Here is a 43,592-nt window from a genome sequence, read left to right as displayed (position 1 = left end):
GGAGCAGGGCCCGCCGCCGGAGGAACCACCCATCTCCGCCGACCTGCTGGATCTGTTGCGGCACATGGGCGTAGCCCTCATCCGCTCGGGCGAGACCACCGGCCGGGTAAAGGACATCCTCGACGAACTGGCGCGCCGCTACGAGGCCACCGAGGTGCACTTCTTCGTGTTACCCACGGGAGTGTTCGTGCGCGTACAGGATTCGCGCGGATCGGCGATGGACCTGCTGGAGGCCGACTCCGACACCCTGCGCCTGGATCAGATCGCCGCGCTCTACGAACTCATCGACCGGATCACCAGCGAACTGCCGCCGCCGGCCGAGGCCACCGCGGCACTCGAGCACATCCTCGCCTCGCCGCAGCCGACACCGGTGTGGCGCTTGCTGACCGGCAATGTGGTGCTCACCGTCGGGCTCGGCCTGATGCTCAACCCCACCTCCACCGCCCTGCTCGGCTACATCGTGCTCGGGCTGGCGGTGCAGCTGCTGATCATGGCGGCCGACCGGTTCCGGCTGCTGTACACCAGCCTGCCGGTGCTCGCCGGGGCGGTGGTCACCCTGCTGTCGTTCGGTTTCCCCAATGCGCTCGGCGGCGGCAATCCCTCCCAGCTGCTGATCCCCTCGGTGTCGAGCCTGCTGCCGGGCGCCATGCTCACCAACGGGTCCATCGAGCTGGCCACCGGATCCATGATCGCGGGCGCCAGCCGCACCATCTACGGCTTCAACAAGCTGGTGCTGCTGGCCTTCGGGGTACTGGTCGGGCTGCAACTGCTGGGCACGCTGCCCACCGTGTCACCGCACGCCGGACACGGATTGGGCTGGTGGACACCGATACTCGGGGTGCTGCTGATCGGACTGGGCCACAGCTGGCGGGCCAGCGCCCCGCCGAAATCCCTGGGCTGGCTGCTGATCGTGCTGTACGCGGCGTTCTGCGGGCAGCAGCTGGGCACCCAGCTCGGCGGCGGGCTGCTCGGCTCGTTCCTCGGCGGCATGGTGGCGGTGCCGGTGGCATACCTGGTGCAGCGCTTCAAGGATGCCCCGCCGACACAGGTGGTGTTCCTGCCCGCCTTCTGGATGCTGGTGCCCGGCGGCATGAGCCTGAGCGGGATCTCCGCGCTGGTCACCGAGAACGACCCCAACGGCCTGCACATCCTGGTCACCGCGGTGCTCACCGTGCTCGCCATCGCGCTGGGCGTACTGGTCGGCTCGGGCCTGGTGACCTCGACCCGGGAGCCGCGGCTCCAGGGCATGGTCGAGGACTGGCTGGGACCCGCAACCGAAACTCAGCGCACCAGCGGCAGTTCCGAGCCCGGATCGGCCAGCCAGAGCAGCCAGTGCGGGGCGAGCAGGGCGGCGAACTCGTCGTAGCCGGTCGCGCCCGGATGGAAGCCGTCGCCGGCCGCGACATCGCGCATCCAGATCTGGTTCTCGCGCAACGGCTGATGCACCCGCAGGTAGGGCACCTCGGCCTCGTCGCACAGGTCGGCGAAGCGGGCGTCCAGCGCCAGCAGCCGGGCATTGTGCTCGTCGTCGACATTCGGCGGCGGCGCGACCACCATTGTCCGCCAGCCCTTTTCCCGCGCCCGGCGCAGGATGTCGGCCAGATTGCGCTCCGACTCACCGGGATCGACCCGGGGACGGCCGTCCTCGAGCTGGGTGTCGTTGACACCGGTGGAGATCACCACCCGGCCGTCCGCACCCGCGGGTAGCCGGGGCGTGCACTCGGCCTCCCAGCGGGCTCGCAGCTCGGTGCTGTTCTCCCGTCGGATGCCGAGGTTGTAGGAGGTCAGCGGCTGTCCGGCCGCCGTGGCCCGGGCCGCGAGCCGGCCCGCCCAGCCCAGGCACCTCTGATCACCGACTCCCGCGACGAAGGACTCACCGACGAAACAGACACGGAGATCGAGCACCACGGCCCGATCCTCGCACGCCTGTTCGCGATCTATCAAAGACTCGCATTAAGCAGGAATAGCAGGAATAACAGGCAGGTTCGCGGCCGTCTCGATTCTGGACCGACGGAGCGGAGGAGCGAAGCGGAGGAGCGGAGGAGCGGAGGAGGGAAGAATCGAGACCCCGGGAGCCGCGAACCCGCCCCGGAGCGGAGCGGAGGGGCGAATCAGACACTGTTACGGTTACCAGCGTGTTGGGTGGTCGGTGATGCCGTCGCCTGCCGCATACTCACACCGAGCCGACCATGGGACCACAGCCGTTCCCACGATCCGAAAGCGCGAATAGGACATGCGAGTCGACGGGCGGGAGATTCCCGTCTCCGGCAGCCTGCTGCAGCCGCGGATCCGCCGGACCAGTGACATTCTGCGCGTCGTGCTGTCCGCGCTGTCGGTGGCCATCGTCATCGCCGGATCGCTGATCACCAGGCCGCAGTGGGAGGCGCTGGAGCGCTCGGTCTCCGGCATCGTGGGGTTCCTGACCCCGGAACAGTCGAACCTGGTCTACATCGTCTACGGCATCGCCATTCTCGCGCTGCCCTTCGCTATCCTGGTGCGGCTGGTGCTGCGCGGGCAGTGGAAACTGCTGGCGGGCTTCGTCTCCGCGGGCCTGATCGCGCTGGGCCTGTTCTCCATCACCGGCACCGGCTTCTCCGCACCGCGCTGGCATCTGTCGGAACCGGGACAGGTCAACACCTTCCTGTCGCAGTTCCTCGACGATCCGCGCTGGATCGCCATGCTGGCGGCGACGCTCACGGTGGCCAGCCCGTGGCTGCCCGCGCGGGCGCGACGCTGGTGGTGGACGCTGCTGCTGGCCTTCGTGCCGATCCACCTGTTCGTGTCGCTGGTGGTGCCCGCCCGGGCCGCGCTGGGCCTGGTGGTGGGCTGGCTGGTGGGCGCGGTCATCGTGCTGGTGGTCGGCACGCCCGCACTCGAGGTGCCGCTCGGCGCCGCGGTGCGGGTGCTGGCCCAGCGCGGCTTCCGGGTGACCGCCTTCAAGGTGCTGCGCCCGGCCGCCCGTGGGCCACTGGTGCTTTCGGCGAGCACGGTGCCGCAGCCGGAACTGGGGGCCTCACCCAACGGCGTGCCCGCCGCGGCCGGGACCGCGGCGGAGTCCGGTGAATCCCGTTCACCGGACAATGAATTGATTATCGAGATGTACGGCGCGAACCAGCGCAGCCGCGGCATGCTGCAGCAGCTCAAGCGCTGGCTCACGATTCGCAGCGGCGAGTACCCGGCGCCGTTCGCCTCCATGCGCCGCGCGGTCGAGCATCGCGCCCTGATGGGATTCGCCATCGCCGATCTGGGCCTGGCCAGCAACAAGCCGCTCACCGTGGCGGCGCTGGACCGCGGCTGGATGGTGTACGCGCACACCGTGCCCCAGGGCCGGCCGCTGGCCGCCGCCGACGGGGAGCCGGTGCTGACCCGGGTGTGGCAGGCGCTGCACAGCATGCACCAGGCCCAGATCTCGCACGGCGAACTGCACGCCGAGGAGATCCGGATCCTCGACGACGGCACCGTGCTGTTCGGCGGGTTCGTGCAATCCGAATTCGGCGCGTACCAGGTGCGTTTCGACTCCGACGTGGCCCAGCTGCTGCTGTCCTCCGCGCATCTGTTCGGTGTCGGCCCGGCCGTACGCACCGCGCTCGAAGTACTGGACAAGCAGGCGGTGCTGGACGCCTCGGCCCGGCTCACCAAGACCGCGGTGCCCACCCACCTCCGCAAGGCGGTGCCGGACGCGGGCGAGCTGATGAAGGACATCCGCGCGGAGGTGGCCGCGCAGACCGGGCAGGACAAGATCGAGGCCGCGCAGATCACCCGCTTCTCGCGCAACCAGATCATCCAGCTGGTGCTGCTCATCGGCCTGGTGTACGTGGCCTACCCGTACATCAGCGCGGTGCCCACCTTCGCCTCGGAGCTGCGCAATCTGAACTGGGGCTGGGCGCTGCTGGGGCTGACCGTGTCCGCCCTGACCTATGTGGGTGCGGCAATGGCGTTGTGGGCGTGCGCCTCCGAGGCCGTCAGGTTCGGCAACCTGCTGCTCATGCAGATCGCCAACACCTTCGCCGCGACCACCACCCCGGCCGGCGTGGGCGGGCTGGCGTTGAGCGTGCGGTTCCTGCAGAAGGGCGGCCTGGGCGCGGTGCGGGCCACCGCGGTGGTCGCCCTGCAGCAGACGGTGCAGGTGGTGACCCACGTGGTGCTGCTACTGATCTTCGGCGCGCTGGCCGGAACCTCCACCAACCTGTCGCATTTCGTGCCCAGTGCCACCGTACTGTACCTGGTGGCGGGCGCCCTGCTGGGCCTGCTGGGCGTGACCATGTTCGTCCCCAAGGTCCGCAAGTGGCTGCTCAACGAGGTGCGCCCGCAGCTGGCGGAGGTGGTGGGCCAGCTGAAGGATCTGGCCCGGCGGCCCGGCCGGCTGGCCATGATCGTGGGCGGCTGTGCCACCACCACCCTGGGCATGGCGCTGGCGCTGTGGGCCAGCATCGAAGCCTTCGGCGGCAGTACGACTTTCGTGACCGTCACCATCGTCACCATGATCGGCGGCACCCTGGCCTCGGCCGCCCCGACCCCCGGCGGGGTGGGCGCGGTGGAGGCCGCCCTCATCGGTGGTCTGGCCGCCTTCGGTGTCTCGGCGGGGATCGCGGTCCCCGCCGTCCTGCTCTACCGGGTGCTGACCTGCTGGCTGCCGGTGTTCTGCGGCTGGCCGATCATGCGCTGGCTCACCGCCAAGGACATGATCTAGGCCGAATACGCCTTGCGCAGTTCGACCTTCACGACCTTGCCGCTGGCATTGCGGGGCAGCTCGGGCACGACCACCAGGTGCTTGGGGTGCTTGTAGCGGGCCAGGGACTCGTTCAGGAAGGGTTCCAGCTCTGCGAGGGTCAGGTCGTCGACGCCGTCGATGAGCGCGACCACCGCGACCGGCACCTCGCCCCACTTCTCGTGCGCGCGGCCCACCACGGCGGCCTCGTGGATCTTGGGGTGCGCGAAGAGCACGTTCTCGATCTCGGCGCAGTAGATGTTCTCGCCGCCGGAGATGATCATGTCCTTCTTGCGGTCCACCACGTAGATGAAGCCCTCCTCGTCCTGGCGGACCAGGTCCCCGGAGTGGAACCAGCCGCCGTGGAAGGCCTCCGCGGTGGCCTCGGGCTTGTTCCAGTAGCCCTGCATGAGAGTCGGTCCGCGATAGACGATCTCGCCGACCGTACCGGGTGCGACATCGTTCATCTCGTCGTCGACCACGCGGGCCTGGATGGTGGGGATGGGCAGGCCGACCGAGCCGATCTTGCGCAGCGCGTCCCTGCCCTCGAGCACACAGGTGATGGGTGACATCTCGGTCTGGCCGAACACCGCCACATTGAAGGCGTTCGGGAAGCAGTCGGCCATGGCGCGCAGCACCGTGTCCGACGCGGGGGCCGCACCCCAGCACAGCGCCTGCAGCGCGAGTTTGCGCTGCTTGACCGTCGGCTCCTCGCAGATCAGCTGCCACTGGACCGGCACGCAGAAGGCGGCGGTGGCCTGCTCGGCCTCGACGGCGTCGAGGAATTCGGTGGCATCGAACGCGCCCAGCGGGTGCAGCACGGTCTTGCCGCCGAGCATGAAATACGGGGTGAGCGAGCCCAATCCGGCGATGTGGAACAGCGGTGAGCTGCAGAAGCCGATGGAGTCCGGGGTGATCTCCATGGCCCGGATACAGGTCAGCGCCTGCGCGTTCATGTTCGCGTGGGTGAGCACCGCGCCCTTGGGGCTGCCGGTGGTGCCCGAGGTGTACATGATCAGGCAGGGGGTCTCTTCCGGAATGTCCAGTGGCGCATGCGGTTCGCCCGGCTCGGCCAGGAAGTCGTCGTAGCCGATGACGCCCGCGCCGGTCTGCCCGTTGATGACCACCACCGTGGACAGGTCCGGGGCCTGCCCGGCGACGCCCACGGCCAGCGGCTGCAGCACCGAGTCGGTGACGATGGCCTTGGCCCCGGAGTCGGCCACGATGTAGGCGACCTCGGGCGGGGTGAGCCGGAAGTTCACCGGCACCGCGATGGCCCCGAGCGCATTGATGCCCATGACGGCCTCGATGTACTCGGTGTAGTTCAGCGCCAGGATGAGCACACGATCGCCGAACCCGACCCCTCGACGGGACAGCGCGTCGGCGAACCGCTCCGACCGCTCGTGCAGCTGCTTCCAGGTGGTATCCACGCCCTTGCACTTGAAGGCGACCTGACCGGGCCGCATGGCCGCGTGGGTCGCTACCTGGTTCACCCAGTGGTTGCGACGCGACCGAATCGGCTCGTCTAGCGGCTGGAAGGTCATGCGGTGTCCTTTCACGCTGATCGTCTGTGAGAATATCCCTTAACTTTCTGACGTGACAAGGGTTACAGAGAAGGTTTCACCGAGAAGTTCTCACGGCTTCATTCAGCAGCTCAGAGCACGTATTAGAGCCTGTTAGACACTCGAACGCAGGAGCGGCCATTCCCGGGGTCACTGGTCACAGCCCTGGTCAGGTGCAAACTCCGACTCACATCAGGGTTGTCGCTCCATATGCAACTATGCGAGTATCGGGGCAGTTTGCGAGAGGCAGGGAGAGGACAGCGCCCATGGCACTGAAGACCAGATTCACCGAGACCTTCGGGGTCGAGCACCCCATCGTCCAGGGCGGCATGATGTGGGTCGGCCGCGCCGAACTGGCCGCCGCCGTCTCCGAGGCGGGTGGTCTCGGCATCATCACCGCGCTCACCCAGCCCACCCCCGACGATCTGCGCCGCGAGATCGACCGCGCGCGTGAGCTCACCGACAAGCCCTTCGGCGTGAACGTCACCATCCTGCCGTCGATCAACCCGCCGCCGTACCAGGAGTACGCGCAGGCGATCATCGAGTCCGGCGTGAAGATCGTGGAGACCGCCGGGTCCAATCCGGAGCCGTTCCTGCCGTACTACAAGGAAGCCGGCATCAAGGTGCTGCACAAGTGCACCAGCGTGCGGCACGCGCTCAAGGCGCAGAAGATCGGCGTGGACGGCGTGTCCATCGACGGCTTCGAATGCGCCGGGCACCCGGGCGAGGACGACGTGCCGGGCCTGATCCTGATTCCGGCCGCCACCCGGGCCCTCGACATCCCGGTCATCGCCTCCGGCGGTATCGCCGACGCCCGCGGCCTGGTCGCGGCGCTGGCGCTGGGCGCGGACGGCGTGAACATGGGCACCCGCTTCATGTGCACCCAGGAATCGGCGATCCACCAGACGGTCAAGGAGCAGATCGTCGCCAACTCGGAGCGGGCCACCCAGCTCATCTTCCGCACCATGCACAACACCGCCCGCGTGGCGGACAACGAGATCAGCCGCAAGGTCGTCGAGATCGAGAAGGCCGGCGGCAAGTTCGAGGACGTCAAGGATCTGGTGGCGGGCGCGCGCGGCCGCCGGGTGTTCGAGGACGGCGACCTGGACGCCGGCATTTGGTCGGCCGGTCAGGTGCAGGGCCTCATCGACGACATTCCGACCTGCGGTGAGCTGGTCTCCCGGATGGTCACCGAGGCGGAGGCGCTGATCCAGCAGCGGCTCGCGGGCATGATCGGATAATTCGGGCGAAAGTCCGTACGTCCCAGACAATTACGACAGAGCCCTTGGCATTTCCTGCCAAGGGCTCTGGCCATTCCGGCTATCGGCGCCTGCTGGATCCGTCATGCTTTGAGAACACGACGGATGCGGCGGAGGTGCCTGAAATGGCCATCACTCGAATCTATCTCGACGACGACGCGCTGCGCCGGACCATGGCCATCTCTGGTGTGAACACCGAACAGGACGCGGTGAACCTAGCACTGCGGTTCTTCAGTTCCCATGCCACCGCCGAGGATTTCGACCATCCCTTCCAGGGGCGGACGGCCACGGCCTCGTAATCATGCGGAACGATGACCCCGATGTCTTCGGGGCGGTCGGGTAGGCGCTGACCTGCACAGCGCCGGGTGACGAATTCGCCTGCGCGAAAGCTCTTCTGGCCGCGGCGAAAACTTGGCAGAATCGCCGGTGGTACCTCGACGGCCGACAGCGCGCGGACACGGGAGGGCATTCCTGTGCGGCACAGTACGAGAGCATCGACCGATCCCACCCCGTTCCCCCGGGTGTCGATCGTCGGCGTCGGCTGCCGGTCGACGGGTCTGGAGTTCGATCACGAGTGGTTCGGCATGGATCGCCTCGCGGCCGCCGGGCTCACCCCGCGCCAGCGCACCAACCTCGAGGTCGCCGTGGAAGCACTGGACGACTCCGGATTGGGCTGTCTGGCACCGGCGTCCAATGCGGCGGTGGTCTTCGGCGCGGTCGGCGGCACCAATAGCGCCCACCACCTGTCGCGCGCCCTGGACCTGCGCGGTCCCAGCCTCACCGTGGACAGCCGACGCGCCTCGCCACTGGTCGCCGTGGACATGGGCGTGCGCCTGCTGGCCGACGAAGCCGTGCCCTTCGTCATCGCGGGAGGTGTGGATCTCGCTCTGCTACCGGACATTTCGGACCTTCGGATACCGGTGCCCAGGAACGGCGGCACCGGTGTGGCCACGGGAGCGGGCGGCGGCAATGGCATCTGCACCGTCCTGGTGCTGCAGCGCACGACCGACGCGCTACGAACCCGAACCCGCCGCTACGCCGATATCGGCGGGCCCGCCATCGGCTTCCCCGAGGCGGACAGCCCCGACGCGCACATCGCCCTGGACGACCCCGCACGCCCGGGCGGGACCCCTACACACGACCGCGGCGACGAACCCCCGGTTCTCCTGCCCCTCACCGGACGCGACCCGGGCGCCATCCACGCCCTCGCGCTGCGCTGGGCCGTCGCGATCGGGTCCTATCGCTCGCTGCGCGAATTCGCCTCCGCCACTGCCCGGCTCATACCCGAACCCACCCGCGCCGGGGTCCTCGCCCGCGACACCGCCGAGGCCGCGGCCCACCTGCGCACCCTGGCCCGCCGCATCGCCACCACGCCCGCGATCGCCCGCGCCACGGGAACGGTCACGGCCGCACCCCTCCCACGCGCGGCCACCGGCATCTTCGACCCGGTCCGGACCGATCACGACGGCGGCACGCTCTTCCTCTTCCCCGGAACCGGCGGCCACCCGCGCATGGGACGCGCGCTCGCGGCCCGGTACCCGGTCTTCGCGGCGGCATTGACCACGGCCGTGGACGCCGTGGCGGCGGCCGGCGGCCCACGAGTCTGGACGCCGCGCAATGGCTTCCACCGAACGCCCCCTGCGGGTCGAGGCGGCGACCACGGGCCCGATCGCGCTCGCGAATTCGGCTGCGATGGCGACACTTCGGGCGAATCCGGCGCGGGCGACCTCGTATTCGAGCATTCGGCATTGTTCGCCTTTCAGGTCGCACTGGCCGAATTGCTCGAGTCGGTGGGGTTGCACGCGGATGCGGTGGCCGGGCACGGCGCCGGTGAGGTCGCCGCCGCGGTCGCCAGCGGCGCACTGTCGCTGGACGACGGGGCTCGGGTGGTGGTGGCGCGGGCGCGGCTGCTCGAGCGGGCCGGTGGGGGTGGAGCCGCGGCCGTGCTCGAGGCGACCCTCGCCGAGGTGACCCGGCTGGTCGAGCCCATGCGCGCCGATGTCGCCGTCGCCGCGGTGGACGGTCCGACCGCCATCACCGTGGCGGGCGAGCCCCGCTATATCGACGCCCTGGTGCGGCGGGCCCATCGCCGCACCATCTTCGCCCAGCGCCTCCCGGCCGACGCAATACCCGCCGCCGCGCACCTGCCCGCGATCCGCGACCGCGCCGCCGAATTGCACGGTGAACTCACCGGTCTCGAGGCGAACCTGCCGCAGCTGCCGTTCTACTCGACCACCCGGCCCGGCCCGGTGCCGCGGATGCCGGACACCCGGGCCACCGAGAACGAGACCACCCGCACCGCGGCACCGCCCGCCACGGCGGAGGACCTGCGCACGGACGCCGCCTACTGGGCCGCCAACGCTTGGCGCCCGGTCCACTTGGCCATGGCGTTGGAATCCGCTGCCGCCGACGGGATTTCGATGATCCTCGAGATCGGTCCGGAGCCGGTGCTGACCCCGGGATTGCGGGAGCGCGCCCCGTTCCGGGACCGCGCGCAGGCCGTGCTGTTCCGCGACGACGAGGCGGAGAGTTTTCTGCACACCATCGCGCGGCGCTATCTGGACGGGTGCGCCGTGGACTGGACGGCCCTCGGCTCACTGACGGCCGCTCCACCGCAACGGCAATGGCGCAGACCGGATTCCGGTGCGCGGCGCCGGTGGCGTGACGGCGGCTTCGGCGCGGCGTACCCGGCCGGGCAGCCGCCGGCACCGGCCTTTCCGCCCGTCGAGATCCGGCCGGACGGGACATATGTGGTCGCGGGCGGGCTGGGCCCGCAGGGCGAGGTCGCGGTGCGCTGGCTGCTGGAGGCGGGGGCGCGGGACGTGGTGGTGCTGACCCGCACGCCGCGGCCGCTGCCGGCGGGGTTGACCGGGATGGAGGAGCGGATCGTGGTGATGCGGTGCGACTGCGCCGATCGCACCGATCTGGCGACGGCGCTGCAGGACATTCGCGAGTGCGGGCCGGCCGTCCGGGGCGTGGTGCACGCATCGGGGGAGACGCGACTGGTGGCGGCGGCGAATCTGCTGGAGTTGACGGCGGCGGATCCCACCGATTTCACCGTGCTCCTCACCTGCGTACCCAGTGCGGCCGAGCCGGGTGCGGTGCGCGAACTGGCGGCGGCACAGGTGGATCGGCGGGTCATCTGCGTGGAGTGGGTGGTCGGCCCCGCAGCCTGACAGCCGGGCAAAACGGGCAATTGGGACCGAATCCGCGTGTCCATATGCGACCGGTCGGTCGCACGGGAATGATGACTCCATGGCGGACCCCGAGATCACGGTCAAGTGGAAGAAGGAGCCGGACGAGCACGATTACCCGGCCGCCGCGGACTACCTCGACATGCTGGCGGAGCCGGACATCGTCGACAAGGTCGTCCAGAAGCTGCGCGACGCCCCCGTGGTGCACAAGAAGGCCAAGGACCTGCTGCGCGCCTCGCAGCTGGAGATCCTGCCGACCTACAACCCCTTTGTCCGCCGCGACCTCGCCAAGATCACGGCCGGCCTGGCGCTCTCGCCGATCCTGGTGGTGCGCGGGGACTTCCGCAAGGCCGTGCCCATGCAGATCGTGGACGGCTATCACCGGGTCTGCGCCATCTACTACACCGACGAGAACATCGCGATCCCGGTGAAGATCGCCTCCCTGCCCTGACCGCGTGAATGCCGAGACGACGACGCCGTGACCTTCCAGACCCTCACCCTCATCACCCTGCTCGGCCTGGCCGGACCCTGGCTGGCCTGGCGGCAGTCCTGGCACCTGCCGGTCATCCTGGGTGAACTGCTGGCCGGAATCGTCTTCGGCACCACCGGCTTCGGCCTGCTGCATCCGGAGGACCCGACCTTCGCCTTCATCGCCGACGTCGGCTTCGCGGTGGTCATGTTCGTGGCCGGCACCCACGTGCCGGTGCGGAACGCGGCCATTCGCTCGGCGCTGGGGCGGGGCGTGCTGCGCGCGGTGCTGGTGGGCGTGCTCTCGGTGATCGCCGGGCAGGGCATCGCGGCGTGGTTCGGCACCGGGCACGGACTGCTCTACGCCGTACTGCTCGCCTCCTCCTCGGCGGCCATCGTGCTGCCCATCATCGATTCCCAGGGGCTGAGCGGAAAACCCGTGCTGGAGATGACCGCTCAGGTCGCCCTCGCCGACGCGGCCGCGGTGGTGGCGCTGCCGCTGGTGATCGATCCGCACAATGCGAGCCGGGCCGCGCTCGGGGCGCTCCTGGTGGCCGGGGCGGCGGTGGTCGCGTACTTCTTCCTGCGCTGGCTCGAGGACTCCGGCATCCGGCATCGGCTGCACAAGATCTCCGAGGATCGGCAGTTCGCGCTCGAACTGCGGGTCAGCCTCGCCCTGCTGTTCGCCCTCGGCGCGCTCGCCACCCGCAGTCACGTCTCGATCATGCTGGCGGGCTTCGCACTCGGCCTGGTAGTGGCGGCCATCGGGGAACCGCGCCGAGTCGCCAGGCAGCTCTTCGCCATCAGCGACGGCTTCCTCGCGCCGCTGTTCTTCGTCTGGCTCGGCGCCCGGCTGAACCTGCGCGAATTCGGCGACCACCCGCACCTGATCCTGCTGGGCCTGGCACTGGGCGCGGGCGCGGTACTGGCCCACGTGCTCATGCGGTTCCTGGGTCAGCCGATTCCGCTCGGGGCCATCGCTTCCGCGCAGATCGGCGTGCCGGTCGCGGCGGTCACGGTCGGCACCCAGCTGCACGTGCTGAAGCCCGGCGAACCGGCCGCGCTCATGCTCGGCGCGCTGGTCACCATCGCCGCCGCCGCGTGGGGAGCGCGGGCGGCGTCCACGGGCACGGGCACGCCGGGCGATGCCGCAATATCCCAGCGAGACAACTGATTTCGTGAGTGGAGGGTAACTCGTCGGGCACGTCCGAAATCGGGTTGGCACCCAACCTTCGGCACGGGTGCAAGGCTGTCGACGGCTCCTAGCCGTCCGCTGAAGTCCCGGGGAGGCGGGGGAGGTCGCGGCCTAGCAACCGGTCCGTCTCGCGGCGCTCGCGCTTGGTCGGGCGGCCCGCGCCGCGATCACGGCGCGGCAGGAGGGCGGTCAGCTGCGGGTCGGGCGGGGGCGGGCTCTTGTCGATCATGCACTGCACGGCCACGGCCGCGCCGACGCGCTTGGTGATGAGCTGCTCGACGATGACGATGCGTTCGGAACCATGGACGCGGACGCGGATCTCGTCACCGGGCTTCAGATGGTGCGCGGGCTTGACCGGTACGCCATTGACCCGCACATGCCCGGACCGGCAGGCCGCGGCGGCCGCGGAGCGGGTCTTGAAAATGCGGACGGCCCAGGTCCAAGAATCAACTCGGGCCTGAGCCGTGGTGCTCAGTGGAGCAGTGGTCACACATCGACGATACTGCGTCAGGCGTTGACGACGATATGTGCGTCAGGCGTTGACGACGATATGTGCGTCAGGCGTTGACGATGCGGCGCGCGGTGACGACCTGATTCGCGTGCAGGTTGGTGTAGGAGACCGGGGTGCCGGTCTGCACGGCGTTCAGCAGCTTGCCGTCGCCGGCGTAGATGCCGACGTGGCCGCCACCGTTGGTGATGACGATGTCGCCGGGCTGCAGGTCCTCGAAGGCGACCGGGGCGCCGACGTTGGACTGCTCGAAGCTGGTGCGGGGCAGCTCGACTCCGGCCTGCTTGTAGGCCCACTGCACGAGGCCGGAGCAGTCGAAGCTGTAGGGACCGGTCGCGCCCCAGGAGTACTGGGCGCCGACCTTGGTCTCGGCGGCGTGCAGCGCGATGTCGCCGACGGAGCTGGACTTCTGGAAGATGCTGGGCAGCTGGAACTGCGGAGCGGGAGCAGCCGGGACGCCGACCTGAGCGCCGCCGCCCAGTCCGCCCGGGGTCTGCAGCGCCGTCTCGGCGTCCTTGACCGTCTGGTTGAACTGCTGCACCTGGGGCGCGAAATCGTCCGGCACGTCGAAGTTTCCGATGCCCGGGATCTCGACGGTGGCGGCGGTGGCGGTGATCGCCGGGAACACGCCGGTAGTCGTCGCGGCCATCGCACCCATGACGATGGCGCCCTTCACGGAATTCGGAAGCCGAGATTCCTGCTGCAAGCTGTGCTTACCCACTGAGCCGCATCTCCGATCTTGCTGCTGTAACGTCGCGGGATGCCTCTCCGATGAAGCAACAGACTCCGCTAAGTCACGAGAAGATTACGACTAGGCCGCCGCGTTGTCCACCCGACACGATAAGCGCGTCGCATCTTTACGAAAACGCCCCGCTGAACAAGTAATTCGGTGTATAGGGCGGCAGATCACGAGACGATATACGTGGTCGATACGCCCGTTATCAATCCTTCGCCTCGATCGCCCGCTCCAGCTCGGCAATCCGCCGGCGAGCGTCCGCGAGATCGACTTCCAGCTGCCCCAGCGCCATGACCAGCGGACCCACCGCGAGATCGGCCACCAGCTGCGGATCGTCGTACCCGCGCTCGATGGCCACCAGGATGTTGTTGCGGATGCGCGCGGCCACGATCGCCTCGGCGGGCACGTTCCAGGATTCGACCACCTCCGCGACGGTGGGCGTGGGTACGGCTTCTTCCGACATGAACCCTCCTGCGCTGGATCCCAACGAATCAGGCATAAGGGTAGAGACCCCCGGGGACACCGCGGACTCGCTGTATCGACTTCCGCTGATCGCGAATCGGGCGAGCCGGTATGCCGGTCGATAGCTGTCTCTAGCGTCCCCGATAGATGCCCGGATAATCCGCGACGACCGCGCTACGGTTGGGCCGCATGGACCCTGTCAGGAATCCCTACGCACCCGGCGCGGGGCAGCGACCGCCCGAGCTCGCGGGCCGGGACCGGCAGCTCGACGCCTTCGACATCGTGCTGGAGCGGGTGGCGCGTGGACGGCCGGAACGCAGCGTCATGCTCACCGGTTTGCGTGGCGTCGGAAAGACGGTGCTGCTCAACCAGCTTCGCTCGGCCGCCCGCTCGCGCGGCTGGGGCACCGGGAAGCTGGAGGCCCGCCCCGATCAGGAACTGCGGCGGCCGCTGGCCTCGGCGCTGCACATGGCGGTGCGTTCGATCGCTGTGACCCACCGCAATCCGGAGCAGGTGGACGATTTCCTGGGGATTCTCAAGGCTTTCGCGCTGCGCTCCACCGACGGCAAGAGCATGCGGGAACGCTGGAACCCGGGCATCGATGTACCCGCGGTGACCGGGCGGGCCGACTCCGGCGATATCGAGATCGATCTGGTGGAGCTGCTCATGGAGGCTGCGGCGCTGGTGCGCGATCTGGACATCGGCATCGCGGTGTTCATCGACGAGATGCAGGATCTCAGGGCGGCCGACATCTCGGCCATCTGCGGGGCCTGCCACGAATTGAGCCAGGACGCCGCGCCTTTGATCGTGGTCGGGGCGGGTCTGCCGCATCTGCCCGCGGTGCTGACCGCGTCCAAGAGCTACTCCGAGCGCCTGTTCTCCTACCACCGCATCGATCGGCTGGATCGGGAGTCGGCCGACCAGGCGCTCATCGCGCCGGCCGAGCGGGAGAACGTGAAGTACTCCGAGGAGGCGCTGGACGCGCTGTACCGGAAGGCCGACGGGTACCCGTATTTCGTGCAGGCGTACGGCAAGGCCGTCTGGGACGCGGCGGCGCAGAGCCCGATCTCGGCCGAGGATGTGGCGGTGGCGGCACCCGCGGCCGAAGAAGAGCTGGCGGTCGGTTTCTTTGGCTCCCGCTACGAGCGAGCGACACCGGCCGAGCGCGAATACATGCGCGCCATGGCCGACCTGTCCGGCGACGACGGGCCGGTGGCCACCTCGGCGGTGGCGCACGAGCTGGGACGCAAACCCGCCTCGTTGTCCCCGGCGCGCGACGGTTTGATCAAGAAGGGTCTGATCTACTCGGCCGAGCGCGGAACCATCGGTTTCACGGTGCCGCATTTCGGCCGATACCTGCGTGGCGTTCAATAACCAAAGATTAGCCAACTGATCAAGATCATCTCGTGACAAGGCTTTTCGATCTTTGCCAGCCCCTACCGGCGGGTAACAAAGGCTCCTACACTCGAATGTGATTCTCATCACGGTCGAGGAGGACATCATGGCGACTGCCGCCAAGTTCGACGCCACTGAAGAACAAGCCCGGGCACTGGTCGAGGAATCCCGCGAAACCACCTGGGCCAAGCCGTCCTTCGCCAAGGAGATGTTCCTCGGCCGGTTCCGGCTCGACCTCATCCATCCATTCCCGCGCCCCGACGCCGCGGACGCCGCCAAGACCGAGGCATACCTGACCCGGCTGCGGGCATTCTGCGAGACCATCGACGGCCAGCGCATCGAGGCCGAGGGCCGCATCCCCGACGAATACGTGCGCGGTCTGGCCGAACTCGGCTGCTTCGGCCTCAAGATTCCCGAGGAGTACGGCGGGGTCGGGCTGTCGCAGGTGGGCTACAACAAGTCCCTCATGATGGTCGGCTCCGCGCACGCCAGCCTCGGGGTGCTGCTCTCCGCGCACCAGTCCATCGGCGTGCCCGAGCCGCTCAAGCTGGCCGGCACCCCGGAACAGAAGCGAGAGTTCCTGCCACGCTGCGCCAAGGGCGCGGTGAGCGCGTTCCTGCTCACCGAACCCGATGTGGGCTCCGACCCGGCACGCATGGCCTCCACCGCGACCCCGACCGCGGACGGGGAGGCCTACGAGATCAGCGGCGTGAAGCTGTGGACCACCAATGGCGTTGTCGCCGAACTGCTCGTGGTCATGGCGCGGGTGCCCAAGAGCGAGGGCCATCGCGGCGGCATCTCCGCGTTCATCGTGGAGGCCGACAGCCCCGGCATCACGGTGGAGCGGCGCAATGCGTTCATGGGCCTGCGCGGCATCGAGAACGGTGTCACCCGGATGGACAAGGTGCGCGTACCCAAGCGGAATCTGGTGGGCCGCGAGGGCGACGGGCTCAAGATCGCGCTCACCACCCTCAATGCCGGTCGCCTCGCCATCCCGGCCATGTGCACGGCCGCGGCCAAGTGGTCGCTCAAGATCGCGCGGGAATGGTCGGCCACCCGCGTGCAGTGGGGCCGTCCGGTCGGCGAGCACGGCGCGGTCGGCGCGAAGCTCTCCTACATCGCCGCAACGACTTTCGCGCTGGAATCGGTGCTCGATCTGTCGGGCACCATGTGCGACGAGAACCGCAACGACATTCGCATCGAGGCCGCGCTGGCCAAGCTGTGGGCCTCGGAGATGGCGTGCCGGATCGCCGACGAACTGGTGCAGATCCGCGGCGGCCGCGGCTACGAGACCGCGGCCTCGCTGCGGGCCCGCGGCGAAAGAGCCGTCGGCGCCGAGCAATTGGTGCGCGATCTGCGCATCAACCGCATCTTCGAGGGTTCCAGCGAGATCATGCGGCTGCTCATCGCCCGTGAGATGGCCGATGCCCACATGGCCGCGGCCGGGGCGCTGGTGGATCGCAATGCCGAGCTCAAGGACAAGGCCAAGGCGGCGGTCGGGGCGAGCGGGTTCTATGCCAAATGGTTCCCGCAGCTGACCGTCGGCGCCGGCACCGCACCGGTCGGCTACGGCGAATTCGGCCCGCTGGCCCGGCACATGCGCTTCGTCGAGCGGATGTCGCGCAAGCAGGCCCGCGCCCTGATGTACGGCATGGCGCGCTGGCAGGCCAAGCTCGAGTACAAGCAGGGCTTCCTGGGCCGCATCGTCGACATCGGCGCGGAACTGTTCGCCATGGCCGCGGCCTGCGTGCGCGCCCAGTCCCTGCGGGTGGACGGCAATCCCGACGGCGTGGCCGCCGAGGAACTCGCCGAGGTCTTCTGCCGCCAGGCCCGCCGGCGGATCGAGAAGCTCTTCGACGATCTCTGGTCCAACACCGATGACGCCGACACCGACCTCACCCGCGGCATCCTCGACGGGCGCTACCGCTGGCTCGAGGGCGGCGCACTGGATCCGAGCGAGGGCACCGGCCCCTGGATCGCCGAATGGCAGTTCGGGCCGTCGGTGGAACAGAACCTGTTGCGCCCGTTCCTCCCGTCCACGAAGACGGGGGCGGCCACGTAGTCAAGCTCCGCACAGAAATCTGCCGCTCTCTAGTCCAATTGCTAGAGAGCGGCAGATTGTCATGACAGCCGGAGGGTGACGATGCGGCATGGGGCGACGGTCACTCTCGATGCGATATGAATCTACTTTTGTCTAGGTAATTCACTAGATGTAAGTAGAAATTGCGGACGCCGGCCGGACGTACAGGGATTTCTACACGGGTCCAGCAATGTGACGAGACTCCGATAGATCCCCCGACAGTCGTGCATAGATCAGCGGAGACAGTTGGACAACTTGTCTATAACGCCTGGTGTGGGGGGTTAACGCAGGGGTTATTTCTACCGACAACCGGGCAAGAAGGCGCACTCTTCAGGAGGACGTCATGTCCACGATCGACCCCCGCGCGGCCGATTTCGACGGCCACCACATCACCGTGTCCGCCGATGACGGCGTGCCACTCGCGGTGCGTGAGTTCGGCACCACCGACGCCCCCGTCACCGTCGTGTTCGTCCACGGGCACTGCCTGCGCGCCGAATCGTGGGCGTTCATGCGCGGGCACCTGCTGCAGACCTGGGGCGACGACACCCACATGGTGTTCTACGACCATCGCGGACACGGGGATTCCGGCAATGCCGACCCTTCCACGTACACCATCGAGCAGCTGGCCCGGGATCTGGACGCGGTGCTGCGGGTCGTGGTGCCGACCGGACCCGTTGTCCTGGTGGGTCATTCGATGGGCGCCATGACCGTGCTGGCCTACGCCCGGCTGTATCCGGAGACGATCGGGACCCGGGTGGTCGGTGTCGGCCTGCTCTCCAGCGCCGCCAACGGGGTGACCCGGGTGGGGCTGGGTCGGCTGCTGAGCGCACCGGCGGTGAACTCGTTGGGGGTGGCCGTGCGGCGCGCGCCCCGGGCCATGCAGGCCTCGAAACACCTGAGCCGCCGCATCTTCGAGCCCATCATGCGGGACGCCACCCTGGGCACCCGCAAGGTGAGCCCGCGCATGCTGGCGGTGGCGACGACCATGCTCAACGACACCTCGCTGCTGACCATGGCCAGCTTCCTGGAGTCGCTGATCCGCTTCGACGAGACCGCGACCCTGCACCGCCTGGGCTCGATTCCGGTGCTGGTGCTGGCCGGGTCCGCGGACATCATGATTCCGTTCGCGCACTCCGTGGTGCTGGCCTCCCAGGTCGCCGACGCCGAGCTGGTGCGGCTGGACGGCGCCGGGCACAGCGTGATCCTGGAGCGGGCCGAGGAGGTGGCCGCCGCGGTGGTGACGCTGGTGGCCCGGGCGACCGCGGCGGCGCGCGGCGCGGACCCGGACTGCGGTCCCGACTGCGGGCCGGAGTACGCCATCGCGGGGTAGCCGGAAGATCATCTGCGGCGGGCGGATCGGAAGATCTGAAACGTCCGCCGCCCCAATTCCACACCCGGTGACAGGCCCTCTAGCTGCGAATATTCATTGCCGACGAGACGAATCCCGCACCATCACGTACTGTGTTGTAGATCACGATGTGTGGTCTGTCACACGGCTCGAGGAGGGTTTCGATGACACGCAGCGAGATTGCGGAACTCCGCTACGCGGTCGGCCAGCTCCGCCAGTGCGTCACCGCACTGCGTTCGCACTACGGAGACGCGGGCACCGTCCGCCGGCTGGAGAACGATCTGGAAAGGCTCGTCATCGACACCGACGAGTTCGAACAGGCGCCGCCGCCGGAAGCACCGCAGGCCAAGCAGGAGACGATCTACGTCCCCGACGCCAAGCACGATGAGGCGGCCTGGATGGGCGCGCAGGACGAGGGCCTGGGCTTCCACTCCCGCCCCCGCACCAAGTAACTAATCCTTCGTTTCGAACAGCGGGAGGGCCACCTCGACAATGGCGTCGGGGCTGGGCAATTCGACGAGCGCATCGGGTGGGCTCAGCTGCCGCTGCAGCGCGCGCTGATGAGCCGCGCCGACCAGCAGCAAAGCCAGGGTGCGCAGATCCGTGGCCTCGATGCCCCGGGCCGACAGGTAGGCGACCACGGCGTCCACCGCGCGATGCGGGCCCAGGTCGAGATCGCGGCTGCGCTCCCGGTAGACCGCGCCCAGTTCGGCATCCGATTGCACCGCCGCCATCACCGGCAGGGCGGCGACGAAGAATTCCTCCAGGGTGGCGAGCAGCGACCGCAGCGCCGTGCGCAGATCCGCGGCGGGCGCGTCGGCGAGCAGGTCCTTGAGCGGGCGCAGCTGATGCTGGATCACGGCCTGTAGCAGGCCCATTCGATCGCCGAAGTGGTAGAAGATGCTGGATTCGGCGACGCCGGCGCGGGCCGCGATCTCCTTGGTGGACAGCCGGGCGAGGCCGGATTCCGCGAGCACCTGTTGCGCGTTGGCGATCACGGCCTCGCGCACACCGGTACTGGGCCGCCCTCGGGAACGGGTCCCCACATCGCCTCCTGTCACGTTTCGACTGTCGCTTTCCGGCACGACCCTTGCAGTATGCCGCATCTGGTCGTATTTTCTGAGTAGTCACTCAGTAAATGGGGAACCGGAGGACGCACCGATGTCCCAGCCAGCAACGACAACCCCGAACCCGGCCGCCACCCGCAAACAGGAGCGGCTCAACGCCGTCATGCGCCGGGTCCTGCGCTCACCGCTGCACCGGGTGGTCAGCGGGAAACTGCTCATCGTCACCGTGGTCGGCCGCAAGAGCGGGCGGGTGTACGAGCACCCCGTCGCCTACGCCGAACACGACGGCACGCTGCTGATCGGCACCGCGGCCAAGTGGCGGCACAACCTGCGCGCCGGCGAGCCGGTGCGAATCGGCCTGCGGCGCCGGGAGATCGACGCCGACTGGGAGGTCGTCACCGACGTGGACGCGGCGGCCGAGCCGTATCGGATCATCCTCGAGCAGAACCCGACCCACGGGAAATACGCTGGCATCAGCCTGAATTCGGACGGCAGCGTCAACCGCGCGGAGCTGGCGGCCGCCTTCGCCCGGGGCACGGCGGTCGTCCGGCTCCGCCCGCGCGACTAGTCCTCGGTGGCGGTGGACCAGTCCTCAGTGGCGGTGCCGGCCCCGGCCGGAGCGCCGGCCGCCGACGCCGCGGAAGCGGGCGCCGCGCGGGGCCTGCGAAACCGGTTCCAGATCGGGGGATTCGAAGATCGCGGCCAGGGCGCTGCCGGGGCCGACCGGGGTCACGGCCAGGCCGAGACCGCCGTCGCGGCGGGCCAGTTCGTGCAGCATGGTGGTGACCATGCGCAGACCCGCCGCGCCGCCCGGATCACCGAGGGCGATCGCGCCGCCGTGCACATTCAGGCGCTCCGCGGTGTCGTCCTCGAGGCCCAGGGTGCGGGCCAGCGCCAGCACCTCGACGGCGGAGGTCTCCTCCACCTCCAGCAGCTCCAGGTCCGACAGTTCGAAACCGGCGCGCCACAGCGCTTTCGCGACCGCGGAGGTGGCGGCCGGCACCGGGACGCCGAGGGGAGCGGTGGTGCTGACCCAGTCGAGCAGGTAGCCCATCGGCTCCAGGCCGAGATCCACCAGCCGGTCCTCTGCCACCACCAGGCAGGCCGCGGCGGCCAGGCCGCGGCTGCTGCTGTTTCCGGCCGTGGTCACGCCATCGGGCCGGAAGGGGGACAGCGCCGCGAAGGCGCGGTGTGAGACATCATCGCGCAACCCCTCGTCGCGGTCGACCAGGCGCACCACCTCGGAATTGGGATCGTCCGGGCGCGCGCACACCACCACGGGCGCGGTCTCCGCACCGAACACACCCTGGCGATGGGCGCGGGCGGCACGGCGGTGACTGACCGCGGCGAAGTCGTCGGCCGCGGCCCGGCCCAGCTCGTGGGCGCGGGCCAGCTGTTCGGCGCGGTCCGAATCCGCTTGTCCGCGTTCAGGTTCGGCGGACCAGATCGCGATCTGCTGGTCGGTGGTGGGTCCGTCATCGGCCGCGGGCCCCGGGCGGATGCCGGGCAGCGGCGGGACGCTGGCGGATTGCGCGTCGAATCCCCCTGCGGCGCTGGAGCATTCGGCGCCCACCGCCAGCACCACGTCGGCCGCGCCGGTGCGCACCATCATGGCGGCGGTGATCAGGGCGCGCAGTCCGCTGCCGGGACCCTCGCCCAGGGCGAAGTCACCCAGCTCCGGCGACAGTCCGCACTGCGGCAGGGCCGAGCGGATGGCCTCGGCATCGGGGACGGCGGTGACCAGCTGTTCGACCCGCGCGGGATCGATGCCCGAGCGCCCGAGCACCGCCGCGATGACAGTGCCGGCCAGCCGGTTCGGCGGCACCGCGGCGAGTGCTCCGCCGGGCAGACCCACGGGCGTGCGCATCGGCATGACGATGGCGGCGCGTCTCATTACCGACTCCCTTCGAACCCTCAGCAGACCGACAGGCCACCACACCGTTGTTGCTGTCATATGACGGCCGGTAACCGCTGCGGACGAGCCGCCCGACCTGCGCGCGGGCCGGAATCCGAAACACTCTGACAGCCCGGCGAGTTCGCGAGATTGCCGTTTGTTCACCAAGCAAACGAATCACTGACGGCCACAGGAAATGTGGCGCAAATCACGGGATCACGAAATAGCTGTTGCGAGCTCGAGTGATAGCGACACTGTCGTAAGGTGCTCACCATCACATTCGATGCCGGAGGTAACGATGACGTTCCACGGGGTAGAGCAGCGAGGCATCCAGCAGTGAGCGCCGCACCAGTCAAGGCTTCTGAATCGAGCACTACCGGGGTTTTCAGTAGGGGACGGGCTGCCATTTCGGCACGCACGCTCCGCACCGACCGGTGGTGGGTGCCGCCGGCCGCGACGGTGCTGGGGCTCGCGGCCTTCGTCATCTACGCGACCATCAGATCCTTTGTGCGCAGCGCGTATTGGGTGCCCGACTTCCACTATCTGACACCGTTCTATTCGCCCTGCCTGAGCGCCTCGTGCGTCGAGGGCTCCAGTCATTTCGGCACGCCGGTCGGCCACCTGCCAATGTGGATTCCGCTGGGCTTCCTGGTGCTGCCGTTCCTGCTGCTGTTCCGGCTCACCTGCTACTACTACCGCAAGGCCTACTACCGGTCGGTGTGGATGTCGCCGCCGGCCTGCGCGGTGGCCGAGCCGCACGCGAAATACTCGGGGGAGACGCGGCTTCCGCTGATCATCCAGAACGCGCACCGCTACTTCTTCTACGTCGCGATCATCATCTCGGTGATCAACACCTATGACGCGGTGATCTCCTTCCACGCCAAGGGCGGCGGCTTCGGCATCGGCCTGGGGACGCTGATCATCACCGGCAACGCGCTGCTGCTGTGGGCGTACACGCTGTCGTGCCACTCCTGCCGCCACATCGCGGGCGGCCGGCTCAAGCACTTCTCGCAGCACCCCGTGCGCTACCGCTTCTGGACCGTGGTGTCGAAGCTGAACACCCGGCACATGCAGCTGGCCTGGACCACGCTGGGCACGCTGGTCCTCACCGATTTCTACGTCATGCTGGTGGCGAGCGGAACCATCTCCGATCCTCGCCTCATCGGCTGACAGTCCTCTATTCCTCTGTCTCCCAGGAGTATTCGGTTCCATGCCTGAAGTCGAGCGGCACAAGTACGACGTCGTCGTGATCGGTGCCGGCGGTGCCGGCCTGCGTGCGGTCATCGAGGCCCGTGAGCACGGGCTGTCCGTGGCGGTGGTCTGCAAGTCCCTGTTCGGCAAGGCGCACACCGTCATGGCCGAGGGCGGCTGCGCGGCCGCCATGGGCAATGCCAATGAGAAGGACAACTGGCAGACCCATTTCAAGGACACCATGCGCGGGGGCAAGTTCCTCAACAACTGGCGCATGGCCGAACTGCACGCCCAGGAAGCTCCCGACCGGGTGTGGGAGCTGGAAACCTATGGGGCGCTGTTCGATCGGACCAAGGACGGCCGGATCAGCCAGCGCAACTTCGGCGGCCACACCTATCCGCGGCTGGCGCACGTCGGCGACCGCACCGGGCTCGAGATCATCCGCACCATGCAGCAGAAGATCGTCTCGCTGCAGCAGGAGGATTACGCGCAGACCGGTGACTACGAGGCGCGCATCAAGATCTTCGCCGAATGCACCATCACCGAGCTGCTCAAGGACGGCGACCGGATCGCCGGGGCCTTCGGGTACTGGCGGGAGTCCGGGCGCTTCATTCTGTTCGAGACGCCCGCGGTGGTGATCGCCACCGGTGGCGTCGGCAAGTCGTACAAGGTGACCTCGAACTCCTGGGAGTACACCGGCGACGGGCACGCGCTCGCGCTGCGGGCCGGGGCGTCGCTGATCAATATGGAGTTCCTGCAGTTCCATCCGACCGGCATGGTCTGGCCGCCGTCGGTGAAGGGCATCCTGGTCACCGAGGGCGTGCGCGGTGACGGCGGGGTGCTCCAGAACTCCGAGGGCAAGCGGTTCATGTTCGATTACATCCCGCCGGTGTTCAAGGGCCAGTACGCCGAAACCATCGAGGAGGCGGACCAGTGGCTGAAGGACAACGATTCCGCCCGGCGCACACCGGATCTGCTGCCGCGTGACGAGGTCGCGCGGGCCATCAACGAAGAGGTGAAGGCCGGGCGCGGCACCCCGCACGGCGGCGTCTATCTGGATATCTCCTCCCGCCTGCCCGCCGACCAGATCGTCAAGCGGCTGCCGTCCATGCACCACCAGTTCAAAGAGCTGGCGGACGTGGACATTACGAAGGAGCCGATGGAGGTCGGGCCGACCTGCCACTACGTGATGGGCGGCATCGAGGTCGATCCGGACACCCAGGCGGCCACGGTGCCCGGCCTGTTCGCGGCCGGCGAATGCGCCGGCGGCCTGCACGGCTCCAACCGGCTGGGCGGCAACTCGCTGTCGGACCTGCTGGTCTTCGGCCGGCGCGCCGGATTGGGCGCGGCCACCTATGTCGAGCAGCTGGCCGCACGGCCCAAGATCGCCGACACCGATATCGCCGCGGCCGCGAAATCGGCTGTGACGCCGTTCGATCCGCCCGCCGAGGGCGGCCCGGGCGAGAACCCGTACACACTGCACATGGACCTGCAGCAGACGATGAACGATCTGGTCGGCATCATCCGCAAGGAACACGAACTGAAGCAGGCCGTCGAGCATCTCTCCGAGCTGCGCGACCGCTACGACCACGTCACCGTGGAGGGGCACCGGCAGTTCAATCCGGGCTGGCATCTGGCCCTGGACATGCGCAACATGCTGCTCATCAGCGAATGCGTCGCCCAGGCCGCACTGCTGCGCACCGAGAGCCGCGGCGGCCACACCCGCGACGACCACCCGGGCATGGATCCGGTGTGGCGCAACAAGCTGCTGGTCTGCACCATCGACCCGGACGAGGTCGGGTTCTCGGTGCCGTCGGTGACCGTCACGCCCGAGGCCCAGGTGCCCATGCGCACGGATCTGCTCCGGTTGTTCGACCTGGCGGAGCTCGAAAAGTACTACACCCCCGCCGATCTCGCAGAGTTGCGGGACGACGCCGGAAAGGCGGAATAGCCATGGGTTACGAGGCGAAGTTCAAGGTGTGGCGCGGTGACACCGAGGGCGGCGGCCTGCAGGACTTCACCGTCGAGGTGAACGAGGGCGAGGTGGTGCTCGACATCATCCACCGGCTGCAGGCCACCCAGGCACCGGATCTGGCGGTGCGCTGGAACTGCAAGGCGGGCAAGTGCGGTTCGTGCTCGGCCGAGGTGAACGGGCGGCCGCGGCTGCTGTGCATGACCCGCATGTCGACGTTCACCCAGGAAGAAGTGGTGACGGTGACGCCCATGCGCACCTTCCCGGTTATTCGCGACCTGGTCACGGATGTGTCGTTCAACTACCAGAAGGCCCGCGAAGTACCGTCTTTCACGCCGCCGGTGGATCTGAAGCCGGGCGAGTACCGGATGCAGCAGACCGATGTGGAACGGTCGCAGGAATTCCGCAAGTGCATCGAATGCTTCCTGTGCCAGAACACCTGTCACGTGGTCCGTGATCACGAGGACAACAAGCACGCATTCTCCGGTCCGCGATACCTGATGCGTATTGCCGAACTCGAAATGCATCCCTTGGATGTGGCCGACCGCCGGGAACTGGCGCAAGAGGATGCGGGCCTGGGCTTCTGCAACATCACCAAGTGCTGCACGGAAGTGTGCCCGGAACACATCAAGATCACCGATAACGCGCTGATCCCGCTCAAGGAACGCGTGGTGGACAGGCAGTACGACCCGATCGTCTGGCTGGGAAACAAGCTCTTCCGGCGCTGACGGCCGAGCTGGTTGTTGATCACGAAACGGCTGCCGTTTGGCAACGGAAGTATGTTTGCGACGGCTAAGCATGGGTATCCAACTATTCGTGGACCGAGGACTCAAGAATGCACGTCCCCGGTACCGGAAAATGGGTCCCGATGACTGGGTCGAACGGCTGATCGTAGGGATGCTCTTCGCGGTATCGGCGATGGGCGTATACGTACTCACCGGCGCACTGATGCCCGCCGTAGCGATCGGCGTGCTGGTCGCCGCCGTCGCCATGGGTGTGGTCGCAATCCTCTGATACCGGGGGTTCACGGGTCGGGGCCCGTGAACCCTCGTTCAGCGAATCACCGGTCGAAGACCCCGTTTTCGAGGCCCGCGGTGAAGGATCCCCATTCCGCCGCGCCGAACACCAGCGCCGGCCCCTGCGGATTCTTGCTGTCCCGCACGCCCACTCGGCCCGCGGGCAGGAACGCCACTTCGACGCACTCCTTACCGGCCCCGCTGCGGCTGCTCTTGAACCAGCGGGCCCCGGAAAGATCCACACTCATGCCGAATACTCCTTCGCCACCTGCCGGAGCAGGTTTCTGCTGTCCTGAACGTCCAGCGCGCAGCGTTCCAGGCCCGTTTGTGCCCGGCGATAACGCTGAACGTCGCCCTGTCTCTCGAGATACAGATCGCCGGTGAACCCCTCCACGTAGACCACCGGGGGCTCCACCGGTTGCCCCTTGCTGTCGCATCCGAATTCCAGAATCACGAATGGTCCGGTCGAAAGTCCCAGGGGGACACCGGCGGCGAAGGGCAGGATACGCAGCGCGACATTGGACCGGGTGCTCAGTTCCGCCAAGTGTCGCACTTGCGCCGCCATCACCCTTGCACCTCCCACCAGGCGGCGCAATACCGATTCGTGCAACACCATGGCGATGGTCGCCGGATGCATGCGGCGGGTGATCATGGCCTGTCGCTGCATACGCAGCTGAACGCGCCGATCCACCTCCACCACAGTCTCTTCCGGGTATCCCAGCCGGTTCAGGGCCCTTGCGTACTCGGCCGTCTGCAGCAGGCCCGGCACCAATTCCGATTGGTAGCAGGACAACTGCTGCGCGGATGCCTCCAGGCCGACGTAGACGTCGAAGTTCTCGGGAATCAGGTCGCCGTAGGAGTGCCACCAGCTCTTGACCGCCGCCTGCTGCGCCAAACCCTTGAGCCCCTCCGCGATTTCGGCGGGGATCCCGTAGATGCGGCACAGCTCCTGGATGTCGATGGTGCGGATGCGGTCCGCGTTGCCCTTCTCGAGCCGCTGCAAGGTGCTGCCGCCCCACTCCATCAGCTTGGCGGCTTCGGCGATGGTCAATCCTGCCTGGATGCGCCAGTCCCGTAGATAGCGACCGAGCTGACGGCGGGGCAGGGTGGATGACGCGGGACCTTCGGACACAACACGCTCCATTCGCGGTCGCGGGCATGGATCGGGGCTCGACGGCGGGCGAGGGCTTCGTCCACTTTGGAGAATCGTCCTCCCCCAAGTGGATTCACTGCTGGGAATTCGCGCAATTTTGCGTTCTCCTGCTCGAAATTCGCCCGCCTGGCGTCTGCTCGTGGTGTGCTGGAGATGTGCCCGGAGCGGTGTAGCTAGGCCCCTTTCCTTTCCTGAACCTCCGGGCACTTCAGGAACCAGCGGGAACGAGGAGTGGTCTGGACATGCAACTGTCGTCCCTCAATATGCACATTGCCGGTCTGTCGCGCTGCCGCCGTGATCCGGGTGTGATGACCATCGAACAAGCGCACGCCGCAATGCAATTGCACCTCGATTGCACGGTGCAGACCTGCAAGGTACGCCGACGAGCACGGGCAACGCTGGTCGAGGAGGGACGGTGCGTGCTCGACGAGCGGGCACTGCCATGACCGGCCCCGCACCGGCCCAGGCCGGCCCCGATCCCGTACCGACCGGCTACGACCGGTTCGTCCACCGGATGCTGTGGCTGCTGCTCGACGCCCGGACAGCACAGCTCCGCCACCAGAAGGCACAGTTCTACACCAGGATTTCGCGGCCCGGGGAGTACCGGGGAAGGCCCCAGGCCGCGATGAACGCTGCCGCACAGCGCTTTCGAGCGCCCCGCGCCTAACCTCCGGGCAGCGGTGGCGCAGTCCCCACCGCGTGCTGCAGCGCGGTTCGGCCGCCGGCTCCACAGACGGCGGGCGGCCGAACCGCACCCAAGATTCGGTGTGACGCTTACCCTGGAATCCATCGCACTTGTGCCCGGGGTGGAGGGGAACACCGTTGTCGGCCTTCGAACAGCCGGACGATCCGGCGTGCCGGATCGCGTCACTGTCGGATCTGGACGCGATCCGCGCACTCGAGGTGGTCGAATTCGAGCATCTCGCGTATCCGTATTTCGTACTCCGGCAACTCTTCGAGCTACACGGAGCAAACTGGACGGTTGCTGAGGATGCGGGGGAGCTCTGCGGCTACGTGCTCACCGCCCTCGATGGAGAGCGCACGGCCTGGTTTCTCGGCTTCGCGGTGGCATCCGAATGCCGGGGTCGCGGCCACGGCCGGGCACTGCTGGAAGCCGCTCTGGCCCAATGCCGTCAGGCCCGCGCCGAACAGGTCTTCGTCACGGTGAAACCGGGCAATCGGGTCGCCTACCACCTCTACAAGGAGGTCGGCTTCGTGTGGGCCGATCATGAGGCCACCTACTTCGGCGCAGACGAGCCGCGAGATGTGCTGGTGCACAGGATTTATCATTGATCATGCTCGAGAAAAGCGCACCGTCGTCGCCGTTCGTGACGGATATGAGCATGCGCATCGAGCGCCACGCCGACACCTATGCCGACAACGTCACCGAATTCCTGGAGCAGCCGCACGGCCTGCGCCGCCGCGCCACCGAACAGCCGCTGCTGGACCTGTTCACCCGGCACACCGAGGCGGTGGTGGCGACCTACGATCCGCCCGGAATCCGCAGGGCCGGTGACAGTCTCGTCTTCGGCCACCTCTACGCGCCGGTCCTCGAACACACCGCCACCACGGCGCCGCAGCCGATGGCGGTCAACCAGCTGCTCGCGGCCCTGATCGCCGCGGAGGTGGAGTTCCGCGGGCCACTGCGCCTGAGCCGCACCCAGAATCGGCTGCTGGCCGAGGCCTACGAGCGGCTGGGCCGCCCACTGGTGCAGGCCGGACTGCCCGCGCACGCCGCCCTGGCCTACCGCCGGGCCGGGAGTCTCTACCGCATCGACGAGGACACCGATGCCGAGGATCGCTGCGGCCTGGCCCTGGCCCGGGCGCGGCGGCTGGCGCAGCCGGCGGCCTGGCGGCGCGCCGGCGGCCTGGTCCCGGATCTCATCTGCGGCTATGGATACCGGCCCTTCCGCATGCTGTGGTTCGTGGCGTTCCAGCTGCTGGTCTTCGTGGTGGCGGTCACGTTGCGGTCGGATCAGCCGCCGGCCATCACCGTGTTCCAGGTGTTCATGAACTACCTGAATCCGCTGGGCGTCGGGGATACCGACAACCTGCGGGTCGGCGGGCGCGCGGTGTTCGTGCTCGAGAGCTATCTGGGCGCGGTCACCATGTCGGTGTTCTTCGCGCTGCTGGTGCGCCGCTGGTTCCGGCTCTGATCCGGTCGCGCCGCCGGTCGGATCCGCTGGTCACCACTGGACGGTGCTGATCTTGGCGCTGCGCAGCGCCGCCAGGGTCGCCACCGCCAGCCGGTCGCGCAGATGTCCGACCTGTGCGGTCCACTGCCGGGTGAAGCCCGGATCGGACTCCAGCCGCGTCCACAGTTCGCGCAGCCGGGGCGGCGTGTGGGCGCCCGGCATCCACAGGTGCACCAGCTGTTCGAGCAGCGGCGCCAGCTCGGCGGACGGATCGCGTTCGGGCATGGGACGATCCGCCTCGGACAGTGCCGCGCCCAGGGTGGACAGCAGCCAGTCGTGAACGGCCAGGTCCTCGCAGAAGCGTTGCACCGCACCCAGATCCCGGGCGGTCGGCACCATGATCCGCACCGACCGGGTGTGCTCGTCCTCGAGCCGGAACGCGAACAGGGTGCGCCCGCGCACGGCGCCGCCCACCGGCGGCGCGACCCGCGCGGCCCAGCGCAGCCGGGTGGCGCTGGAGCGCACCGGCGGCTCCTGATCCAGGCGGGGATCGGTGCGCACGCGGGTGAGCAGCCGGTCGCTGACCGAGCCCAGGTCCAGGGTGGTGGCGCCGGAGCCCTCCAGGAACCCCTCGGTGAGATCGACCGCGGCCGCGGCGTCGTCGGCGATGCGGTGCCACACCTCCAGCGTCCCGACCTGATCGAGGTAGTGCGACCAGGGCCGCCGGTTCTTGTCGGCCGTCCGCACCACCGTGGAACAGGCCGAACTCTGCATCACCCGGCCGCCCACCAGGATCGCGTGCGCCGCCACCGTCCCGATGGCGCGGCTGTCCGATCCGGACACCGTGGCCAGCTTGCAGTCCACCCCGACGGCGGAACCCGGCGAAATCGCCAGGGCCAGCGGTCGTTCCCGCATCAATACCCGCTGCCCGGGCAGCAGTGACAGCAGCGCCGTCGCCTCCCGCGCCGCCAGTCCCCCCGCATTGGGCAGCAGTGCCGTGCGTACCTCCCCCAGCAGCACCAGCGGCTCGTTCACCGGGCGGCCACCTCAGACGTCACCCAGGAAGATGTGGTTCAACCGGTGGGTGGCCCGGCGCGGCACCTGCACCGGAATCCGTTCGCCCGCACCGCGTTCGGCGAGCTTCGCCTGCACATCGTCATCGAGTTGCAGGTGGTCGAGGATGACCCGCACAGCGTGCTCGATGCCCAGATAGCTGTAGGGCAGCACCGACAGCGCCCGATAGGCCGCGAAGGGTTTGGCCTTCGGATTCAGTTTCACCACCGCGGGCAGCCGGGACCAGTCGCTGGGCCACGGCTCCTCCCAGGGCACCGGGGCCGCCACCATGGCGCCCTCGTTGCGAATCAGGCCCAGCCGCAGCAACTGCCAGATGGCGGCCAGGAAGGGGCAGGACCAGAGCATGCGCTCCACCTGCTGATCGCCCTCTTCCTCCAGGCGGCGGCTCCACAGCTGCACATCCAGGAAGATGGAGTGATTGCGCGCGCCGAATTCCTCCGGCGGCCGATACCGCGAGATGCGCATGGCCTGTCCCGCATCGAATTCCGAGGATCGGCGGCCATTGCAGAGCCAGCCGGACTCGACGGTGGGCGGGCGGCGGCCGGTGCTGTCGCGCTCGGGTTCGGCGACGATGCGGGCGGCCATCATCTCCGCCAGCCGCACCGGCTCGCCGACCGGTTCACCGTCCTGGAACGACGGCACCTCGGCGCAGCCCGCCTCGCGCGCCAGATAGTCGATGCGCACACCGCATTCCTCCGCGGCGGCCAGCAGCTTCTCCAGCACGTGGCGCGGGTCGGCGGTGCGCCGGGCATCGCGCGGCCGGTTGGCGGTGCGGGTCCAGAAGTAGTCGTCGACCAGGAAGCAGGTGCTGACCCGGGCGCCCGCCCCGAATTCCGCTTCGGCAGCGGCGATCTGGGTCTGGACGATGGGCGCCACCTTGCGCAGCTGGGCGTGGATCCGGTCGACGCCGTCGACCAGCTCGTCCATATAGAAGTGCCCGACCTCGATGGACAGATGCGAGAGCGGCTGGCCGGCCACGCGATTGCGTTCGCCCGCCTCGCTGTAGTCGGTCGCGGAGCTCATCGGCGCACCTCCACCTGTTCCCAGACGGCGTCGTTCATGAGTTTCTCGGTGAGCAGGCGGAATGCGTCCACGGTCTCGGCATTGGCGACGTGAGCGGCCACATCCACATCCAGGATCACCTGTTCCCGGCACTGCAGCATCGGTTCCACCGGGATCTTGCCCAGTATCCCGCTCTCGCCCATGCCGTGCCGGTTGGCCGCGCGGGTCAGGGTGTTGTGTTGTTCCTGCAGCCAGGCGGCCTGGGCTGGGCGGAGGCCGGCGGTCAGGTTGAGTTCGGGCACCGCGGTGCGGACGAAGCGCAGCGAATTAAGCAGCTCGGCCCGGTCGTGTCCCCAGGCCTCGCCGACGGCCAGCACGCCGTGCTCGTCGTGCACCAGGCCGCGGGCGGCCGCGATGTGCTGGCGGGTCCAGCGGTGGAAGATGAGCCAGCGGCACACCGCGCGGGACAGCTGCGGGTGCCGGGTCGCGCTGAGCGCGAGGGCCAGGGCGATGGATCGGCCCGCGCTCAGATCGACGAAGGTGACATTGAATTCCTGCTCGCAGGTGGCGAACAGCGCGGCGCAGCGATCGATCATGCGCTCGTCGAGCGTGGTGAATTCGGAGCCGCCGAGATCGCCGGGGAACAGCACCAGGCGGCCGGAGGGATGCCGGGACCGGCTCAGTTCCATCCGGTCGGTCTCGGAGCGCACGCTGAGCCGCGCGGGCGTCCCGTTCTCGTCGAGCAGATAGGCGTGCAGGCCGGTCCCGTCCCGGACCCCGTTGTCGATCCGGCTGATCTCGAAAGTGCCGCCCGCGGTGGGGGATCCGAAATCGAAGTCCAGATAGGCGACCTTGTACCCCTTCATGCTCAGCCAGTAGGCCATATTGCAGCTGGTGACCGAGCGGCCGGTGCCGCCCTTGTCCGAAGAGGAGAACACGAGCACGGTCACACGCTCCTGGTAGCGTCGAACCGGGCGTAGGCGAGCTCGTCCAGTTCCAAGAGGGCCTGCGAGGCGAGACTGACTGCGGTGCCGGGGCGCTCGTCGATGAGCGTGCGGGCACGTTCCAGGCGCTGCTCGGCCAGGGCCAGGGCGGTGCGGCCGGCCGACACGTCGGTCTCGCTCAGCTCCAGCATCTCCCGGTTGAGCAGGTGTTCGGCCTCGGTCAGCAGCTCCATGGCCCGGGTCACCGAGGTCGGCGCCCGCAACGGCGGTTCCCGGTACAGGCGGGCGGCGGTCACCATGCACTCGACCACGCGCTCGGTGAGATACCAGGAGGGCAGGTGGTTTTCGGGGCCGCCGAAGATGCGGCTGGGATCGTCCCACAGGCCGGTGGCCGGTCCTTCGCGGAAGGCGCGCAGGTCGAGGTGGTCCATGGTGGCCTGGGCCAGCGTCATCAGCTGGTCGCGGGTCTCGATGGTGCCGGAGAGCCGCGCGGCCTGCAGGGTGCGTTTCAAAAGGACGGTGGCGTAATCGGATACCGTCCACAGCAGCAGCGGGCCGTCCAGCGCCTCACTGCCCAGCAGGCGCAGACTCACGCCCGGCGTGTGCATGGTGCGGGCCGGATCGTCGGCGGTGAAGCGGCGCACGATGCGGCCGCGGCGGGCCAGCTCGTCGAAAATCGTTGCGGCGCGGTCCAGATCGTCGTCATTGGCCTCGCGGTTGAGCAGATCCTGCATGAGCACCGCGGAGACGATGAGACTGAAGTAGTCCGATTCCTCGCCGTCGGAGGTACGCCACGGAATGTCCTCGAGCGGCCAGCGTCCGGTGCCGAAGCGCGCCACCGCCGCCCAGTAGCGCTGGGCCAGATCCCAGCGCAGCTGCAGGGCCTCGGCTAGGCGGCGCTGCTCGCCGTTGAGCAGGTCGAGTTCACGGGTGCGCACCGAGGTGAGGTCGTTGATGCCGTCCAGCGCCACCACGGTGAAGTGCAGATAGGGCCGGGCGACGGCGTGACCGGGCTGATCCGCGATGGGCATGTCCACGAAGTCGATGGACGCGGCCTTGCGCACAATGGCCCAGCTCCAGCCACATTCGAACAGCATGTCGCCGCTGTCCAGGTCGACCCCCTCCACCTGGCTGAGGGTGGCGTCGTTGCGCAGCCGGATCCGCACCCGGTCCAGGCGCTGCTGCACGGCGTGCACCACCGCGTCGGGGGAACCGCCGGTCTGGTTGAGCATCGACAGCATGGCCTGCCCGGCGGCGGATTTGGGCGAGACCGTATTCACGACGAAGCTGCGGATCAGGCCCACCATGGCGGCGGTGAGCCGGACATTGATGAGCGCGTCGAGCGCCTCGATGCGCGGGCCCAGATCCACGGCGAGCTTGATCCGCCGGCCCACGGCCAGTTCGGCGACCGGGCCGCTGAATCCGCGCAGGAATTTCAGCGCGGCCAGGCACAGGGTCAGTGACATGGAATAGGAGTCGACGACCTCGAGCGTGCGCTGCGCCGGGGTCGGCTCGGCGCCGTCGGAGGAGGCCAGGTAGCTGCCCGCGGCGAAATTCGGCAGGGCGGCGGTGGAGTCGGGGTCGCGGTCGGTGTGGCGGTCGATGTACTGCTCGAGCAGCCAGACCACGCGCTCGCCGATGCGCAGGCCATTGTCGCCGAGAGGGGAGAGCACCTCGCGGATGTCGTCGGCGATCTCGTCGGGATGCTCCAGCCCGAAGCCGTCGATCTCGGTCGCCGGGTACAGCAGGCACAGCAGCTGTTCGGCGTCGCTGATGGAGTTGGAGCCGTTGCGGCCGCCCCACAACCACTCGCCATCCTGATAACAGGCGGTCAGCAGCGACCGCCAGACTCCGAGGATCTGTTCCCGTGGCTTGATTCTCATCGACGCCGTCCCCTGCACTGTCGTGGCCAGCCTCGCCGTCATAGCTATGAACGAGCGCGGCACAAACTATCATGCGCCGCCGCCCGGCACCGGGTGGGACGCCGTCTCGAAATCGCATCGCGCACAGGGCAATATCGGGCAGATCGGGCGTGGGAGGGCGCGGTCGCCGGGAGCGGGCCGGTAGCGTCGCTGATCATGGATCGGACGGTTCGCCGCGGTTCGGCCCGGCGCAGACAGGCGGCGGTGGGTTATGCGCTGCTGCTGCCGAGCCTGATCGGGGTCGGGTGTTTCCTGCTGGTGCCGATCGCGGTCGTGTTGTGGCTGAGTGTGCACAGCTGGAATCTGCTGGGGCCCATCGAATTCACCGGGGCGAGCAACTGGCGGTCGGTGCTGGCGGACCGGCAGTTCGGGCATTCGCTGCTGGTGACGCTGGCGTTGACGGCGCTGGTGGTGCCGGTGCAGACGGCGCTGGGGTTCGCGGTGGCGGCCGTGCTGGCGCGGCGCGGGCGGGGCGGGACCGTGCTGCGGGTGGTGTACGCGCTGCCGTGGATGTGTGCGCCGGTCGCGGTGGGGGTGGTGTGGCAGTGGATCTTCGCACCCACGGGCGGGGCGTTGAACGCGCTGCTGGGACGGCGGGTGGAGTGGCTGAGCTCGACGACGCTGGCGCTACCGGCGGTGGCCGCGGTGATCGTGTGGATGAATGTCGGTTATGTGGCCTTGTTTTTCGTGGCCGGGATCAGGGCCATACCCGGGGAGATCCTGGACGCGGGCGCGCTGGACGGGGCCACCGGCTGGCGGCGCATTCGCTGGCTGATCCTGCCGCTGCTGCGCCCGACCATGTTCTTCGTACTGGTCACCGGGGTGCTGAGCGTCTTCCAGACCTTCGATGCGGTGTACGCGCTCACCCGGGGCGGGCCCGACCACCACACCGATGTGGTTGCCATGCGGATGTATTCGGAAGCCTTCGAGGCCGCGCATCCGGGGCGGGCCGCGGTCATGGCGGTGGTGGTGTTCGCGGTCATGTTCGTGATCACGGTGGTGCAGCACCGATACTTCCGGAATCGGACCAGTTATGAGTACTGAACGACGGACAGCGGCCCGGGCCGCCGCGGCGTACGCGGTGCTGATCCTCGGGGCGCTGCTGACGGTGGCTCCGCTGGTGCTCAGCGCCCTGACCGCGGTCAAGACGCCGAGGCAGTTCGCGAGCGAATCCGCCCTGGCCACACCGCATCCCGCGACGCTGGACAACTTCCGCACGGTGCTGGACCAGGGGCTGGGGCGGGCGGTCGCGGTCACCGCCCTGATGACGGTCTGCATCACCTGCGGGCAGCTGGTCACCTCGACCATGGCGGCATATGCCTTCGCGCGCACCAGTTTTCCCGGTCGTGACGTGCTGTTCTGGGTGTATCTCGGGACCATGATGGTGCCCAGCGCGGTCACCCTGGTGCCGCTGTACCTGATGTTCGCGAAGCTGGGCTGGCTCAACAGTTTCTGGGCGCTGGTGCTGCCGTTCCTGTTCGGCTCGCCGTACGCGATCTTCCTGCTGCGCCAGTACTTCCGGGCCATTCCGGGGGAGCTCATCGACGCGGCACGGATGGACGGGGCCTCGACCCTCGACATCCTGGTGAGCGTCGTGGTCCCGATGAGCAAGCCGATCCTGGCCACGCTCGCCGTCATCACCGTGGTCTCGCAGTGGAACAGCTTCATGTGGCCGCTGGTCGCCGCGTCGGGCCCGAAATGGCAGGTGCTGACCGTGGCCACGGCAAGTATGCAGACCCAGTACAACGCACAGTGGACGCTGATCATGGCCGCCACCACGCTGGCGATCGCTCCACTGGTGCTGTTGTTCGTGGTGTTCCAGCGGCAGGTCCTGGCCTCCATCGCGGTGACGGGAATCAAATGACAGGGATCCGGATCAAAGATTCGACCCGGGCCGTACTCGGGCTGATCGTGGTCGCCGTGCTGCTGGTGGCCGCGGCCCTGTGGCTGGGTCGCGATGTGTCGAGCGGCGGGCGCACGGTGGTGCGGCTGCGGATCTGGGATCAGAGTTTCGTCTCCGCGTATCGGGCCTCGCTGGACGAGTTCCAGCGCGCCAATCCCGATGTCGAGGTGCGAATCACGCTGGTGCCGTGGGCTTCCTACGCGCAGAAGCTACGGCTGGATGTGGCGGGCGGGATCGCCGACGACCTGTTCTGGACCAACCTCTACGAGGACTACGCCGACAGCGGGCACCTGATGGATATCGGTGCGGCACTGGGACCGCAGGCGGCCCGAGCCTGGGACCCGCAGGCCGTCACCCAGTACACACGCGCCGGAACGCTGTGGGCGGTACCGCAATTCGTGGACGGCGGGACGGCCGTTTACGTCAACCGGGACCTGCTGGCACAGGCCGGGGTCGACCCGGACGAGGTCACGGCGGCGCGCTGGAGCCCCGACCCGGCGCGGGATACCTTCCGGCCGCTGCTGCGGCGGTTGGCCCCGGCATCGGAGTGGCCGTACAACGCCGCCAACGACTTTCAATCCATCACCCTGCCGTATCTGGGTTCGGCCGGTGGGCAGCTCCAGCGCGACGGCCGGTTCGCCTTCGATTCCCCGCAGGGACGGGACGCCTTCGGCTACACGGTGGGGCTGGTCGCCGACCGGCTCTCCCCCTCGGCCGCGGACACCGACGCCAGCGGCGACTTCGCCAAGAACGCCTTCCTCCAGGGCCGGATGGCGCTGTTCCAGTCGGGCACCTTCAATCTGGCCACGATTGCCCAGAATGCCGGATTCCACTGGGGATTGGCCATGATTCCCGAGGGCCCGGCCGGGCGGGTGAGCGCCAACAATGCCATCGGCCTCGCGGGCAATGCCGCCACCCCGCACCCCGCGGCGGTGCGGCGGGTGCTGGCCTGGCTGGGCAGTGCGGCGGGCAACCGCTACCTCGGCATCGACGGGGCGACGATTCCGGCCGTGATATCCGAACAACAGGTATACCGGGACTACTGGGCCCGGCACGGGGTCGACGTATCACCGTTCTTCGATGTGTTGCGCGACAAGGAGATCGCGGCGGGCGGGGGCGCGGGATTCCCGGCCGCCCTGGAGGCGATGACGCCGATCTTCGACGAGATGTACCTGGGCCGCATCCGCGTCCCGGGCGCGCTGGCCCGGGCGCAGCGGGAGGCCGACGCGGCGGCCGCCCAGCGGTGATCGGCGCTCAGATGCGGCTGTGATCGGTGTAGGGCGTGCGCGGGCCGAACTTCGGTTTGCGCGCGAACCCGGCCAGGCCGAGCAGCCGCACGGCGCGATATCGGTGCGGGCGCAGGGGTTCCAGGTATTCGACCATCTCGTCGTCGTCGATCGGCCGATCGAGCAGCGTCCAGCCGACGGTGGCCGCGAGATGAAAATCGCCCACCGAGAGGGCATCCGGATCACCGAAGGCACGCTGGGCGATCTCGGCAGCCGTCCACACCCCGATCCCGGGCACGGTGCGCAGCCGCTGCGCGGCGTCGGCGTGGCTCAGCCCGGCCGCCTGCTCCAGCTTCGGCGCGATACGCGCAGCCAGCACAATGGTTTTCGAACGCTGCGGGCCGACATTGGCGCGGTGGTAGACCCAGGACGGGATGTGCCGCCAGGTCTCGGCGTCGGGCATGACCCGCAGGCCCTTCGGGGCCGGACCGGGGGCGGGAGTTCCGTAGCGCCACACCAGTTTCCGCCAGGAGTCGTGGGCGGTCCTGGTGTGCACCTTCTGCTCCAGCACCGCCGGGACCAGCGCCTCCCACACCAGGCCGGTGCGCAGCATGCGCAGACCCGGATTGCGGCGGTGCGCCTCGGCGATCTTGGGGTGCTCGGGGGCGAAGTCGCTGAGGTCCTCGTCCAGACAGAGCATGCCGGGCAGCCCCGCCAGGAACTCCTCCGCGCCCGGACCCCACGCGCGGGCGTCGACCGTCTGCCGATCGAGTTGCCGCAGCCGGTAGGTGACCTCCCCCGAGGGCAGCCGGGAGGCGTGCCAGTGCGAGCCGTCGGGGGTCTCGCGATGACAGGGATCGCCGAAGCCGCGGCGCAGCGGGGAGATGGTGGCGGCCAGATCCAGCGGCCGATCCGAGCGGAGGGTGCGGGCGCGCTCGACCGTCATCCGATCGATTCCGGGCGGCGCTGAAGTCACCGCGCCATTCTATTGTTAACGCGAAGATCGACGGCGGCGATGTTCATTCCGATTGTCTTGGTTGCTCAGCAAACAAATGGCATCCGGCACTGGAGGTACTCGGCGTGATCACCAATCTGATCAATTTCCTGCTCGGCGTCTGGGGAAACATTTTCGCCGGTAGTAGCGGTTACCAGATTGCGCCCGGCACGCTGCCGTTCGGCAGCTGACGATGAGGGAAGGGGTACCCGCCAACTGCGGGTGCCCCTTCAGCTGTGCCGATTACGGCCGTTCCGTGCCGATTACGGCTGGTCCAAAAGGAACTGGGCCAGGTGACGGGACGGGCGGCCGGCCAGCTGTGCGGCCTGGGTCCGGCAGGAGAAGCCGTCGGCTATCAAGATCGAATTCACGGGCGCCGCACGCAGTGCCGGGAGCAGGCCGTTCTCGGCGACCGCGACCGATACGTCGTAGTGGCCTCGCTGCATTCCGAAATTTCCAGCAAGCCCACAGCATCCGGTGATCTCGATCACTTTCGCACCGGTGCCGCGCAGTATTCGGCGATCGGCCGCGAACCCCAGCACGGCATGCTGATGGCAGTGCGGCTGCACCAGCACGGTGTGGCCACTGCGGTCCGGCGGCCGCCAGCCGGGCTCGCCCTCCAGGAATTCCGACAGGGTGCGCACCGCGCCCGCCACGGCGGCCGCCCGCGGATCCTCGGGCAGCAGGCGTGGGAGATCGTCGCGCAGCGCGGCCGTGCACGACGGTTCCAGCCCGACCACCACCCCACCCGCGCCGACATGCGCGGCCAGGGCATCGACGGTGGCGCGCAGCCGCTTCCGCGCGCCGTCCAGCTGGCCGGTGCTGATCCAGGTGAGACCGCAGCAGACCCGGGAGTCGGGGATGCGCACGCGATGACCCAGTGACTCGATCAATTCCACGGCGGCACCGGCGATCTCGGGATCGAAGGCGTCGGTGAAGGTGTCGATCCACAGCATCACCCCGGGTGCGGAGTCGCCGGTGCGCACCGGCTGCCGCCAGGAACGCCGAAAACTCCTGTGCGCCACCGTGGGCACCTCGCGACGCGGATCCATTCCGGACAACCGCAGGCCGAGCCGGCGCAGCGGTCCCGCCGCGCCGAGCGCGTTCACCAGCCGCGGGAGCCGCGTCGCCGGTCCGAGCCAGCGCGGCAGGCGGCCCAGGGTGTAGTGGTCGATCGGGCGCGGCCTGCGCCGATAGCGGCGGTACAGGGTCTCCGACTTGTAAGTCGCCACGTCGACGCCGGCGGGGCAGTCGGAATGGCATGCCTTGCAGGACAGGCAGAGATCCAGCGACTCGGCGACGGCGTCCGACCGCCAATCCAGCGCGCCCCGGACCACCTCCTGCAGCACCCGGGCCCGGCCGCGGGTGCTGTCCTTCTCGTCGGCGGTGGCCAGATACGACGGGCACATGAACCCGCCCGCGGCGTGGGTGTCGGCCCGGCACTTGCCGACTCCGACGCAGCGATGCACGGCCGTGGCCAGATCGCCGTCGGCGGGAAAAGTGAAACCACCGGTCGTGGGCAGCGGGCGCAGCCCGGCCAGGCGCAGGTCGGCATCGATCGGGCGGGGATGCACGAGCACACCGGGATTCAGCACGGCGTCGGGGTCGAACAGCGCCTTGAAGCCCGCGAAGGCGTCGAGGGCCTCCCGGGAGTACATGAACCGCAACAGATCCGAGCGCGCCCGGCCGTCGCCGTGCTCACCCGAGAGCGAGCCGCCGAACCGCACCACGTGCTGGGCCGCGTCCTCGAGGAAGCTCCGGAAGCGTTGCGGCGCATCGGCTATCGGCAGATCCAGGCGCACATGGATGCAGCCGTCACCGAAATGGCCGTAGAGCAGGCCGTCCAGGCCGTGGTCCCGGAGGAGCGCCTCGAACTCGCGCAGGTAGTCGCCGAGGCGGTCGGGCGGCACGGCGGCGTCCTCCCAGCCCGGCCAGGCCGGACGGCCGTCCGGCGTGCGGCCGGCCAGGCCGGCGCCGTCGGCACGGATGCCCCACAGCGCCTGCGCCTCGGCCGGGTCGGTGACCACGCGGGAATCCAGCGCGTGCGCGCTCCCGCGCAGCAGCTCCGCCTTGTCCCGCGCCTGTTCCTTCGTCTCACCGTCGATTTCGATCAACAGCCAGCCGCCGCCGCGCGGCAGATCGGGCACCCCGCCGCGATGGGCACGCACCACGTCGACCAGGCGTGCGTCCATGCCCTCCACGGCAATGGGCCGGACCGCCATGATCGCGGCGATATCGTCCGCGGCCGCCGGCATGTCCGGGTAGCCGAGCGCCACCAGCACGGTCGCCGCGGGCACCGGAACCAGCCCGACGGTGGCGTCCAGCAGCAGCCCGCAGGTGCCCTCGGTGCCGACGAAGGCCCTGGCCACCGACGAACCGCGTTCGGGCAGTAGATGTTCCAGCGCGTATCCGGACGCCTGCCGCTCGAACCGGCCCAGCTCGGTGCGGATGAGCGCCAGCTGGGTGCGGGTGAATTCGGGCAGGCCCGCGAGCACGGACAGGTCCGCGCCCAGGGTGCGCTCGATGCCCATCCCGTCGAGAATCCGCAACTCGCGCACCGTATCCGAGGTGCGGCCCCAGGCCACCGCGCGCGGACCGCAGGCATTGTTGCCGATCATCCCGCCCAGCGTGCACCGGTTCTGGGTGGACGGGTCCGGGCCGAAACGCAGCCCGTGCGCGCCCGCACGCCGCTGCAGCGCGGCCAGCACCACCCCGGGCTGCACCCGTGCGGTGCGACGCTCGGGATCGAGGTCGAGGATGGCGTTCATATGGCGGCTGAAGTCCAGCACCAGACCCGGTCCGATGGCATTGCCCGCCACCGAGGTGCCCGCCCCGCGCGCGGTCACGGTCAGCCCCTCGGCGCGCGCCACATCCAGGGCCGCCCGCACATCGGCCGCATCGCGCGGGAAGACCACGCCACGCGGGAGGATCCGGTAGTTCGAGGCGTCCGAGGAGTACTCGGCCCGCCGCCGCGGGCCGGTGTCGACCTCACCGGTGATCACCGCGCGCAACGCTCGCTCCCACGCCTCGCTCACGCTTCAACCCTATGCGCGCCATCGCGAGGCTTCGCCGATCCGGCCCGGTGGCGGGCGGTGGATTTCGCTCAGCGTGAACCCCTGGGCTGGGCGGATGGACTTGATCTCAACCTTTGTTGAGGTATTAGTGTCGGTGGTGCGGGGTTCGATGAACCCCGGACCGGTGAGGAGCGGGGATGAGTATCGAATCCGTGGCGTGGAATCAGCTGTATCGGCAGATGAACGCGCCCACAGAGCAGCGACCGCTGCGGTTGGCCACTGCCCGGCGGATCCTCGCCTTCGCCCGGCCACACCATCGGCAGCTGGTGGCGTTCCTGGTATTCAGCATCGCGTCGGCGCTGCTGGCGGTGGCCACCCCGGTCCTGGCCGGGCGAGTGGTCGACGCCATCGTCGGGCACGGCGCGCCGCGCACGGTGATCACGCTGGCCGCGATCATCGCGGCGGTTGCGGTGCTGGATGCCGGCTTGGGGTTGGTGATCAGGTGGTTGTCGGCGCGCATCGGAGAGGGGCTCATCTTCGATCTGCGCACCGCGGTGTTCGATCACGTACAGAAGATGCCGATCGCGTTCTTCACGCGCACCCGGACCGGCGCACTGGTGAGCCGGCTCAACAATGACGTTATCGGGGCGCAACGCGCGTTCAGCACCACCCTGTCCGGGGTCGTCACCAACCTGGTCACCCTCGCGCTCACGCTGGCCGTGATGCTGCGGCTGTCGTGGCAGATCACCCTGCTCGCCCTGGTGCTGCTGCCGGTCTTCGTCGTCCCCGCCCGGCGCATGGGCGAGCGGCTGGCCGGCATCCAGCGCGAGGCGGCCGGGCTGAACGCCTCTATGAGCACCCAGATGACCGAGCGGTTCTCCGCGCCGGGCGCGACGCTGGTCAAACTGTTCGGCCGGCCGCGGCAGGAGTCCGCGGAGTTCGGGCTGCGGGCCGGGCGGGTGCGCGATATCGGGGTGCGCACGGCCATGCTGCAGACGGTGTTCGTCACCGCGCTCACCCTGGTCTCGGCGCTGGCGCTGGCCCTGGTCTACGGGCTGGGCGGCTATCTGGCGCTGAAGGGTGAGCTGGAACCCGGTGCGGTGGTGGCCCTTTCGCTGCTGCTGACCCGGCTGTACTCGCCGCTCACCGCGCTGGCCAGCGCCCGGGTGGATGTGATGTCGGCGCTGGTGAGCTTCGAGCGGGTCTTCGAGGTGCTGGATCTGAAACCGCTGATCGAGGATTCGCCGCTGGCGGTGCCGGTGCCCGCGGGCCCGGTGGCGGTGGAGCTGGACGGCGTCACCTTCGGCTACCCGTCGGCCGACAAGGTCTCGCTGGCCTCGCTGGAGGATGTGGCCACGCTCGACACCCGCGGCGGTGAGGAGGTGCTGCACGATGTCTCGCTGCGAGCCGAGCCCGGACAGATGGTGGCGCTGGTCGGCTCCTCCGGGGCCGGGAAATCCACCATCGCGCAATTGGTCTCGCGGCTCTACGACGTGGACTCCGGTGCGGTGCTGCTGGGCGGCATGGATGTGCGCGAGCTGACCGGGCAGTCGATTCAGGACACCGTCGGCCTGGTCACCCAGGACGGGCACCTGTTCCACGACACCATTCGCGCCAATCTGCTGCTCGCCCGCCCCGCGGCCACCGAGGACGAGCTGTGGGATGCGCTGCAGCGCGCCCGGTTACGCGAGCTGATCGAGTCGCTGCCCGACGGCCTGGACACCGTGGTCGGTGAGCGTGGCTATCGGCTCTCCGGCGGGGAACGCCAGCGCCTGACCATTGCCCGGCTGCTGCTCAAACAGCCCCGCGTGGTGATCCTGGACGAGGCCACCGCCTCGCTGGACTCCACCTCCGAGGCCGCGGTGCAGGAGGCGCTGGCCGAGGCCCTCGACGGCCGCACCGCCCTGGTCATCGCGCACCGGCTGTCCACCATCCGCAATGCCGACCAGATCCTGGTGCTCGAGCACGGCCGCATCGTGGAGCGCGGTACGCACACCGAACTGCTCGCCGCGGACGGCCGCTACACCGAGCTCTACCGCACCCAGTTCGCCGATTCCGGTGCCGCGGCGACAGTCTGATCGGACCCGGCGCTCGGCAGTCCGATCGGACCGGACACCTTGCCGGATCGGCAAAAGGATTCGAGCTGTCCGGGTGCGCGCCGATAGCGTCG

General features: G+C 68.8%; 39 protein-coding genes. 24 read left to right on the top strand and 15 right to left on the bottom strand.

Annotated features, from left to right (window positions below; translation table 11 throughout):
- Positions 1-1,366 (top strand): threonine/serine exporter ThrE family protein (locus ACFXN1_RS31145; RefSeq protein WP_379463727.1); only part of this gene is annotated, 1,366 nt, incomplete at its 5' end.
- On the opposite strand, the gene ACFXN1_RS31140 is transcribed toward ACFXN1_RS31145, so the two are convergent.
- The gene (locus ACFXN1_RS31140; protein WP_379435952.1) at positions 1,282-1,908 is read right to left on the bottom strand and encodes a GDSL-type esterase/lipase family protein; all 627 of its coding nucleotides are present in this window, start codon (positions 1,906-1,908) and stop codon (positions 1,282-1,284) included. The two genes, ACFXN1_RS31145 and ACFXN1_RS31140, sit on opposite strands and share 85 nt — an antisense overlap.
- Positions 1,909-2,233: 325 nt before the next feature.
- Between ACFXN1_RS31140 and ACFXN1_RS31135 the strand changes: the two genes are divergently transcribed.
- Positions 2,234-4,690: a flippase-like domain-containing protein gene (locus ACFXN1_RS31135; RefSeq protein ID WP_379435951.1), complete on the top strand. Its 2,457-nt coding sequence runs from the start codon at positions 2,234-2,236 to the stop codon at positions 4,688-4,690.
- Here ACFXN1_RS31135 and fadD5 read toward each other — a convergent pair.
- Positions 4,687-6,252: a fatty-acid--CoA ligase FadD5 gene (gene fadD5 / locus ACFXN1_RS31130; RefSeq protein WP_379400706.1), complete on the bottom strand. Its 1,566-nt coding sequence runs from the start codon at positions 6,250-6,252 to the stop codon at positions 4,687-4,689. The two genes, ACFXN1_RS31135 and fadD5, sit on opposite strands and share 4 nt — an antisense overlap.
- Before the next feature lie 284 nt (positions 6,253-6,536).
- Between fadD5 and ACFXN1_RS31125 the strand changes: the two genes are divergently transcribed.
- From ACFXN1_RS31125 to ACFXN1_RS31105, 5 genes are all read left to right on the top strand, one after another.
- Positions 6,537-7,511 (top strand): NAD(P)H-dependent flavin oxidoreductase, encoded by a 975-nt coding sequence (locus ACFXN1_RS31125; RefSeq protein ID WP_379435950.1) that lies wholly within the window; start codon positions 6,537-6,539, stop codon positions 7,509-7,511.
- 143 nt (positions 7,512-7,654) lie between these two features.
- A complete protein-coding gene (locus ACFXN1_RS31120; RefSeq protein ID WP_354840953.1) occupies positions 7,655-7,828 on the top strand; it encodes a type II toxin-antitoxin system VapB family antitoxin in 174 nt (57 codons plus the stop codon).
- A gap of 174 nt (positions 7,829-8,002) precedes the next feature.
- Positions 8,003-10,705, top strand: coding sequence for an acyltransferase domain-containing protein (locus ACFXN1_RS31115; RefSeq protein WP_379435949.1), 2,703 nt, complete (start codon positions 8,003-8,005; stop codon positions 10,703-10,705).
- Positions 10,706-10,784: 79 nt separating this feature from the next.
- Entirely contained in the window at positions 10,785-11,174 is a 390-nt protein-coding gene (locus ACFXN1_RS31110) for a hypothetical protein (RefSeq protein ID WP_379400708.1), read from the top strand.
- 27 nt (positions 11,175-11,201) lie between these two features.
- Positions 11,202-12,365, top strand: a complete 1,164-nt coding sequence (locus tag ACFXN1_RS31105) for a cation:proton antiporter (protein ID WP_379435948.1) — start codon at positions 11,202-11,204, stop codon at positions 12,363-12,365.
- 88 nt (positions 12,366-12,453) lie between these two features.
- On the opposite strand, the gene ACFXN1_RS31100 is transcribed toward ACFXN1_RS31105, so the two are convergent.
- From ACFXN1_RS31100 to ACFXN1_RS31090, 3 genes are all read right to left on the bottom strand, one after another.
- Positions 12,454-12,876 carry an RNA-binding S4 domain-containing protein gene (locus ACFXN1_RS31100; protein WP_379435947.1) on the bottom strand — a complete coding sequence of 141 codons (423 nt, stop codon included), beginning with the start codon at positions 12,874-12,876 and terminating at the stop codon, positions 12,454-12,456.
- 67 nt (positions 12,877-12,943) lie between these two features.
- Positions 12,944-13,615 carry a C40 family peptidase gene (locus ACFXN1_RS31095; RefSeq protein ID WP_379435946.1) on the bottom strand — a complete coding sequence of 224 codons (672 nt, stop codon included), beginning with the start codon at positions 13,613-13,615 and terminating at the stop codon, positions 12,944-12,946.
- A 220-nt stretch (positions 13,616-13,835) separates the two neighbouring features.
- Positions 13,836-14,093 carry a hypothetical protein gene (locus ACFXN1_RS31090; protein ID WP_354840935.1) on the bottom strand — a complete coding sequence of 86 codons (258 nt, stop codon included), beginning with the start codon at positions 14,091-14,093 and terminating at the stop codon, positions 13,836-13,838.
- A 188-nt stretch (positions 14,094-14,281) separates the two neighbouring features.
- Here ACFXN1_RS31090 and ACFXN1_RS31085 point away from each other — a divergent pair, with 188 nt between their 5' ends.
- The 4 genes from ACFXN1_RS31085 (at position 14,282) to ACFXN1_RS31070 (ending at position 19,367) form a co-directional block, all read left to right on the top strand.
- Positions 14,282-15,466, top strand: a complete 1,185-nt coding sequence (locus ACFXN1_RS31085) for an AAA family ATPase (RefSeq protein WP_379435945.1) — start codon at positions 14,282-14,284, stop codon at positions 15,464-15,466.
- 127 nt (positions 15,467-15,593) lie between these two features.
- Positions 15,594-17,549, top strand: a complete 1,956-nt coding sequence (locus tag ACFXN1_RS31080; RefSeq protein ID WP_379435943.1) for an acyl-CoA dehydrogenase family protein — start codon at positions 15,594-15,596, stop codon at positions 17,547-17,549.
- A 361-nt stretch (positions 17,550-17,910) separates the two neighbouring features.
- Entirely contained in the window at positions 17,911-18,897 is a 987-nt protein-coding gene (locus ACFXN1_RS31075) for an alpha/beta fold hydrolase (RefSeq protein ID WP_379463726.1), read from the top strand.
- Positions 18,898-19,079: 182 nt separating this feature from the next.
- Positions 19,080-19,367 (top strand): hypothetical protein, encoded by a 288-nt coding sequence (locus ACFXN1_RS31070; RefSeq protein ID WP_379435940.1) that lies wholly within the window; start codon positions 19,080-19,082, stop codon positions 19,365-19,367.
- Here the strand turns inward: ACFXN1_RS31070 and ACFXN1_RS31065 are convergent, their stop codons facing one another.
- A complete protein-coding gene (locus ACFXN1_RS31065; protein ID WP_379463725.1) occupies positions 19,368-19,961 on the bottom strand; it encodes a TetR/AcrR family transcriptional regulator in 594 nt (197 codons plus the stop codon).
- 115 nt (positions 19,962-20,076) lie between these two features.
- Between ACFXN1_RS31065 and ACFXN1_RS31060 the strand changes: the two genes are divergently transcribed.
- Positions 20,077-20,550, top strand: coding sequence for a nitroreductase/quinone reductase family protein (locus ACFXN1_RS31060; protein WP_379400715.1), 474 nt, complete (start codon positions 20,077-20,079; stop codon positions 20,548-20,550).
- Positions 20,551-20,574: 24 nt separating this feature from the next.
- On the opposite strand, the gene ACFXN1_RS31055 is transcribed toward ACFXN1_RS31060, so the two are convergent.
- Complete coding sequence (locus tag ACFXN1_RS31055; protein WP_379435937.1) at positions 20,575-21,876, bottom strand: acetyl-CoA acetyltransferase; 1,302 nt, start codon at positions 21,874-21,876, stop codon at positions 20,575-20,577.
- A gap of 336 nt (positions 21,877-22,212) precedes the next feature.
- On the opposite strand from ACFXN1_RS31055, the gene ACFXN1_RS31050 reads away from it, so the two are divergent.
- The 4 genes from ACFXN1_RS31050 to ACFXN1_RS31035 all read left to right on the top strand — a co-directional run bounded on the left by ACFXN1_RS31050 (position 22,213) and on the right by ACFXN1_RS31035 (position 26,053).
- Positions 22,213-23,046 carry a hypothetical protein gene (locus ACFXN1_RS31050; protein ID WP_379400718.1) on the top strand — a complete coding sequence of 278 codons (834 nt, stop codon included), beginning with the start codon at positions 22,213-22,215 and terminating at the stop codon, positions 23,044-23,046.
- Positions 23,047-23,086: 40 nt separating this feature from the next.
- Positions 23,087-25,018, top strand: coding sequence for a fumarate reductase/succinate dehydrogenase flavoprotein subunit (locus ACFXN1_RS31045; RefSeq protein ID WP_379435936.1), 1,932 nt, complete (start codon positions 23,087-23,089; stop codon positions 25,016-25,018).
- 2 nt (positions 25,019-25,020) lie between these two features.
- A complete protein-coding gene (locus ACFXN1_RS31040; RefSeq protein ID WP_379384410.1) occupies positions 25,021-25,767 on the top strand; it encodes a succinate dehydrogenase/fumarate reductase iron-sulfur subunit in 747 nt (248 codons plus the stop codon).
- A gap of 130 nt (positions 25,768-25,897) precedes the next feature.
- The gene (locus tag ACFXN1_RS31035) at positions 25,898-26,053 is read left to right on the top strand and encodes a hypothetical protein (protein ID WP_354840902.1); all 156 of its coding nucleotides are present in this window, start codon (positions 25,898-25,900) and stop codon (positions 26,051-26,053) included.
- 46 nt (positions 26,054-26,099) lie between these two features.
- Here ACFXN1_RS31035 and ACFXN1_RS31030 read toward each other — a convergent pair whose 3' ends face one another.
- Together ACFXN1_RS31030 and ACFXN1_RS31025 are read right to left on the bottom strand one after the other, a co-directional pair.
- A complete protein-coding gene (locus tag ACFXN1_RS31030; protein WP_354840899.1) occupies positions 26,100-26,303 on the bottom strand; it encodes a DUF397 domain-containing protein in 204 nt (67 codons plus the stop codon).
- Positions 26,300-27,187, bottom strand: a complete 888-nt coding sequence (locus ACFXN1_RS31025) for a helix-turn-helix domain-containing protein (RefSeq protein ID WP_379435935.1) — start codon at positions 27,185-27,187, stop codon at positions 26,300-26,302. The genes ACFXN1_RS31030 and ACFXN1_RS31025 overlap by 4 nt, the downstream gene beginning before the upstream one ends.
- Positions 27,188-27,450: 263 nt before the next feature.
- Between ACFXN1_RS31025 and ACFXN1_RS31020 the strand changes: the two genes are divergently transcribed.
- The 4 genes from ACFXN1_RS31020 (at position 27,451) to ACFXN1_RS31005 (ending at position 29,364) form a co-directional block, all read left to right on the top strand.
- Positions 27,451-27,654, top strand: coding sequence for a hypothetical protein (locus ACFXN1_RS31020; protein ID WP_379435933.1), 204 nt, complete (start codon positions 27,451-27,453; stop codon positions 27,652-27,654).
- Complete coding sequence (locus ACFXN1_RS31015) at positions 27,624-27,875, top strand: hypothetical protein (protein WP_379400722.1); 252 nt, start codon at positions 27,624-27,626, stop codon at positions 27,873-27,875. Before ACFXN1_RS31020 ends, ACFXN1_RS31015 begins: the two co-directional genes overlap by 31 nt.
- A gap of 155 nt (positions 27,876-28,030) precedes the next feature.
- Positions 28,031-28,501 carry a GNAT family N-acetyltransferase gene (locus ACFXN1_RS31010; RefSeq protein WP_379400723.1) on the top strand — a complete coding sequence of 157 codons (471 nt, stop codon included), beginning with the start codon at positions 28,031-28,033 and terminating at the stop codon, positions 28,499-28,501.
- A gap of 2 nt (positions 28,502-28,503) precedes the next feature.
- The gene (locus ACFXN1_RS31005) at positions 28,504-29,364 is read left to right on the top strand and encodes a hypothetical protein (protein ID WP_379435932.1); all 861 of its coding nucleotides are present in this window, start codon (positions 28,504-28,506) and stop codon (positions 29,362-29,364) included.
- A gap of 30 nt (positions 29,365-29,394) precedes the next feature.
- Here ACFXN1_RS31005 and ACFXN1_RS31000 read toward each other — a convergent pair whose 3' ends face one another.
- Genes ACFXN1_RS31000 through ACFXN1_RS30985 form a run of 4 tightly spaced genes read right to left on the bottom strand, consistent with a single transcriptional unit; the run spans position 29,395 to position 34,246 of the window.
- On the bottom strand, positions 29,395-30,378 hold the full coding sequence (locus ACFXN1_RS31000; RefSeq protein WP_379400725.1) for an SCO2521 family protein: 984 nt from the start codon (positions 30,376-30,378) through the stop codon (positions 29,395-29,397).
- 12 nt (positions 30,379-30,390) lie between these two features.
- Positions 30,391-31,440 (bottom strand): SCO2522 family protein, encoded by a 1,050-nt coding sequence (locus ACFXN1_RS30995; protein ID WP_379400726.1) that lies wholly within the window; start codon positions 31,438-31,440, stop codon positions 30,391-30,393.
- Positions 31,437-32,369: an SCO2523 family variant P-loop protein gene (locus ACFXN1_RS30990; protein ID WP_356996061.1), complete on the bottom strand. Its 933-nt coding sequence runs from the start codon at positions 32,367-32,369 to the stop codon at positions 31,437-31,439. The genes ACFXN1_RS30995 and ACFXN1_RS30990 overlap by 4 nt, the downstream gene beginning before the upstream one ends.
- A complete protein-coding gene (locus tag ACFXN1_RS30985) occupies positions 32,366-34,246 on the bottom strand; it encodes an SCO2524 family protein (protein ID WP_379435930.1) in 1,881 nt (626 codons plus the stop codon). The genes ACFXN1_RS30990 and ACFXN1_RS30985 overlap by 4 nt, the downstream gene beginning before the upstream one ends.
- A gap of 195 nt (positions 34,247-34,441) precedes the next feature.
- Here ACFXN1_RS30985 and ACFXN1_RS30980 point away from each other — a divergent pair, with 195 nt between their 5' ends.
- Genes ACFXN1_RS30980 through ACFXN1_RS30970 form a run of 3 tightly spaced genes read left to right on the top strand, consistent with a single transcriptional unit; the run spans position 34,442 to position 37,435 of the window.
- Positions 34,442-35,329: a carbohydrate ABC transporter permease gene (locus ACFXN1_RS30980; RefSeq protein ID WP_379435929.1), complete on the top strand. Its 888-nt coding sequence runs from the start codon at positions 34,442-34,444 to the stop codon at positions 35,327-35,329.
- Positions 35,319-36,149 (top strand): carbohydrate ABC transporter permease, encoded by an 831-nt coding sequence (locus ACFXN1_RS30975; RefSeq protein ID WP_379435927.1) that lies wholly within the window; start codon positions 35,319-35,321, stop codon positions 36,147-36,149. The genes ACFXN1_RS30980 and ACFXN1_RS30975 overlap by 11 nt, the downstream gene beginning before the upstream one ends.
- Positions 36,146-37,435 carry an extracellular solute-binding protein gene (locus ACFXN1_RS30970; RefSeq protein ID WP_379435926.1) on the top strand — a complete coding sequence of 430 codons (1,290 nt, stop codon included), beginning with the start codon at positions 36,146-36,148 and terminating at the stop codon, positions 37,433-37,435. Before ACFXN1_RS30975 ends, ACFXN1_RS30970 begins: the two co-directional genes overlap by 4 nt.
- 7 nt (positions 37,436-37,442) lie before the next feature.
- On the opposite strand, the gene ACFXN1_RS30965 is transcribed toward ACFXN1_RS30970, so the two are convergent.
- Both ACFXN1_RS30965 and ACFXN1_RS30960 read right to left on the bottom strand, forming a co-directional pair.
- A complete protein-coding gene (locus ACFXN1_RS30965; RefSeq protein WP_379435988.1) occupies positions 37,443-38,360 on the bottom strand; it encodes a DNA-3-methyladenine glycosylase family protein in 918 nt (305 codons plus the stop codon).
- A gap of 311 nt (positions 38,361-38,671) precedes the next feature.
- On the bottom strand, positions 38,672-41,443 hold the full coding sequence (locus ACFXN1_RS30960; RefSeq protein WP_379435924.1) for an FAD-binding and (Fe-S)-binding domain-containing protein: 2,772 nt from the start codon (positions 41,441-41,443) through the stop codon (positions 38,672-38,674).
- A 176-nt stretch (positions 41,444-41,619) separates the two neighbouring features.
- Between ACFXN1_RS30960 and ACFXN1_RS30955 the strand changes: the two genes are divergently transcribed.
- Positions 41,620-43,500, top strand: a complete 1,881-nt coding sequence (locus ACFXN1_RS30955; protein WP_379435923.1) for an ABC transporter ATP-binding protein — start codon at positions 41,620-41,622, stop codon at positions 43,498-43,500.
- The last annotated feature ends 92 nt before the right edge of the window (positions 43,501-43,592 follow it).

Source organism: Nocardia sp. NPDC059154 (assembly GCF_042755705.1).
Taxonomy (GTDB): Bacteria; Actinomycetota; Actinomycetes; order Mycobacteriales; family Mycobacteriaceae; genus Nocardia.
The sequence above is the reverse complement of the archived record's forward strand: the minus strand, read 5'-3'. Positions and strand labels throughout refer to the sequence as shown.

Bases quoted from the DNA above. Each gene is read 5' to 3' on its own strand.
- ACFXN1_RS31135 (WP_379435951.1), top strand. From the start codon at position 2,234: ATGCGAGTCGACGGGCGGGAGATTCCCGTCTCCGGCAGCCTGCTGCAG.
- fadD5 (WP_379400706.1), bottom strand. From the start codon at position 6,252: ATGACCTTCCAGCCGCTAGACGAGCCGATTCGGTCGCGTCGCAACCAC.
- ACFXN1_RS31125 (WP_379435950.1), top strand. From the start codon at position 6,537: ATGGCACTGAAGACCAGATTCACCGAGACCTTCGGGGTCGAGCACCCC.
- ACFXN1_RS31120 (WP_354840953.1), top strand. From the start codon at position 7,655: ATGGCCATCACTCGAATCTATCTCGACGACGACGCGCTGCGCCGGACC.
- ACFXN1_RS31110 (WP_379400708.1), top strand. From the start codon at position 10,785: ATGGCGGACCCCGAGATCACGGTCAAGTGGAAGAAGGAGCCGGACGAG.
- ACFXN1_RS31090 (WP_354840935.1), bottom strand. From the start codon at position 14,093: ATGTCGGAAGAAGCCGTACCCACGCCCACCGTCGCGGAGGTGGTCGAA.
- ACFXN1_RS31085 (WP_379435945.1), top strand. From the start codon at position 14,282: ATGGACCCTGTCAGGAATCCCTACGCACCCGGCGCGGGGCAGCGACCG.
- ACFXN1_RS31080 (WP_379435943.1), top strand. From the start codon at position 15,594: ATGGCGACTGCCGCCAAGTTCGACGCCACTGAAGAACAAGCCCGGGCA.
- ACFXN1_RS31075 (WP_379463726.1), top strand. From the start codon at position 17,911: ATGTCCACGATCGACCCCCGCGCGGCCGATTTCGACGGCCACCACATC.
- ACFXN1_RS31070 (WP_379435940.1), top strand. From the start codon at position 19,080: ATGACACGCAGCGAGATTGCGGAACTCCGCTACGCGGTCGGCCAGCTC.
- ACFXN1_RS31060 (WP_379400715.1), top strand. From the start codon at position 20,077: ATGTCCCAGCCAGCAACGACAACCCCGAACCCGGCCGCCACCCGCAAA.
- ACFXN1_RS31055 (WP_379435937.1), bottom strand. From the start codon at position 21,876: ATGAGACGCGCCGCCATCGTCATGCCGATGCGCACGCCCGTGGGTCTG.
- ACFXN1_RS31045 (WP_379435936.1), top strand. From the start codon at position 23,087: ATGCCTGAAGTCGAGCGGCACAAGTACGACGTCGTCGTGATCGGTGCC.
- ACFXN1_RS31040 (WP_379384410.1), top strand. From the start codon at position 25,021: ATGGGTTACGAGGCGAAGTTCAAGGTGTGGCGCGGTGACACCGAGGGC.
- ACFXN1_RS31035 (WP_354840902.1), top strand. From the start codon at position 25,898: ATGGGTCCCGATGACTGGGTCGAACGGCTGATCGTAGGGATGCTCTTC.
- ACFXN1_RS31030 (WP_354840899.1), bottom strand. From the start codon at position 26,303: ATGAGTGTGGATCTTTCCGGGGCCCGCTGGTTCAAGAGCAGCCGCAGC.
- ACFXN1_RS31020 (WP_379435933.1), top strand. From the start codon at position 27,451: ATGCAACTGTCGTCCCTCAATATGCACATTGCCGGTCTGTCGCGCTGC.
- ACFXN1_RS31005 (WP_379435932.1), top strand. From the start codon at position 28,504: ATGCTCGAGAAAAGCGCACCGTCGTCGCCGTTCGTGACGGATATGAGC.
- ACFXN1_RS30995 (WP_379400726.1), bottom strand. From the start codon at position 31,440: ATGAGCTCCGCGACCGACTACAGCGAGGCGGGCGAACGCAATCGCGTG.
- ACFXN1_RS30985 (WP_379435930.1), bottom strand. From the start codon at position 34,246: ATGAGAATCAAGCCACGGGAACAGATCCTCGGAGTCTGGCGGTCGCTG.
- ACFXN1_RS30980 (WP_379435929.1), top strand. From the start codon at position 34,442: ATGGATCGGACGGTTCGCCGCGGTTCGGCCCGGCGCAGACAGGCGGCG.
- ACFXN1_RS30975 (WP_379435927.1), top strand. From the start codon at position 35,319: ATGAGTACTGAACGACGGACAGCGGCCCGGGCCGCCGCGGCGTACGCG.
- ACFXN1_RS30970 (WP_379435926.1), top strand. From the start codon at position 36,146: ATGACAGGGATCCGGATCAAAGATTCGACCCGGGCCGTACTCGGGCTG.
- ACFXN1_RS30965 (WP_379435988.1), bottom strand. From the start codon at position 38,360: ATGACGGTCGAGCGCGCCCGCACCCTCCGCTCGGATCGGCCGCTGGAT.
- ACFXN1_RS30955 (WP_379435923.1), top strand. From the start codon at position 41,620: ATGAGTATCGAATCCGTGGCGTGGAATCAGCTGTATCGGCAGATGAAC.